The sequence below is a fragment of the Polaribacter sp. Asnod6-C07 genome (assembly GCF_045063625.1).
In the GTDB taxonomy this organism is placed as follows: domain Bacteria; phylum Bacteroidota; class Bacteroidia; order Flavobacteriales; family Flavobacteriaceae; genus Polaribacter; species Polaribacter vadi_A.
Genome location: NZ_JBEFOF010000005.1, coordinates 1,614,403 through 1,672,073 on the forward strand (window position 1 = coordinate 1,614,403; position 57,671 = coordinate 1,672,073).

A 57,671-nucleotide genomic window follows, 5' to 3' on the forward strand; every position below is an offset into this window, starting at 1 on the left:
TTATCACTAACATTATTAGGGAAATTTCCAATTATTAAATCACCAGTAATTACGTTATAGCATCGTTTAGCGAATTCATTAACTTCATCTTGTGATTGCAAATGTACATCACCATCAAAAATTTTCTCTTCAGTAGTAAAAGAAAAAGTCTTAGTTAATGTTTTTTCATCAGGATTTATAGCGATAATTTTTCCATTATAATTGGTTAACCCCTTTAGTTCACCAAAAGTGAAATTGAGATGATTTGTTTTTTCAGCAACTAAAGAATCATTTAAAAAAACATTGTAAAGGATTTCTCTATTAATTGTATCTGTTGATTTTGTCCAATTAACACCAGAATAAATAGGATTTTTAGAATTTATTGAGATATTAAAATCAGACGGATAAGGAAAAGTAAAGGTTCTTAATGAAAAAACAGCTTTTGTCTGATTTCCTAATGAATCATTAGCAACAACTTCTCCTGAATAAAATGAATTCTCATTTAGGTTAGTGATTGTGTAGTTTCTACTGTAATAAATAGAGTCTTTTATCAATCTATTTTCAAGAAGAACATTATAATAAACTTTATCATTTTCTGGATCTATTGACTCAGTCCATTTAATTCTAGCTGTAGAAAAGTTTAAATTTTCTGTTTCAACTTCAAAACTAGTGGGAGATTCGTTAAATATATTTTCATTTTCACAACTTAGAACAACAGAAAATATAGTTATATATAGAAGTACTTTTAAATTTTTCACAATTAAAATTTATTTTTGTTCAAAATTACAAAAATGCAACCCACCAAAAAAATAGGATTACTTCTAGGACCATTATTATTTTTCATCATTCACTTTTTACCAATAACCTTGGTGTCCCAAAAAGGAGATGCAGTTATTGGAGTAGCTGTTTGGATGGTTGTTTGGTGGATTACAGAAACCGTAAATATTGCAGTTACAGCTTTATTGCCACTAATCCTTTTTCCACTTTTAAAAGTCATGCCAATTGCAGATGTTGGCGCAAATTATGGAAGTCCAATTATCTTTTTATTCTTTGGTGGTTTTATTTTGGCTTTGGCTTTAGAAAAAGTAAACCTACATAGAAGAATTGCATTAACCATCGTAAAATTAACAGGCACAACTCCAGAAAAAGTAGTGTTAGGTTTTATGTTAGCAACTGCTTTTATGAGCATGTGGATTAGCAATACAGCAAGTACAGTAGTTATGTTACCAATAGCAATATCAGTAATAAAATTGTTAATAGATGATAAAGATGGTTTTACTAAAGGCGATAAAAACTTTGCATTAAGTATTATGTTAGGAATCGCTTTTGCTGCAAATGCAGGTGGAATAGCAACAGTTATTGGTACACCTCCAAACTCGGTTTTAATTGGTTTATTAGAGAATCAATATAACATTCAAATCTCATTTTTAACCTGGATGAGTTTTGGTTTGCCTTTTTCTGTCTTAATGATAACTGCAGTTTATTTTGTTCTTGTAAAATGGATGTTTCCTTGTAAAGGAATTGTGTTTACATCATCAGCAAATTTAATTCATCACGAATTAGAGAAACTAGGTAAAATTTCATCCGAAGAAAAAAGAGTATTGGTCATTTTTGCAATCACCGTTTTTTTATGGATTTCAAGAACCTTAATTAATAGTGTTTTTCCAGGTTTAAAGTTGTCTGATACAATTATTAGTTTAATTGGTGCAGTTGCTTTATTTGCAATTCCTTTAAGCTTTAAAAAAGACAATTTCATATTAGAATGGAAAGATACTAGCAAATTGGCTTGGGGTATTTTACTGCTTTTTGGTGGTGGTTTGGCATTAGCAAAAGGAATGGCTTCTAGTGGTTTAGTTGCTCTAATTACAGATACAATTGCTTCTGGCGAGTTTAATGTTTTATTTACTGTTTCTTTGTTGATTGTTTTAATGCTTTTTATGACGGAATTAATGAGTAATGTGGCTTTGGTAGCTGTTTTAGCACCCATTGTTGCAGGTATTGCAATTGGGTTAAATATTCCTATTTTAAATTTGTTAATTCCTGTAACTATGGCAAGTAGTTGTGCCTTTATGTTGCCAATGGCAACTCCACCAAATGCAATTGTTTTTGCAAGTGGTTATGTAAAAGTAAATCAAATGGTTAGGGCAGGAGTAATTTTAAATGTTATTGCAGTTTGCTTATTGATTTTATATTATCAATTTGTAATTCCTCTTTTCTTTTGATAATTTTAAGTTGATGTATCATTAAAATCATCAATCTGAGCCTGTTTAAAATTTAAACAAGCACAGATTAATAAAGGATTATTTATCAGCTAAAAACTCAACTGAGTTTTTTTTTGATGTATTTACATCATTTTTAGAAATAGAAAAATTAGATTTTACTTTTATGATTATCGGATAAAATAATCCGATTGCAGATAAACATCCGCCTAAAAATAAGATGTTATTAATGTTTGTAAACGTATTGCCAGCTGTTAAAATTCCTAAAATAAGAATTACAGAAATGGGCAAAGAGAGTGCTAAAATTGATAAAGCAAAATTAGTATCGAATGTTTTTTCTGGTGTGTTTTCTTTTTCCTCTTTATTATTTACTGCAGAAATATGAGCAAAAGGCCAAAAACTAGCAGAACTTAAGGAAAAAGCAATCATTACCAAAATGTCTTTTTGTATTGTAATATCAGCAAAGAAAATGATGCCAGCAATTAAAAAGAGTGTAAAACCTGCTCTTAAAAGTAATAAAGAAAACAATTGAAAAAATTGTTGCTTTTTAAATTTTACAGCCAAACCTATAAAAAGAAGCACTAAAGGCGTCATAATATAACTTAATCTAGTTAATGTACTTGATAAAAAGTTCGGAATTTTATCTAAAGTAATGCCAAAGGAAACTAGTATTAATGCGACTATTATAAATAAATTTACAGGTTCGTATAACAATGTTTTTGCTAGAGATTTTAGTTTTGTTTTAAGCGAGTTAGCTTCAAAATCTGCATTTTTATAGTGCCATTTTAAGGCTACTAAATACAGCAGAAAGAGTACAAAAAATTTGTTTCCTAAATCAGCCATTGCAGCTTTTGCTAAAGATCCATCACCTAAAAACTCTAAAATAAATGGAAAACAAGACAAACCTGGTGCTAAAGATGATATTAATAACCTTGCACTTCTTCCTTTATCAGAATTCATTTTAATGCCAATTAGCGAGAGTAAAATAGGCGTAATTGCAAACAGAATAATGTTTAAACCTAATGCCAATACAGGAAAAAGGATTAGGTTACCATCAATTTTTACTTTTAAAAGTGCAATAAAAATGGTTGCAGGTAAAGCAATGGTTAGAATTAAACTTTTAATTCCGTTTGTTTCATTACCAACAGAAATCTTCTTTTTTAAAAGAACACCTATAAAGATAAAAAGTAAAAATGAAATGGATTTTTCTAAAGCTCCATCCATAAATTAGGCAAAAATTTCTGTGATTGCTTTGGTAAAGGTTTTCATTTCATCCATAGTACCAATACTAACTCTACACCAATCTTTGTCCCAAAATTTAAAAGCTCTTACAGCAACATTTTTACCATAAATTTCTTTTAAGAATTTTTTTCCTGTTATTGGTATTTCAAAAATAATAAAGTTGGTTTCAGATGGTAAATAAGAATAATTATTTTCTTTTAAATAAGACATTGTGTAATCTCTTGCATCTGCAATTTTAGTTTTACACATATCTAAAAAATCGGTATTTTCTAAACTGGTAGTTGCTGCAGCTATTGATGGACCAGTTATACCCATTCCACCTCTAGTAATTTCAGAAATAATATCTAAAGTTTCTTTTTTACCAATTGCATAGCCAATTCTTAAACCAGCCATTCCATGAATTTTAGAAAAAGTTCTGGCAACAATTACGTTTTTGCCTTCTGCAACTAAAGAATTCATAGAATCTTTAATTCCATTTTTAGACAATTCAATATATGCTTCATCTACAAATACAGGCACTTTTTCAGAAACTCTGCTACAAAATTCTTTTAATTTTTTTGCGTCTGTAATAGAACCAGTTGGGTTATTTGGGTTACAGATATATACTAGTTTGGTATCTTCATCAATACCAGCTTCCATTGCATCTAAATCGTGCTGAGCATCATCTAATAATTTATAAGATTTCCATTTACCACCTACAGATTTAGCAACTACAATTAAAGACATGTAACTTGGGTCTGCACTAACTACATTACCTCCATTTTGAAATAAAACCATAGCCACTTTTTCTAATAAATCAGAAGAGCCAGGTCCCATTAAAATTTGATTTGGGTCAATACCTTCGTTTTTAGCAATTTTAGCTTTTAAATTGGTTAGTGTTTTCCAAGAATATCGATTTCCGTTAAAAACTTCTTTTTGAAAAGCTTCTGCAGATTTTGGTGGTGGCCCATAAGGATTTTCGTTAGCTCTTAAAATAGTTAATGAAGCCTCTTCTTTAATTAAAGGAGGGGTAAACTCATTAAAATAATTGTTAGAATTGTATAAGAAAGTTCGGTTTTCTTTTTGAGCAGTTAATACATTGCTGCTCCAAATTTCGTGTGGTACAAGAGCTAAAGCGCCTAAAGTTAAAGTTCCTTTTTTTAACCAATCGCGTCTGCTAAAGTTTGTTGTTTTCATTAGTTGATGTTTTAAGAATTTACTGGTTTACAATTTATGAAAATCATATTTTTTTAAAGTATAGATATTTTAATATAAATCATAAATATTTAATTTTTATTGAATAATTTCTTGATATTTTAAATATTTACTATTAATAATTTTTTAATTAATTAAGATTTGTAAGTATACTGTAATTACTGTTTTATTGTTTTTAGATATTTAAATTTCTAGTTTTATAGCAAAAATGAAACTTTAAGAGGTATTTCTTGTATACTTACTTATCAATCAATATATTTGGTAAACCAATTTGGTCAACCAATTTTTAATTCCGTATATGAAATCCTATTTTTACTTATCTGTTTTTGTTGTTATTACCCTTTTTACATCTTGTAATAAAGTGGAAAATAACATCTTTGTTTCTAATGTTAATGAATTAGCTGAAGCTTTAAAAAGTGTAAAAGCTGGTGATGATATTGTACTTAAAAATGGTACTTATAAAGATGTTAATATTAAACTTATAGGTGAAGGTACAGAAGAAAATCCTATTACATTGAGTGCAGAAACTCCTGGAAAGGTTTTTATAGAAGGTGAGTCTAGTTTAGAGATTAGTGGAGATTATTTAAAAGTTAATGGTTTGTTTTTTAGAAACGGGCATTCACCAAAAACTAATGTAATTGCTTTTAGAACTTCTAAAAAAGATGTTGCTAATCATAGTACAGTTTCTAATTGTGTAATTTTAGATTTTAATAATTTACAAAGAGATCAAGATAATCTTTGGGTGCAGTTTTATGGTAAACACAACGAATTAAGTAATTGTTATTTGGCAGGTAAAACAAATGGTGGGCCAACAGTTAGAGTAGATTTAAAAGGAAATCAGAGTATTAGAAATTATCATAAAATCGTTAACAATCATTTTGGCCCAAGACCTAGAAAAGGTGGTGCAAGAGGAGAGACCATTCAGTTAGGTAGTAGTTTTACATCAATGTCGCCAAGTAATACAACTATTGCAAATAATTTGTTTGAAGAATGTAATGGAGAGGTAGAAATTATATCAAGCAAAACCAATTTTAATATCATTAAAAATAATGTTTTCTATAAAAGTGAAGGTTCTGTGGTTACAAGACATGGTAATTATGTAACTGTAGATGGTAATTATTTTATTGGTGATGGTGTAAACGATCAATTTGGTGGAATTAGAATTATAAACACTGGTCATTGGGTAATTAACAACCTGTTTTATAAAATAAAAGGTAAGAATTTTAGAAGTCCGATTGCAATTATGAATGGAATTCCAAAATCGCCTTTAAATAGATATAACCAAGTAACAGATGTAGTTGTAGCATACAATACGTTTGTAGATTCAGATTCACCTTTTCAGTTTGGTGTAGGTACAAATATTGCACAAGCTGCTGTTTTGCCAAAATCTGAAATTAGATCTGCAAGACCTTTAAGAACAGAAGTTGTAAATAATGTAATTTATAATTCTAAAGGTGATTCAAACCCAATTATAGAACATGACAAAGCAGATGGTGTAACATTTGCAAGTAATATTATTGATAATAATGGAGTAGAATTTTCAATGAGAAAAGGGTTAGTTACAAAAGAACTTACGTTAAAAGATGTTGGGTCTGATATTTCTGTGCCAACCTCTGGTTTTGGTGATGTAGAACCTTATTCTGGTTTTGATTTCGATAAAATTACTAATGATTTATTAGGTAAAACAAGAGGGAATTCTAATCAAGTAGGTGCTATTTTAAGTGCTGAAAGTGTTAATTTAAATTTGTTAGATAAAACTAAATACGGTACAGACTGGTACTCTAATGAAATTGAAAAGAAAGACCCAGTAACGCATAATGTAGCAAATGTTGATGAATTAGTGACTAAATTAAAGGCTGCAGAAGGTGGTGATATTATCAATTTAAATGATGGAACTTATGCAATTTCAAAATCATTAATTATTGATAAATCAATTACAATTCAATCTAGTAATAAATCTGAAATTTTATATTCTGGTGATGAAAATACACCTGCAATACAATTACAGCCTTATGGAAAACTAGTATTGAAAAACATAAAACTAAAAGGAACAAATACACAATATGCTTTAGCTAGTTTAAAAGAAAATATGTCTAACCATTTTGGTTTAGAGGTTCTCGATTCTGAAATCAGTAACTTTAATTTTGCACTTAAAGTTTTTAAACAGTCATTTTCTGAAGAAATTACTTTTAAGAATACAACTATCTTAAACTGTAAAAACGGATTAGAATTATCCGAAGAAACAAATGATAGAGGTGATTATAATACCGAATTTTTAACCATTGATAATTGTACATTTAATAATGTAAAAGAAAATGTGATCGATTATTATAGAGGTGGTTATGATGAGTCTACAATTGGTGGTAATTTATTGGTAACAAACTCAACATTCACAGATTGTGGAGCATCAGAAAAAAATAGAATTTTGATTAATCACAGAGGAATTGTAAATGTAAAAATCAACAATAATGTATTTAAAAATAATAAAGTAAAATTAGTTGCTTTATTGTGGGGTGCAAAAAACAATACACAATCAAATAACACTGTTACAAATTCTGGAATTATAAAAACAGAAGAGAATTTGAAGCAAAAATTAATGTATTAATTAATTCTTTTAAATAAATAGTAAAATGAAAAAATCAATCTTAATACTTGCTGCTGTAACTGTATTTTTTGCTTGTAAGAACAATTCAAAAACAAATGCAGATAAAATTACTGATTCTAAAGAAGAAACAAAATACCCAAGTGATATTTTACCTTTTTTAGATGAATGGAAAATTCTTTTGGGTGATGGTACTTACCAAGATTCATTAATAAATTATAAAAAAGATGATTTTTTCTATGTAGAACATGATGGAAAAACGGATTGGGTGGTTTATAAAACACCAAATTCTGGTGTAACTTCTAGAACATCTAAAAACACAAGAACAGAATTAGGGCAAAAAGAACATTGGATTCCTGAGGTTGGTGGTAAATTAACAGGTACTTTAAAAGTGCAACACGTTTCTATTTCTGGTGATGCACGAGTTGCAGCTTCTTACTCAGTTGTTGTTGGTCAAATTCATAGTGATGAAGGTCATGAAAATGAACCAATAAAGATTTTTTACAAAAAATTTCCAGGTCATACAAAAGGTTCTGTTTTTTGGAACTACGAAATTAATACAAAAGGAGATAATTCTGGTAGATGGGATTTTTCATCAGCAATTTGGGGTAATGATATGTCTGTAGTTGGTAGTACAACAGATTCTTATCCAGCAGAACCAGAAGATGGTATAGAGTTAGGTGAAGAATTTAGTTACGAGATAAATGTGTACAAAGGGATTATGTATTTAACTTTTACAAGTGAAGGACATAAAACTGTAAAATTCACCAAAAACTTATTAAAATCAGATTTCTCAACAAAAGAAGAAGTGCCACAACAAATTTGGGATTTATATGCTGCAATTGGTAGAGATGGTATTGAAAGAGAGACTGCTTATGCAGGAGAGATTCAGTATTTTAAACAAGGTGCATATAACCAAACTAATGGTAAAAGTCCAGAAGATAATATTGTTTGGTATACAGGTTCAGAAACATATAATGGAGATATTGCAAAGCAATACGCAAACGGATGTTACTCAGAAGTATGGTTTAGAGAAGCTACTGTTGGTGCAAGTACGCAACCTATTCAATAAATAATAACTCAATAATATTATTGATTTCATATTTTATTAAGTGTTTAGTGTTCAAGTTTTTAATAAAGTGTTAATTAAATTTTGATAATTCAAATTTTATTGTATTTTTGGTAAACCAATGTGGTAAACCAGATTGGTGTATTAATTATTAACTATAAACTAAACACTTAATTATGAAAAAAACATTACTTTTTTTTGTTACTTTAATCAGTATCTCATTATTTGCGCAAGACCCTGTGATTTATAATGATACTTTTTCAGAGATACCAAAAGCAGAAGGAACTTCAGATTGCTCTTGTTCTTTTTGGATTAACAAAGATTTGGGAGATCAAGCTGAAACTTCTAATTGGAATTCATCTACAATTCAAGGGGTTAAATTTGACAATGCAGAATCTGATTTAATTTATCAAGAAGTTGCTGTATTAGCAAATACAGAATATAAATTAACCTACAGGTATAGAATAGGTGATCCAGATGATAATAGTGTAGAGAGTAAAATTGAATTTAGAATTTTAGCTGGTTCTGGATATAAAGCAGATTATACTCCAGTATATTATGATGATGCAACTACAAAGCCTACTTCTGGTTTTGGTTACGAAACTATTGCAGATGTTGAAAATTCAGCAAATAATTTAAAGGTAGAAGAGGTTATTTATCCTGGAGATGATGATGATTATATTGCGGAATTTACTTTTAATTCAGGTGATAATACAAGTATTGCTATCTTAGGTAGAGGAATAGGAAGACCAAATACTCCTCCTTCTGACGCAAGTGATAGTCGTCCATGGCAATGGTCTTCAGGGGATCAAGAAACAAGATTAGATTATATTAAATTAACTAATGAAAGTGATGTAGATAATGGAGGTTCAGATGATGTGGTTATTCAAAATGCTACTTTAGATCTAGTTGAAAGAGATGGTCAATCTGATTGTTCTTGTGCTGGTTGGCAAAATAAAGATTTAGGAGATCAATTAGAATCTTCAAGTTGGAATAGTAGCTCTTCTTTTGGTGCTAAATTTGATGAATTAGAGTCAGATATTATGTATCAAGAAATAGCAGTTTCTCCAAATACCAATTACGAGTTTACTTACTTATATAATTTTGAAGATAAAGCAACAGGTGACCCAGCTTCATCTTTAGATGTAAGAATTTTAGCAGGTGCTAATTATACTTCAGGTTATTCACCATCTTATCCTACCCCTTTTGCGGCTAGTTCAACTGGTTACGGATATACAGAGATTACTGTTACTGAAGATAGTAATAATAATTTAGCATCAGATGTTGTAACAGCTCCAGCTGATACAGATTTTAGAACAGGAACTTTAACTTTTAATAGTGGTGATAATACAAGTGTAGCTATTTTCTTAAGAGGAATTGGACGTGATGTAGCACCAAGTGATGGTAAAGATTATAATTGGTCTAATGGAAGTTCAGAGATTAGAATTGATGAAGTAAGTATTTCTGTTGTAGCAACTGCATCTGTAGATGATTTTTTCAATTCTGAATTAAATGTTTACCCAAATCCAGCAAAAGAATTTGTAACTATCTCAACACTTGAAAAAATAGATCACGTAGAAGTATTTAACTTGTTAGGTAAACAAGTAATTAAAACTTCTAAATTAAATAATAATATTTTAGATGTATCTTCTTTATCAAAAGGAGTGTATTTATTAAAACTTACAAGTGGTGATTCTGTAGCTACAAGAAAGTTAATTAAGAACTAACAATTATATTGAAAACTGAAAATAAGGACTCATTAATTTGAGTTCTTATTTTTTTTAAAAAAATTAAATGAATTACCACAAAGCGCTTTTATTTGTTCTATTAATTGCCTTTTCTTGTGGCAAACAAGAAAAAGTATTGGTTTCTGATTCTAATAGTCAACATCCAAAATTAATTCTTACTGCACAAGGTGTTAAAGATATTAGAGCACAGTTAGGTACTATTCCAATTTTTGATAATTCTTTACAAAAAGTAAAAGAAGAAGTAGATGCAGAAATCGCTCTAGGTATAGAAACACCTATACCAAAAGATTATTCTGGGGGTTATACCCATTCTAGGCATAAACGTAATTGGTTTATATTACAAAAAGCAGGTGTATTATATCAAATTTTAGATGATGAAAAATATGCAAAGTATGTAAAAGACATGTTAATGCAATATGAGGAAATGTATAAGACATTGCCTTTACATCCAAAAACAAGATCTTATGCAAGAGGTAAATTATTTTGGCAATGTTTAAACGATTCTAACTGGTTGGTATATGTAAGTCAGGCCTACGACTGTATTTACAATTATCTAACAGAAGAAGAACGTAATAAACTAGAAACAAATTTATTTAAACCATTTGCAGATCATATTTCAGTAGATAGTCCGCAATTTTATCAAAGAGTTCACAACCACAGTACTTGGGGTAATGCAGCTGTTGGTATGATTGGTTTAGTAATGGATGATGAAGAATTAATTCAACGTGCTTTATATGGTATTAAAGGTAAAGAAATGGATAAAACTGCCAAAGATGATGATGGTGGTTTTATTAATAAGTCTGGTAAAGCAGGTTTTTTAGCCAATATAGAAGAGCCCTTTTCTCCTGATGGTTATTATAATGAAGGTCCTTATTATCAAAGATATGCAATGTATCCTTTCTTAATTTTTGCAGAAGGATTGCATAATGTAAAGCCTGAGTTAAAGATTTTTGAATATAAAGAAGGTGTACTTTTAAAATCTATAAATGCACTTTTAAATTTATCAGATGCAGATGGTGATTTTTTTCCTTTAAATGATGGCCAAAAAGGTATGTCTTATTATACAGGTGCTTTAGTTACAGCTGTAGATATTTCTTATAAATATGGTAGTCAAGATGCTGGTTTATTAAGTATTGCAGAAAAACAGAATAGTGTTTTGTTAGATGATTCTGGCTTAGCAGTTGCATTAGGTATTAGAGAAGGAAAAGTAAAATCTTTTGAGAAAAAGTCAATTAATCTTTCTGATGGGCCAAAAGGAAAACAAGGTGGAGTAGGTATTTTAAGAAATCAAGACATGGAGCTTGTTTTTAAATATGCTTCTCAAGGTTCAAGTCATGGTCATTATGATAAATTATCTTACTCATTATATGAAAATGGAGAAGAAGTAATTCAAGATTATGGTTTAGCACGTTTTGTAAATATTGAGCAAAAAGGAGGTGGAAATTATTTGAAAGAAAATAAAACTTGGGCTAAACAAACCATTGCACATAATACTGTTACGCAAAACGAAACTTCTCATTATCAAGGTAAATATGAAATTGGAAGTCAAAATCATCCAGACTTACATTATTTTTCTTCAGATGATGAAAACGTGCAAATAGTAAGCTCTAAAGTTAGTAATACATATTCAGGTACAGAAATGCATAGAACTATGGCTGTAATCAAAGATCAAGATTTCGAAAAGCCATTTGTGTTAGATATTATGAAGGTAGAAGCTGAGAGTAAGAATCAATACGATTTTCCTTTTTACTATTTTGGGCAAGTTTTAGATGCAAATTTCGAATATAAAACACCTAAATTTTTAAAGCCTTTAGGTAAGAAAAATGGGTATCAGCATTTGTTTTTAGAAGGTGAAGCAAAAGCTACTAACGAAAACAGTAAATTCTCTTGGTTTAACAATAATAAGTTTTATACGTTAACTTCTATTACAAATAATAAAGACGAATTACTTTTTACAAGAATTGGTGCAAACGATCCACAGTTTAATTTACGAAGAGATCCTGCTCTAATTTTAAGAAGAAATAATGTTAAAAATACAACCTTTGTTTCAGTAATTGAATCACATGGTAGTTATAGTGCAGTTTCAGAATCTGCTTTAAATTCTAAAAGTAGTATTGTTAAATTACAAGTAATTTTAGATTCTGATTCTTATACAGCTATAGAAATAACAAGCATAAAAGGCAATACAAAATTATTTATTACATCAAATAAAAACGCTTCGAAAGAAGCAAAGCATACTTTAAGCATAAAAGGTAAGAACTATTCTTGGGTAGGAGCTTACCACTATAAACAAATTTAAATAAAAAAATAAAAAAAAATGAAACGATTTAGTGAAAAGTACGTCATCGCAAAAGACATGGAATGGGAAAACCTTGGTGGAGGAGTATCAAGAAAATTCTTGGGTTACGATAATCAAATCATGATGGTAAGTGTAAAGTTTGATGAAGGAGCATTAGGTTCTCCACATCAACATTTTCATACACAAGCTACTTATTGTGTTTCAGGTAAATTTGAGTTTGAAATTGATGGTGTAAAACAAATTGTAGAAGCTGGAGATGGTGTTTATATAGAGCCAAACTTATTACATAGTGCAGTTTGTTTAGAAGAAGGGCAATTAATAGATACATTTAGCCCTGTTAGAGAAGATTTTTTAACAGGTGATGGTCCATCTTATTTTGGAGATAAAGAATCATAAATTTTTTTTTGAACTTATACTTGAAGTTTCGAAATCAATAAATTTTATTCAACTTCAGGTAACAAATAAGATGATTTGTTAAAAAACGGGTCTCTTTTTTGATATATTTTGTTTTAAAGCTATAAAATTTATGAATTTTTTAACAAAAAAATTAATTTTTATAAAAAAAACATATATATTTGGTAAACCAATTTGGTAAACCAATTGAGTGATTCAAAGAATTTTTGTGTAAAAACAAATTTAATAACTAAAGTTTTGATTATAAACAAAACAATTTAAATCAGTTAACTATGAATTTAAAAATAAAATCAGTGTTTTTTGTAGTGCTTTTATTCTGTACATCTTTGTATGCGCAAAATGAAGTTACGATAAAAGGAACTGTTACTTCTCTGTCTGATGGAGAACCTGTTTTAGGTGCAAACATTATTATAGTTGGTACTAAAAAAGGAGCAAGTACAGATTTTGATGGAAAGTATACATTAAAAGTAAAAAAAGGAGATATAATTCAATTTACGTATTTAGGTTTCAAATCTAAAACCATTACATACTCTAATCAATTAACATTAGATGTAGCTTTAGAAGAAGATGCAGATGTTTTAGATGAAATTGTAATAGTTGGTTATGGAGATCAAAAACAGAAAAATGTAACTAGTGCTTTAACTAAAGTTTCTGGAGATGATTTACAAAACCAAGCAGTATCTCGTGTAGAAGATGCACTAAAAGGTAGAGTTGCAGGTTTAAGGATTCAAGTAGTTTCTTCAGAAGCTGGTGGTGATCCTAAAATTACATTAAGAGGGCCAGGTTCTGTAACAGGTTCATCTTCACCATTAATTGTGGTAGATGGTGTTATCTTAGGTACAGATTCAGATATTTTAGGTTCTATAGATAATAATAATATAGAGTCTATTAGTGTTTTAAAAGATGCTTCTTCAGTTGCTATTTATGGTTCTAGGGGTGCAAATGGTGTAATTTTAATTACACTTAAAAAAGGAGTTGTAGGTAAAACAACATTCTCTTACAATACTTTTACAGGATATAAGTACGCAGATAATAATGATAATTTTAATACATCTATTGCGCAAGAAAGATCTAGATTAAATGGTTTGCAAAGTACTGTTGATGCAATATCTACAACTAGTGCAAATTATGATAGAATTATTAATGATTACGAAACTGCTTATGCAGAATTAGAAGCTATGGATTTTATTGCTTCTTTAGGAAGTGGAGAAAGAAATTTACAAGATGAAGTCTTTGAAGGTGGTTTTATTAAAAATCATTCTTTCTCAGTAAGAGGAGGTACAGAATTAACAAGTTATTCAGCTTCATTAGGGTATTTAGATGATCAAGGTATTGCTGTTAAAGATAACTTTACTAAATATAATGTAAGAATTAAAGTTGATAGTAAATCAAAAAACAAGAAAATTAAATATGGTGGTAATCTTCGTGTAAATTACAACGATCAAGAAAAATTACCAGCAAGATTTACAGATCCTTTAAGACAAATGGGACATATTCCATTATACTTAAATGAAGAACACTTAAAATATGTAACACAATTTTCTACAGATGTAGGTGTATCAACAGATGCAGGTAAATTATTCGAAAATTTAGGTGTTGGTAGTTATGGTTTTTCTAGAGCTTTCGATCATGTTTTTACTAAAGATCCAGCAAACCCAAGATCAATATTAAGAGATCCTGTTACAGGATTACCTGTAGCTAGTCCATTAACCTCTGGAGGTTTAACATTGTCTACTACTAAAAATGTTCATCCTTTAGTTCACTTTTTAGAAAGATCTAGAACTAAGAAAAAATTAAGTTTAAACGCATCTTCTTATTTAGATTTTAAATTAGCAAAAGGACTTAATTTTAGACAAACTGTTTCTGGTGTTTTTAGACACAATAAATCTAATGAAGCAGATTATTTATATGGTCAAGAAAATAGAGATCAAGAAGCTTATCGTTTAGAAAGAAGAGACGAGTTAAACCAATTTACTTTCGAAACTCTTTTAAAATATAATAGAGAATTTGGTAAGCATGCTTTAAATTCAGTTGCTGGTTTTGAGTATATGGAGTCTCATAATTACAGACAAGAATCAGAAGCAGTTGGGTATACTAACGATTTTAATGATAATATTGCACTTGCAGATGGTGGAACAACATATACAGATAATGCAAGCGAAAAATTAGTTTCTTATTTTGGTAGATTAGATTATAGTTATGATGATAAATATTTATTTCAATTATCATTACGTAGCGATTCTAGTACAAGATTTGGACCTAATACAAGAACAGGATTTTTTCCTGCAGCATCTTTAGGTTGGATTTTATCAAACGAGAAATTCTTAGAATCTAATGATTTAATTTCTTTCTTTAAAGTTAGAGCAAGTTACGGTGTTTCTGGATCTAATAATATTTCTAATAACATTTTCGAATCATTATATAGATTCGAAGAAACATATAGCACAATTAGTTACAATGGGCAAACAGGTGTAAAAGGAACAACTTTAGCAAATCAAATATTAGGTTGGGAAAAGTTAATTGAATTTAACCCTGGTATAGATGTAACTTTTGGTAGAGGTCTTGTTAATTTAACTGCAGATTACTATATTAGAACTAGTGAAGATTTACTTTTATTAGCACCAGTTTCTGCAACTTATGGTACAGATAGTTGGTTGCAAAATCTTGGAGAGGTTCAAAACGAAGGTGTAGAGCTTGAATTAAGTTCTAGAATTATGAGAAAAGATAATTTCAGATGGAGTGCTTCTGGTCAGTTTTCATTAAATAGAAATACTGTAAAAAGTTTAGGAAACAATGAGCAAATTATTTCTAGAATAGATCAAGATACAAGACCAACAGAATTTATAGCAAAAGTAGGTCAGCCAATAACATCTTTTTATGGTTGGGTTTATGATAAAGAAATTCCATTAGAATGGGTAGATAATCCTTTTAATAGATTTAATAATGATTTTGCAGATGTTTATGTAAAAGATTTAAATGGAGATGGTATTATAGATGATGATGATAGAACAGAATTAGGTAGCCCTTACCCAGATTTCGAATGGGGTTTTAACTCAGATTTCTCAATATATGATTTTGATCTTTCTTTCCAATTTCAAGGATCTCATGGAGCAGAAGTTAGAGTGGCGGATTTAGATCAATTATATTATGCAAGTGAATCTGCAGTAAACGAAGTGTCTAATTTTCCAGATAGAGATTTAACAGTTCACAGAAGGTTTACAGACGACCATATTCAAGATGCATCTTTTGTAGCATTAAGAAATTTAACGGTAGGTTACACTTTTCCAGAGGCTATTACAGATAAGTTAAACTGTAATAAACTTAGATTGTATTTAACAGGAGAAAATTTATTATTCTTTACAGCTAAAGGTTATGAAGGTTTTAATCCAGAAGCACAAGGGCAAACATCTAACAATGCAAATACGCCTTTAACAGCTGGTTATCAAAGAGGAGATGGACCTGTAGTTAAAACAGTTTCAGCAGGTATTAACTTTCAATTTTAATTAATTATGAAAAATATATATAAAAATATAATAGTTTGTTTTTCTTTTATGACTTTATTGACAAGTTGTGAAACAGAACTAGACTTAAGCAACCCTACTGCACTTTCTTTAGAAGAGTTGTTACAAACAGACGATGGTTTTATTGCCTTAGCAAATGGTGTTTTAGATGCATATCAAAAAGTACCAGCTAATGAGTTCTATTTAACAGAATTAAGATCAGATAATTCAAGAGCAAATTCAGAAAATGGAAATTTCCCATTAATTAGTTCTTACAATGTAGATCCTAATAATGGAGATGTTGCAACATATTATTCTAATAATATGCATACAATTAAACATGCAAATACAATTATAGATAATCGTTTTTTAGCATCAGAAAGTCAACAATATGCTGTTGGTGAAGCTTATTTTATGAGAGCTTTATGTCACTTTAATTTAGTAAGAGCTTATCAAAATGTACCTTATATAGATAAAGTTTTAGATGTAACTACAGAAGAAGCTTTAGATTATCCTCAATTGCCAGAAGCAGAGGTTTATGCAAAAATTATTGCAGATTTTAAAACTTCTATTGCTTATTTAGATGGAGCAACACAAAACAAATATCGCCCATCAAAAGGTGCAGCAATTTGTTTAGCAGCAAAAGCATATTTAAGTCAACCAAGCCCTAATTATACAGAAGCAGAACTTTTATTAGCATCAGTAGTGCAAAATAATTCTGATTATAACTATGATTTGTTATATACTGATAGAGCAAACGCAGAAGATTTTGATGGAGATGGTATAGTTTCAGATAGTGAGTATTATGCAACTTTAGCAATTGATTTTGGAACTGTATTTGGAAATGATTATACAGGCGGATATCAAGAAGGAGAAATAGTTTTAGATGCAGATTGGTCTAATAATTCAGGTTTAGAGTTAAATGATGAAATAATCTTTTCAATTGCTTATGATTTAGTAAGTAGTGATAATTATGCAACTAGTGATAGTGGTTTAGATGATCAAGTAGAAACAGATTCTGAGTCTCATAGTTTTTCGATGACTTTACAAGGACCATCAAATGGTGTTAATATTGCAACTTTAGAACTTTTAGATGTAATGACACCAGTATTACAGCCTGTAAGATTTCCTGTAACTTTTGATGCAATTTCTTACAACCCAGCAGATATTACTAATGATACTTTTAATGCTAAATTTCCTACGGATGGTGAAATTGGTGATAATGACTGGATTGTTTTAAGATATGCAGATGTATTATTATTATATGCAGAAGCAATTTTAGCAGGTGCAGACTCAACTACAGATATTAGAGCAATTGATGCTTTTAATCAAGTAAAAGCAAGAGCTGGTTTAGAAGAAGTAGCTAACTTAACCAAAGCAGAATTATTAGAGGAGAGAAGAGTTGAGTTTGTTTATGAAAACCAACGTTTATATGATTTAGTTAGATTTGGAGAAGCAGATAATGTTCTTGGTGCTTTTTCAACAGCTAATAGTTTAAATTATACAAGTGGTAAAAAATACCTACCTTTTCCTCAAAGAGAAATGGACAATTTACCTAATTTTTATTCACAGAATAATGGATATTAAAATCGCTTAATTATGAAAAAATATTTAATAAATTTAAAATATATAGTTTTAGGGGTTTTTATATCTCTAACCTCTTGTGTAGACGATACTTTGCCAGATGTTGGTGATTTAGAGGATTTTACAAGCCCAACACCTTTTTATAGTGTTGCAGATGTCTCTTCTTCAGAGTTCGATTGTAATGATGTAGAATTAATTGCAAATTATGATTTCAATTTTCAAGCTGGTTCTAATTTAGCCGTAAATGGTACACAATATTTATGGTCAGTAACACCATCAGAAGGTTTAACTTTAATCAATAAAGATTTACCAGTATTACAACAATCAATAGATGCTCAATTATCTGCAGTAGTTGCTTTAGAAGCTGAAATTGCTAAATTAGAATTTAAGATTCCTTGTGAATCTAATCCTGATAAAGTAACTGTAATGGAAGCTCAAATAGCAGATTTAGAAATAGCTTTACAAGAAGCTGAAGATGCTGTTACAGATGAAGTTAAACAAAATGTTGCAGATTTAGAAGCGCAAATTGCTAGTTTACCAGCTGCAACTTTACAAGATCAAGAATTAATATTTTCTTTTCCTGGTCCAGATGTTTATACAATTGGTTTAACAGTAACAGATGAGCTTGGTAAATCAGAATATACAGAAAAAATAATAACGGTTAATCAAGCAGTACCAACAATACCAGTACCAGAAATTGCTGAGCCTGGTTTTGAAGATAACAGTTTATTTGACGGTACAGGAGATGGTAGAGCTTCTTGGGATGTGCCAAGTCCAAGAGTAAATTGGAATCCTTTTGGTCAAGATTCATTTTCAGGAATACAAATCAATACCAAAGTAGAAGGTGTTTTACCAGAAGGTACACAAGCTGCTAAATTTCCATCTGATGGTGGTAGAGTTGCTTATCAAGAAATTGAAGTTACACCAGGAGCAACATACGTGTTAACGTATTTTACAGGATTTAATGTAGATGTTTATGGTACAATGACTGTTTCTGTATTAACTCCAGAAACCTCTTCATATACAGAAGCTAAACAAGAAGCAAATATATTAGGTTCTAGAGTAGATAATAATGTGGGTAGAGTTGCAGATGTTTTCAAAAAACACGCAATTACTTTCGAAGCAGGAGAAAATGAATCTGTTATAATTTTTGCAACTAATACAGGTGTAGAAACAAGATTAGATTTATTTGATATCGTTGTTAAACAATAAATAGTTTTTAAAATTTTATATTATGTTTTATAAATTAAATAAAAAATTCAATACAAGTTTCGCTCTAATATTTATGATGTTGTTAGGCTTTCTTTCATGTACTGATAATGGTTATGAAGAGTTTGTGCCACCAACAGGTAATATAAACGATATTCAGCCAACAACACTTTTTACGTCAAGTACTAGTGCTGATTCTAATTTAGAATTAGTGTTTAGAAGTTATTCTACAGATGCTATTTCTTATGCTTGGGATTTTGGTGATGGAGGATCATCAACAGAAGCAAACCCAGATTATACATATACAACAGGTGGTTTATATAAAGTAAACTTAACAACAACAAGTTCAGATGGCTTAATAGCTATAGATTCTGCTCAAGTTGCACCTATTTATGCAGATTATAGTTTTTCAATAATAGATTCTCAAGTTACTTTTGATAATATGAGTACTGGAGTAAGTTCATTAGTTTGGGATTTTGGAGATGGTTCTACAGCTTCTTGGGAAGCTGCAGATGGTTTAACAGACCCTAATTATAGTCCTGTTCACACCTATGCAACAGCAGAAACTTTTGATGTAACACTTACAGCAACAACTTTTTTAGGTAAAGAAGTAACAGTTACTAAAAAAGTAGAAGGTTTAGTTTTAGCAGCAATCCCAGATTTTAGTTTTACAACAAGTTCTTTAACAGCTTCTTTTACAGACGCTTCTCTTTTAGCAATATCTTATAGTTGGAATTTTGGAGATGGAAACACATCAACAGATCAAAATCCAGTACATACTTTTGCTACTAGAGGTACTTATGATGTAACATTAACAATTACCAATAGTGCTAATGTTCCTAGAAGTATTACTAAATCTGTACCTGTAGGTGGTGTAGAACCAACATTTAAAGCAATTGTTTTAAATGGAACTGCAGATGATTTTCAAAATGAAACAGGAGACAATGCAGATGCTTGGGATATGACTCCAAATAGTACAGTAAAACTCGATTCAGATGGTGGGGCTACTTCAGATAGTCCTTATAGAGCTTTATGGTATAATTCAGATTTAGATAGTTGGTTAGATACTGCCTTTGGTGATAATAGCGAACAACCAGGTTCATCTAGTGATGGTAATAAATTTGCAGGATTAGGAGATAGAGGCGTAAAAATAAATGAAGCAAGTCGTCGTTTATACCAAGTAGTTACTGTAGAAGTAGGAGTAGAGTATACCTTTACTATCGATTCACGTTCTGAAGCTGAAGGTGTAAATACAGAAGTATTTATTTTAAATAATGAAATTACAACAGAAGATACTATTAATACAGAAGATCAAAGAGATAAGAATGCAGATGCATATTTATTAATTGATAATGATTTTAATTCATCTAAATCTTCTTCTTCTAATGATACTTTTACTACGAATACTTTTACATTTAAACCTTCAACAACAAAAGTTGTAATTTATGTTAGAGCTTTAAACGCTATTGATGGTTCAAATGAAGTATTTTATGATAACATAGATATCATTACACCAGGGTTTTAATATATTACATATCAAAATTCTATTTATCTTTGCAGATTTTAATTAAAATATAATTATGAAGTTAGACATACTTACAAAATCAGAAAACTCTGATGTGCAGAAGGAAATTATTTCTAAAATAAAAGATTTAATAAATTTTAAAAATTTAGAACCTGGAGATAAACTTCCTTCTGAAAGAATGCTATCTGAAAAATTTGAAGTAAGTAGAAGTAGTGTAAGAGAAGCTATACAAAGACTAGAATTTTACGGTTTATTAAAATCTATACCTCAGAGTGGAACATTCGTAGCAAATATTGGTGTAATTGCTATGAATGGAATGATTGAAGATATTTTAAGGTTAAATGAACCAGGTTTTAAATCTTTAGTGGAAACAAGAATTTTATTAGAATTAAAAACGGTAAGACTTGCTGCTACAAGAAGATCAGAAGCAGATTTAGTAAACTTAGAAGAAGCGTTAAATGCTTATAGAGATAAAGTAATTAATGGAGAAGATGCTGTGCAAGAAGATTTGTTATTTCATTTAGCAATTGCAAAAGCAAGTGGTAATAGTACTATGAATACTTTTATGTTAATCATTACTCCAGAAATTATTACAAATTTTCAAAAACATCATGTTTGTGATGCGGGTCTTTCTCAAAGAGGTATAGGAGATCATCAAGCTATTTTCGATGCAATTAAAACACAAAATCCACAATTAGCAAAGCAAAAAATGAAAGATCATTTTAAAGAACTTTATAGTTATTGTTATAACATAGAATAGTGTTTATTAAATAAAAAAACGATTTATAATTTTTTAAATAAAATCTAAAAAAAACTTTTTTTTAGGTAGTAGTAATTAATTTAAAAACAGTAAATTTGGTTTACCAAATTGGTTAACCAGAAATTAGTATAACATTTTAGATGATAAAAGAATGAAAATTAAAGGATTACGTTGGTGGATAATTGGATTAATCTTTATTGCCACAGTTATTAATTATATAGATAGAACTGCATTTGCCCTTCTATGGCCACAAATGGGTGAAGATTTAGGGATGAATCAAGAAGACTATGCCTTTATGTTCAATATCTTCTTAGGATGTTATGCTTTAGGTAAATTTGCTTCTGGTAAATTATACGATTCTATTGGTACAAGACTTGGTTTTACAGTATCTATTATAGTTTGGTCTTTAGCTTCTATTTTTCATGCTTTTGCACGTGGAGTAATTACTTTGTCAATTTTTAGAGGAATGTTAGGATTAGGTGAAGCTGGTAATTGGCCTGGAGCTGTAAAAAGTAATGGTGAATGGTTTCCTGTAAAAGAAAGAGCAACTGCTCAAGGTATTTTTAACGCAGGTGCATCAATAGGTAATGTTATTGCTCCTTTTATTATTGTTTTTTTATATACTCAATTTGGTTGGAAAACTACATATATTATTTTAGGTTCAGTAGGTATGTTATGGGTAATTCCTTGGTTATTTTTAAATAAATCAACTCCAGAAAAACACCCTTGGGTAACACAAGAAGAAAGAGATTTAATAATGTCTAGTAGAATAGACAAGGTTGAAACAACAGAAGTTAAGCAAAAAAGTTTATCAGTATTAAAAATATTGAGTTATAAACAATCTTGGGGAGTGTTATTATGTAGATTCTTCATTGAACCAATTTGGTGGTTTTTTGCAGCTTGGATGCCAATTTATTTAAATAAAACTTTTGGCTTAAGTATAGAAGAGATTGCTGCAACAATGTGGATTTCTTATTTAATGGCAGCAGCAGGAAGTATAATTGGTGGTTGGTTTACAGGTATTTTAATGAAAACTAAATCTGTAGATGCATCAAGAAAAATAGCAATTAGTGTAGGAGGATTACTTGTCTTTTTAGGTTTTGTTGGTATTATTCAGTTTGTAGGTGAAGATAACTTTATGACCTTTATTTATTTAGCAGGTTTAGTATTGTTTGGTTTTCAGTTTGCGATTGGTAATGTACAAACTATTTCAAGTGATTTATTTAGAGGTCCTTCAGTAGGTACATTAGCAGGTTTAGCTGGTACAATTGCAGCAGTTTCACCAATGATAATGAACTGGTTTATTGGTCAAATAACAAAAGGAGGTTCTTACACACCTGCCTTTATCGCAATTACTCTATCAGTAATATTAGGTGTGTTATCTATTTTCTTCTTTATCAAAAAAATAGAGCCAGTTAGAAAAACAGCAGAATAATCAACAAAAAATATTAGTAAAAAAACAATAACAAACATTAAAAAGAATACAAAATGAGTACAGTACAAGGAAAAGTAGCAGTAATTACAGGTGCAACTGGAGGAATAGGATTTGAAGTAGCAAAAAGATTAGGTAAAGATGGATATACAGTTGTTTTAAACGGTATTGAAGATGAAGCTGGAGCTGCAAGAATTAAAGAACTTACTGCAGAAGGAATTACAGCAGAATATTACGGTTTTGACGTAACTAAAGAAGATGAAGTAACTGCAAATATTACTACTATTGGAGATAAATATGGTAAAATTGATGTTTTAGTAAATAATGCAGGTGGTTTAGGTGGTAGATCTAGATTTGAAGAAATGACTACAGAATTTTATAGATTCGTTATGGCTTTAAATTTAGATTCAGTTTTCTTTGCATCTAGAGCAGCAATTCCTTATTTAAAGAAAGGTGAGAATGCTACTATTATAAACTATACTTCTAATGCAGGATGGAATGCAGGTGGACCAGGAGCAGGAGTTTATGGTACTTCTAAAGCAGGAGTTCATGCAATAACTAGAGCATTAGCAAAAGATTTAGCAGAATACGGAATTAGAGTAAATGCAGTATCTCCAGGTACAATAGATACTCCTTTTCATAAACAAATTAAATCTACAAAACCAGAAGTTTTTGCTTCTTGGAAAAATAACATTATGTTAGGTAGATTAGGTCAGCCAGAAGATGTTGCAGGTGTTGTTTCATTTTTAGCAAGTACAGATGCAGCTTTCTTAACAGCAGAAACTATTCAAGTTGGTGGTGGTCAAGCCTTAGGAATCTAATAAGTTTTTATATTTTTTATTACTTTAAAGCCATTTTGTTTTAAACAAAATGGCTTTTTCTATTATCCCTATTTAAATTTATTATTACTTCATATTAGCCTCTAATTTTAATTATATCCTTTAAATATAATTACTTGTTTTTTCTTTACTTAACATTAAATCTTAAGAATTTTTCATTTTTTCTTTTTTAATGTTTTTAATTGTCAAATTCTCTTTTTAATTGCTTGTTTTTACCAACTTGTTATAACGAATCTTAATATTTTATGAAATAATTAACAAAAAGCTTTTTTATTATAAAATATGTATATATATTTGGTAAACCAAACTGGTAAACCAAAATGGACAGCCAATTAACTTTAAAATAGATACCTGCGTATGATGAAAATTATTTAATTAATTATAAACAAAAAAACAATAAACAATTAGGGTAAGAATTTACTTATCCAAAAAAAACTAAATCTAAATTATCAGATTCAATCACAAAATAATCAAGATAAAAATTATTAAAGTAAATAAGATTTTACTTTAGTTTTTTTCTTTTTTGATTTATTCTGTAAACCAAAGTTCATTCATAAATGCTGAATGAAGTTCATTTTTAAACATAAAATAATATTATGAAATTAAAATTAAAAATAACATTATTGCTTATAATGTTAGTAAATATCTGCTCTTATGCACAAGACAGTTATACCGTAAAAGGTACTGTAACATCACAAGCAGATAACGAAGTTCTTCCTGGGGTTACTGTTATTATACAAGGAACTACAAAAGGAACAGAAACAGATTTTGATGGAAATTTTTCTATTGAAGTTAAAACTGGAGATATCCTAGCTTTTTCTTATTTAGGTTATTCTCAAAAAACAGTAACAATAACTAATCAGAAAACAATAACTGTAAGTTTAGCAGAAGATGCTAGTGAGTTAGATGAAATAGTTGTTGTAGGTTATGGTACTCGTAAAAGATCTCAAATTTCGGGTGCAGTTGCAAAAATTGGTGGTGCAGATGTTGCTGCAGTACAAGTTGCACGTGTAGATGATGCTTTAGCTGGTAAATTATCAGGGGTTTTAATTCAGAATCAAGATGGTTCACCTGGTGCTGCTCCAAAAATTCAAATTAGAGCTGCCTCTTCAATATCAGGAGCTTCAAACCCATTGATTGTTGTTGATGGTTATCCTATTTCAGGAGGTTTAGAAACAATTAATCCAAATGATATTGAAAGTTTAGAGATTTTAAAAGATGCTGCTTCTGCTGCAATTTATGGATCTAGAGGTGCAAATGGTGTTGTTTTAGTAACAACTAAAAAAGGTAAATCTGGTGAAGCTAAATTTAGTTATAACACTTACTTTAGTACATCTAATAAATATAGAGATAATATTCTTATGTCTGGTCCAGAATGGGCTGCTCATTCTAGAGAGCAAATTGCTGCAGGTAATTGGGATGCAACTGTTGCAACTCAAGACCCAGCTTTCTTAGAATATAGATTAAGTGCTTATGAAGATTCTCCTGGTGCAATTAGTCCAGAAGACTGGTTGTTTCAAACAGGTATAACTCAAAGTCATGACTTTAGCGTAAGTGGTGGTACTGATGATACAAAATATTTTGCTTCAGTTGGTTACCAAAATGCTGAAGGTGTTGTAATTACACAAGGTTTTGAGAGAATGAACGCACGTCTTAATGTAGATGCAAATTTAGGAGATAAGTTTAAAGCTGGATTAAGCTTTAATGGTTTTGTATCTGATAGAGATATTTTAGCTCATGATATGAGAGATTTATTAAGATCTTATGGTGTGCATTCTATTTATCATACAGAAGAATCTATTGCTTTTGTACAACAATTAGACCAACAAGCACAAGCTTTAGGTTTAGCTGCTTTTGATAGTGGTTATAGAGGTTCTGGTTATGAAGCAAATAGTATTTATAGTTTAGAGCCAGGTATGGCTGCTCAAGATTGGCATTATGGTAGAGCTAACAATGGTATTGGTGGTTCTGGTGATGCAGGTCCTGCTGCTAAACTTGATAATGTAGATAGCTGGCAAAAAACATTTTTTGGAAATGTAAGTGGTTATTTACAATACAATATTATAGAAGGTTTAAATGTTAAAACTGTTTTAGGTGGAGATATGAAAGATACTCAAACCTATGCACACAGATTATTAGGTTATGATTCTAGAGCAAGAATAGCTCAAACTTTTATGGATCAAGCTGACTTAAAAGTTTCTTCTGTATTAAGTGAAACTACTTTAAGTTATGCTACTAAAATAGGTAAACATGATATCTCTGCAGTAGCAGGTGTAGAATTTCAAAACACAAGATTTATTGGTACAAGATTAGATGGTTCTAATGTGCCAGATGAAGCAGTTTTAAACTACAATTTATTCGATCCTGCAGACATCGTTGTTACAGAAACAGATGAAACAAGAGTAAGAGAAAGTGTATTTGGTAGAGTTAACTATTCTTACGATGATCGTTTTTTACTTTCAGCTTCTTTAAGAAGAGATGGTGATTCTCGTTTTGGAGCTAATAAAAAATATGAAACTTTCCCAGCAATTTCTTTAGGTTGGAATTTACATAATGAATCTTTCTTAAAAGAAAATGAATTATTAAGTAGATTAAAAGTAAGATTTAGTACAGGTTCTTTAGGTACAACGTCTTTCTTAGGTTCTTACGATTCTTTAAGTCTATTAGACCCTTCTGCTACAATTTATGGTACAGGATTTTTAATTCCTTCAAATTCTCCTAATCCAGATTTAACTTGGCAAACAAATACTGAGACTAACTTTGGTGTAGATTTTGGATTTTTAAATAACCGTTTTACTTTAGGTGTAGATTATTATACATCTGATATTCAAGATATTTTAATTAACCAAGCTCAATCAGAAGTTTTAGGTAACCCTTCTTCTATTCTTAATGTTGGAGATGTTGAAAGTTCAGGTTTAGAATTAGAAATAGCTGGTAGCTTAATGAATACTGAAGATTTCTCATGGAATGTGAGTGCAAACTTATCAACAGTTAATACAGAGATTACTTATTTAGGTGGTTTAGATGAATTACCGCAACAAATTTTTGGAATTAGTGGTAGAGGACCTGTATTTAGAAACTACGTAGGTGGTGGAATTGGAGAAATGTGGGGATTAGAAACTATTGGAGATGTAGAAATGAAATACTTAGCTGATGGTACAAGACACCCTAATAATGCATCTGGTGAATCGTATGTAGTAGACCAAAATGGTGATGGTGTAATTGATAGAACAAGAACAGTTGCTGATGGTGGAGATTTAGTTCAAATTGGTCAGAATACACCTGATTTTTACTGGGGTATGTCTCAAAACTTTAGATATAAAGATTTCGATATGTCTTTCCAATTACAAGGTTCTCATGGTGCAGAAGTTTATAATATAGATCCACTTTATTATGGTTCTCAATGGGGAGGTAGATTAACTAGTACATTTGATGCAAATAGCGATGGTATTGCAGATCATAATGGAGAACACTATACTGCAAACAGAAACCAAACAGATGCTATGGTTCAAGATGCTTCTTATGTAGCATTAAGAAACTTAACTATAGGTTATACGCTTAATTCAGATGTAACAGAGAAAATAGGATTCAGTTCTATTAGATTTTATGGAGCAGCTACTAACTTATTATATTTAATGGGTAGTGATTATACTTCATACAACCCAGAAGGTGTAAATACTACAGATCCTACAGTGTATGGTGCTCAAGTTGGTGCTAGTCCAGTAGTAAGAAGTTTCACTATAGGTTTAAATGTTAATTTTTAAATAAAATAAAATGAAAAAAATATATATATTATTAACATCGTTGTTTATCGCAACAGCATGTTCAACAGATTTAGATCAAGCTCCACCAAATTTAGCAAGTGCAGACTCTTTAACTGATTTTGAAGGTGTTTTGAATGCAGCTTATTACTATCAATTAAGTAGTGTTACTCCATTAGCAGTAATGGGTGAATTTAGATCAGATAACGCAGTAATGGACGAGGCTCCATATACAGAGTTTGATGTTTACACAAATAATTTGACAACAATGGAAGACCAGTTTTTTGGTCCATTATATACTGCAATGTATAAGTCTATTTTAAGTGCAAACAATGTTATTGAAAACTCAACAAATGCAACACATATTGCAGAAGCTAAGTTTTTAAGAGCTTTATCTTACTATAAATTAGTAAAATCTTTTGGAGCTGTTACAGTTAATTTATCTGCGGCACCAAGTTTAACAGATACATCAATTTTAGCTAGAACACCTGCTACAGATGTTTATAACAATGTTGTTATTCCAGATTTAAATGATGCTATTGCAGATTTATCTGCTACCATAGATAATGGTAGAGCATCTAAATACGCAGCACAAGCTTTATTAGGTAAAGTATATGCAGCTATGGGTAATTATGCTAGTGCAGAAACGCAACTTGCAGCTGTTGTAAACGGAGCTTCTGGAGCTGGAATTGCTTTAAAAGATGACTTTAGCGAAATATTTGGAGCTGATAATGAAATAGAAAATTCAGAAATTATTTTTTCTACTCAAGTATCTAGTTCTATTGTAGATGAATATTCTTTTGGTTCTGACTTTTGGAACTGGTTTGTAGGTGATGATTCTAAAGCAGATTTTCCTGTAGATCCAGATTTAGTTGCTGCTTTTGATGCAAGTGATGCAAATGGTGGAGGTACTGATTTAAGAAGAGCTGTTACTTTAAGTGATGCTGGTACTACTGCAATTAAATTCCCTAAAGAAGGAGATCTTGGAAGTGAGCATGATTGGATTGAAATTAGATTAGCAGACGTTATTTTATTATATGCAGAAGCATTAAATGAAAACGGAAGTACTGCTGCTGCTGTTACTCAATTAGACAAAATTAGAAATAGAGCAGGGTTAAATAACTCTACAGCATCTACTCAAGCTGAAGCTAGAACTGCAATTTTAGAAGAAAGAAGATTAGAATTAGCTTTTGAAGGTAAAAGATGGGATGATTTGGTAAGAACCAATAGTGTTAATGCTGAAATGGGAACAACTGTAAATAGTGATTATTACTTATTTCCAATTCCGGTTTCTGAAATATTAGCAACTGGTGGTGTAATTACACAAAATTCTGGATATTAATTTTATTTGATTTGTTTATATTAAAAGTCGTTTTGTAATTTTACAAAACGACTTTTTCCTTTTATATAAAATATTAGTTATGAAAAATAACAAGGCAATTATTTTTATGATATTTAGTGTAATTGCTTTTGCAATTATGAATGCAGTTGTTAAATACTTATCTGCTTTTAATGTATATCAAATTGTCTTTTTTAGATCTATAGGTACTTTGGTTTTTACGTTACCATTAATTTTAAAATCTAAAATTCCACTTTTAGGTACCAATAAAAAGTTATTATTAACACGTGCAATTGTTGGAGTAATTTCGTTAACTTGTTTTTTTCAGTCTTTAAATTATTTACCTGTAGGTACTTCAGTTTCTTTAAGGTATACATCACCTATATTTGCAGCCATACTTGCATTTTTTTTATTAAAAGAAAAAATTAAAACCATTCAATGGTTTTTGTTTTTATTAGCTTTTGTAGGTGTTTTAATGATAAAAGGTTTTGGTGCAGACGTAAATACATTAGGTTTGATATTTGTATTAGTATCTGCCGTTTTTCAAGGATTAGTTTTTGTTTTAATTCGTAAAATTGGTAGCAAAGAACATCCTTTGGTAATTATCAATTATTTTATGGTTACCGCTTTTGTATTTGGCGGATTAATGTCTATCAACAATTGGATAAACCCAAAACCAACAGAATGGCTTTTATTACTAAGTTTAGGTGTTTTAGGTTATATTGGTCAGTTATATATGACCAAAGCTTTTCAGACCAATGAAACCAATCTTGTTGCTCCTCTTAAGAATTTAGAAGTGATTTTTGCTATAATTATAGGTGCTTTTTGGTTTGGAGAAATCTATAATTTATTAACACTTTTAGGTGTTTTTCTAATTCTATTTGGTTTAGTTTACAATATTTACATCAAAAGAAAAAAAACACATCAAAAATAATAGTTTTACTCTTTTAGTAAACCAATTGTATCAATATCATTATTTTCTTTTAGCAAAACAGATTTTTTACTTGGTATAAATAAATCGTCCTTTTCCCATTTTGGGTTCTTGTATAAAAGATTCTCTTTTTTAGCTCCTTTGCTTATTTTTACAAAACCACTATTGTAGATTAAAGAATTGGTTATAAAATTGAATTTACCTTTTAAGTCTATTGGTGTTTGAGTTTTATAACTGTTTTCAAACACAGAATTTTTAATTTCTACAATTTGAATTCCATTAGTTTTTAAAATTTTCCCTTTTTCTTCATTAAATACATTGCTAAAAATGCAGTTTGTAACTATTAATTTACCTCCTGGAAGATCTTCTAAAGGGGTAGTTCTAACATAATTTACTGCAGCTTCTTCAATATCTTTAAAAACACTGTTTTCTAAGATTATAAAGTTTGCATTATAAAAACCCATAACATCTTTATCGTAAGATAAATTTAAGCCTCTATAACTGTTTTCAAACTTAGAGTTCACAAAGCTTAAGGTATCTGCTTTAGTGCCATTATATGCCTTAAAAATAGATCCTCCATCTTTGTTTGTAAAGTTTTTGAATACAACATTATTTACAAATAAATTATAAAGACCTTTTTCTTTTTTATCTGGTGATACAATTGCATACTTTACATTAGAGGCTTCACCATCAATAGTAACATTTTTTAACGTTAATTTTGCGCCTTCGTTAACTCTAAAAAAATAACTCAAAGGTTTCTCTAAACCATCTTTAGATTTTAAAATAGTTGCGCCTTCTTTATCACCAATAATCGTAATTTCTTTGCTAATTTTTATTGTTTTTTCAGCAACATACTCTCCAGCATTTAAACGAATTGTAGATCCAGGTGCAGCTTTATCTATGGCTTTTCTTAAAGTTTCTGTACCAGGTTTTACTGCAATATCAGCAGGTTTAATAATTGGAGCTACTATATCTGGTTTCCAACCTGGACCAGCTCTTAAACCTAAGGCTTTAGGTAATTTTGTAGCATCTAAATTAAAAGCACCAGCATTAAAAATTTGTCTAACAGCTTTTGTAATATCTCTTTCCGGACTTTTATCATTTTTAGAAACAACCAATAAATCTGGATTTTGTTTGGTTGGAATTGGAAAACTCTTAATTTCTTTCCAGTCTATTTTTGTGTTTTTAAACCCTTTTACAGGAGCTCCTTTAGCATCAATATAATTATTATTAAAATTGATGTTAGCAGTTTCATCTACAAATAATACGTTTTCTGATGCTGAACTATGATAAAATATATTGTTAGCAAAGTTTACATTTTTAGGTGATAAAGATTTTTCATCATCTTTACCTTCACCAAAAGCAATTGGTCCAGAATTTATAATTGTATTGTTTTGAATATCTACATTATTTACTTGATGGTATCTGTTTAAAGGCGAATTTGGAACACCGTTCATCAATACAAGAGAACCTCTATAACCATCTCCTAACAAACCAACCATTAAATTATTTCTGATGATATGCCCTGCATTTATAACTCTAATTCCACCAGTTTTAGAAACTCCGTTTCCTAAAAAAACATTTCTTTCTACTAAAGCATTATTTCCATGACGTAAGGTTAAGCAACCTTTACTACCCACAAATAAATTATCTCTAAAAATATTATCACCAGATTTGTTTGATATAATTTCGATTTCGCCATCACAATTGGCAAAAATATTTCTTTCTACAATTGTTTTAGAAGATTTCATTGAATTTGCACTTGTACCAATTCTGATAGTTTCTCCTCCATTTGTACCTAATTCAGGTCTAGATCCGAAGAAATTATTATCGATTTTATGATTATTTTCAATATGTTCTTCGCCTTTTAACCAAACTACAACAGTAGTTCCAGGGCTTGTTTTACCAGTAAAATTATTATGATCTACTCTGTTATTTTTTCCCCAAATATCTACCCAATGATCTTTAATTCCGTCTGCAACTTTATAATAAGAAATAGTAGAATTTGCAAAACGACAGTTGTTTGCAAAGGTTTTAGAATCTTTACGAAACTGAACAACAGATTTATAATTAGAATCACCGTCTTTAAACCACAAACCGCTTACAATTACATATTCGCCATAAATATTTAGAGTAGAGTTACCAGAAATGATAACTTCTCCTGCAGTTTCTGCCTTTACAACAATTGGGTTTCCATCTACACCATTACCAAAAGCGTTTATTTTTACATCTTTCCAAATTCCATTTTTAAGAATTATGGTTGTACCTGGAACTGCATTTTTAATAGCAGTATTATATTCGCTAATGTTAGAAACTAAAGTTTCTTGAGCATTTGTTTTTAAACTGGTTAAAGACAATATTATGATTAAAATTAGTGCTATTTTTTTCATATATCTATAAGTTTTACTTGCTTTATTTTTATTCAATAAATGAGCCAAAATATAGTAAAGCTATATATTTAATTGGTTTACCAAATTGGTTTACCAAATATACGATAAAATTATAATTATTTTCTAATCAAACTAAAATTTCCAGTTCTACTTTTTATTTGATCTTGTTGGTTGACTAATATTGCTCTAAACCAGTAGTTGTTAGAACTTAAAATGTTTCCATTATACGTACCATCCCAACCCAAATCATTAATAGTAAAGGTTGTAATTTGTTTACCATATCTGTTAAATATACTGATGGTACCTTCTTTATAATAACTTTTATTAATTCCTTTAATTTGCCAGTAATCATTGTTTCCATCTGCATTTGGAGTAAAGTAATCAGGAAAACTTATTAAGGAAATTTCAAAAAGCACACTACCACAATTATTTAAATCGTTAACTTCTAATATATAATTACCTCCTTCTAAATTTTCAAAATTAGAATCACTTTGATAATTAAATAAAACATTTAAATTATCATCTAAAAGTCTAAATTCATAATCACCTAAACCTAAATTAGAGGTGTTTATTTTAATAAAATTGTTTTCTGAATCATCTTGTACTTCAATATCATTTATTGTAATTGTAGAAACAGAAGATTCTTTGATTACAATTTCTTCTTTGTCAGAATCACATCCATAGATAGAGGTTGCTATAACATTGTAGGTGCCTCCTTTATAAATAGTTATGGAAAATGAATTGCCAACAATATTATTATTTTCATCTCTCCAAGTGTAAGAATAATCAGAATTAGGGTTTTCTACTGTAATTTCTAACTGAGAGTTATTTGTGATACAAATAATATCGTCTGAAATTAAATTTACAGTTGGTTTTGCTCTAACCACAAAGTCGATAGTAGTTTCTTCAAAACAAATATCATAAGTAGGGTTTTCTAAACGAACTTTAATTGTTTGAGAAGCAGTATAAAAAGGATTTGGTAAAGGGCTAGGTAATGCATTATTATTCTCATCAAAATATTTTACGATTAAATTAGTTTGGGTGCCTATAATTGTGCTTTCTATGTTGGAAGTATCAAAACCAATAATACCATCAAAATCATCATCGCATTCTTCTTGAGGAGCAATATTATTAGCAATTGGCACTGAATTTACTATAAAGTTAATTGTAGTTTCGTCATAACATTGTCCATCTAAATCTTTAGAGTTTGTGTTTTCTACTCTAACAGTAATCTTTTGAGTTTTTGTTATAAACGGATTAGGTAATGGACTTGATAATTGTGAGCCGTTTTCATCAAAATAAGTAACAGTAACATCTGTTTGACTACCTATAATTGCATTTTGAATTGTAGATGTATCAAAAGAATAAAATCCATCTCTATCATTATCACATTCTGGATTTATAGTTACTGAATTTGCAATAGGTACGTTTTCTACGTTTAAAGAAATATGAGCGCCTAAACCCAAACAATCATTATCAAATTTACTATCAACTCGTATGTAAATATTTTGCTGATTTGGGTAGCCAATATTTTGATAATTTGTGATATCAGTTATTGCATTTTCTTCAGCTAAAGCATCATCTTCATTTCTATAATAATTGATAATTAATTGTTGACCAGTTGGAAAAATATTTTCAATATCTGAAGTTACTGAACTAAAATCAAAAGTAGCAATGCCATCAGTTGTATTTGTTCCATCATCACATTGATAAAATGAATTTAATAATGTTGCAGGAATTTGAGTTGTAGAAACAAATAGATTTACTTCACTTACTCTATAACATCCGTTTGAGTTTTCTACTCTAGCCCAAACTTTATCTACACTTACAATTTCGTTTTTATAGGTTGTAACATCAGTTATTGAAACTCCGTTATTTTCAGCATCTATTTTTTCTTCATAAAAAGTAATGATATAATCATCAGAATTTGTAATAATTTCTTCTTTTACTTCATTTAAGTTGAAGAAACTAAATCCGTTAATGTCACTGTTGTCACATTGTTTAAGTTCTACAGATGTATTTACATTAGGTAATTCAATTACTTCTATGTTAAAAAGTGTTTGCCCAGATTTATCAGTATCTGACAAATGCTCTGCCTTTATATAAATTATTTCTTTTTGTGAAGTATTTTTATATTTTTTTGGATTAGTAATAATATCTGTTAATGCTGAATCTCTGTAGTATGATATTTGGTAATCTGATAAAGGTTCATTAATCAAAATTTCATTTTCTCTTTCTGTTAGGTCGAACTCAATAAGGCTATCAGAATCAGATCCTACTGAAGTATTATCACACAAAGATAAATTAGAGATATTATCATTTATAGTTTTACCTAACCTTAAACCACAACTTTCATTAAATTTAGTTATAGTTCCATCAGAACCCATACCTGCATTTGTTTTAATTATGTGTCCAAAATTTATATAATCTTTAGGATTGTTTTCGTTAAAATATGAATTCCTACTCAAATAGTAGTTATCATTAGAATCTTTAAAAAAACCACTTATTCTACCACCAAAATTAACATCTTTATTAATACCATTTGTTAAAATTCGTTTTATATTTCCATCTAGATCATAAACAGCTAAAAAATAATCTCCTACATAAAATGAAGCTTGAATATTATTTCCATCAGCACTTAAAAATTCTACTTCCTCAATTGAATTTCTAAAAGCTACCACTGATCCTACTGAAATAATTTCATCTTTAGATTTTATGACTTTGTAACCGGTTCCAGAATAAGAATGTGCTGCACCTTTTATCCATTCACAAATACCATCAGTATTAACTTTTGCAATAAAAAACGTACCAACATTTTCGGAAGTAGTGGATCCATCTGCGTTTTCAAAAATTTGATTTACATTTTTTCTCCAACGATCATTTGATCCTGTTATATAAGAATTTCCTTGTTCATCTACAGTTGTAGACCAAGCTTGTACTCCATTAATTTCAGAATCATTTAAAAGACTTTTTACTTTCCATAAAAATTGTCCTTCTTTATCAAATTTAATTAAAAATGTTTTAGTTGGATTACCGCTCCAATTAATAATATTTGGATTATTTATTTTTCCAGCAGAATATATTTCCGCATTAGAACTACAATATCCAGTTACGTAAATATTGTTATTTTTATCATTTCCAATATCTATTAAAAATTCACTATTTGGCCCGCTAGTTTTAATAGTTGTATACCATAGTAATTCACCATTGGGATTAATTTTTATTATACCTCTATTAGGATAATTAAAATTATTACCCATTACTTCAAAGTTTTGCAAATTATCAGTAATAGCTCCATTCAAATAAAAATTAAAAGTATTTTTAAAGTAAATATTAACATCTCCACTCAATAAAATATTACCTTCATTATCTATATTGATTTTTTTGCTATAAACATTATTAATAATAATATGCCACAACATTTCACCATTTTTGTTAAGCTTAACGATGAAACCACCATATAAGGAATTGGTTGAGTTTTTAAAATTTAACTCTGTGCCCTGAGAATCAAAAAAAGTACCATCAATTGAATGCCCAATAACATATATATTCCCTTGTTTATCTTCAGTAGATCCAAACATTACATCTCTATATGAATTACTGTTTTTTTCAGTATATACAATCCATTTAAGATTTCCATTATAATCGTGCTTTGTTAAATAACTTCCATCTTTATCCTTTAGATTGTTGTAAATATTATTGTTATTCGAGCCGAAGGTTTGTTTATTATATTGACCAGTAGTTAAGAAGCCACCATTTACCTCTTCTAAGTCAGTTGTTTCAGGGTCGTGGTAACCAGGGAATTCATTATTGTTATATTGGCCATTATATATGTCAATACCTTTATTTATTAGTGTCCAACAATCTTTATTGTTCTGGGAATTGGAATTAAAATAAAATAGAAAGCAAAAAATAATTAGAGGTAAAAGTCTTTTCATAGACTTCAAAAATATGAAAAATTATCCCAACCAACCCTCTCTATCCAAACTTCTATATTGAATAGCTTCAGCAATATAATTACGGAATTTGTATCTGTTATTATCTAAATTTTGATAATCTTTTTTGTCTGAATTCCTTTATCAGAAATTATCCTTAAAAAATAAATTCCTTGAGTTTTATTTTCAAAATTAATGGTCATTTTATTTTGATTACTTTTTTTTGAATAAACGATTTTACCATTTATATCAAAGATGACAACCTGTTTTAAGAATCCTTCTTTTAAACTCACTTTTAATAGATTTACAACAGGATTAGGAGCAATTGAAATAGTATCTAAAAAGAAATTATTTTCTGTTGATAACACTTCATTGTTTAAAAAATAGGCTTCAAATTGAGATAAAATTACTTTATTACCACTGTTATCTTCTATATCACTTTCATTATTTAATTGTAAAGAAATAACACCTATTTCTGTATTAGAGTTCGTAATATTTACTTTGTATTGTTTATTTGAAATTGCCTCAATAGAAGAAATTACCAAAGAATTAGCGGCTACTCCTTTTAGTTTAAAATCAGTTTTATCAACGTTTAAAACATCTTCATTAAAATCAACAATAAACCACCTGGAGTTAGCATTTGTATCTACAGAAACAGTATGTATTAAAGGTTTATTAATATCGTAAATTATCGCTAGTTTATTTGAAATTTCATTTTGATTATTATCTTCATCTATAGTTGAACTCTCTTTAACTTGCGCTGATAAAAGACCTTGAGAAAGAGGAATAATTTCTACTTTAAAGTTTTTTGAATCTATTTTAGTGAAAGAAGAAATAATTGCATTTTCTATAATAAAATCAGATGCATCAAAGCCTATTATGTTATTAGAAAAAGAAATGTTTAATGGAATTGGAACTATATTTAAATTACTAGCGTTAGAAATAGTAACTGTTGTTGGGTTTTCATTTATAGAAGAAGTCACTGTAACTTCATACGTTGTTAAAACTGCTTCGTTTTCTGATAAAACTTTGTAAATAATTGGATTCGTGAAATCTTGAGTTGAATTGCCTGACTCTTGTAAAATATCCTCCACAAAAACTTTTGAACGAATACTTGAATTATAAACAGGAATTAATGTACTCAAATTTGTGTCTTTTGGCAACACAATATTTATTTTATCAGAAGAAATATCTTTACTTAGAGCAGTTATTCCTAAAAAATTAAAAGAACTAAAAACAGCTTTATCACTTAATGCTGGATTTGCAATACTATAGGATTGAAAAATTCCACCAACATTACCATCAATAGCAAAAGTTTCATTTTTATCAATATTTACAACTACATCTTTAGCGCTATCATATATTTTAAAGTTGATAATTTCATTATTAGTATTTGCATACACAGTTAAATAGGCAACATATTTATTTACACTAGTTACATAAATAACATTAGCAACTCCTCTTATTTCTCCATTTACAAAAGCTGCAACTTTGTCGTTTGTAGCTGTTAATGTTTTACCATCTACATTTAAAAATGTAGTAAATGTCATACTATATTGATAATTGGATGTATTTACAGTCCAATTTGGGTCTTGAGCATTTAAATTCTGAACCCAAAAACTAGTGAGTGCTATGCACAAGATTTTATAGATAATTGTTTTCATATCTTAGTTTTGATGTGGGTTAATAACAGAGTTTAGTAATACATTAGAAGCCTTATCTTTAATCGAATTAGTCTCTTTTATGTTTAGTGAAACTGCACCTTTAATATCATCTATATTCGTAATTGTGACTATATATTTTGAATCAGTTTCTTTGGTTAACGCAATCTCAGAATCAGAAACACTTTCAAAATCGGTTACAGATACATTTTCTACAGCTTCACTAAAAATTACAATGAACTCCAAAGTATCGTTATCAGTTATTTCATCTATTGGATTATTTCTTTTGGTGGATAATACATAAGGATTTACAATATCATAATTGAATACTAATTTGTTGGAGGCTAAATTTCCAACATCACCAGTACTTTGTACTGAATTTTTAGGAAGTTCTATTGAAAATTCTCCTTGCTGAATAGGAACAATTTGAATTGAATAATTTAAATCGTTGTTTTTTTCTACGGATAATACAATAGCATTTGTTACAGAAATAGTTTCTTTTAAAAGATTGGTAAGTGGAGTACTAGTCTCTAAATTTATAAGCAGTGGTGCTTTGTTTACAAAAAGTCCAAAATCACTTGTTAAAACAATTTCTGAAGGATTTGAACTTTCTGTTTCTATTGTAACATTAACTTCATATGCTATAAGTTTAGATTCGTCTTCTGATAAAACTTTATAGATTACTGGATTTGTAAAATCTTGTTTTGAAACTCCAGAGGTTTGTTTTTCATTATCAACCAAAAATGAAGCGCCATCACTTAAAGAAAAATCAACAATTAAATTTGTTAAATTTGTTTCAAAAGGTAAAACAATATCAATCTTGTTATTTGTGATCGTTTGAGAAGTACTTGTAACTCCAGAAAAAGCAAACGAGTTTAAAATAGCCCCAGCATTTAATGCGGGTTTTGCAATACTAAAAGATTGTAAAATTCCACCAATATTACCATCAATAATAAAGTCTTGATTTTTAACAACATCAATTACATTATCATTTGTACTGTCATAGATTTTAAAAGAAATGGTCTCATTATCGGTATTTGCAAACACAGATAAATAGGTAACATACTTATTTAAACTAGCTACATATTCTACACTAGAAACTCCTCTTATTTCATCATTTACAATAGCAGCAACTGTATCATCTAAAGATGTAAGAGTTCTGCCGTCAATATTTAAAAAGGATGTAAACGTCATACTATATTGATAACTAGCAGTATTTACAGACCAATTAGGATTTTGAGCTTTTGTGTTTAATGTGATTAAACATAAGAATAGAAAAATAAAATAGCTTTTAATCATCTTATTTTTTAACTATTTTCTTAATAATACTCTTTCCATTAGAAGCGCTTAACTTCATTAAATAAACTCCTTTTGCTAAATTAGAAGTATCTACAGTAGTAATATCTTTATTGGTAGTAATTTTATGTACACGCATACCAATTGTATTAAATATTTCTATTTTAGTAACCTTGTCTGTTTGTAAAGAAGCGTTTATAATCAGACTATTTGAAACCGGATTTGGATACACAACAACATTACTTAAAAATTCATCTTCAGTTGATAAACTCTTTGCATTTAATACTACTGGGTTTTTAAGGTTACCAAATACTTTATTGTTTTCAAAAACAAAACTAGTAGTAACATCGACTTCAGTATTTCCATCAGAAATTACAAACTTTAAAGCATCATTTGTATTACTGAAAACAGCAATAAAACTCATTCTTTTCTCATTCAAAGTAACAATTGGAGATATTCCTCTTAAAACACCTATAGCATCATATACTAAAACTGTATTAAACTTACTATTGGCTATAACTTCTGCAACAACACTCATATTTGCACTGTATTTAGCAAACTGAGCAATCGTTTCTGATGTATGCTCTTGACCTGTATTATTTGATTTCTGCTGATGATTAGAATTTGGATAATTTAAAGTTTGAGCAACTCCAGATTTCATCATATAACCTCTATTAGATTGCATATAATTTAAAGTTCCACTCCAACCAGAATTCGCATCGTAAATTGCAAAATTGTATTGATCTTTTATAACATCTCCATCAGAAGGATTATAGAGTGAAAGCGCTTCTGCAAGACTTATATTTCTGTGAATTGGAAAAGGTAACCAGTTCCATCCTTCATTTATTGCCAAATGAATATCAGTTTCATCTACATCATTTCCTATTAATTTTAATAAGTTTTCATTAGCTAACTTTACTTTATACATTTTCGTGTTTTCTAAAGCTGTTAAAGAACCAAACCAATCGTTATTTTCATAACGTGTAAATTCATTTTGAGATTTAATTTGGTCATTATCTTCTAAAATTAGCCCATCAAAAGTTGCTTTTATATTGATAAATGTATCGTGTTCAACAAAGAAAGAAGTCCAAGTCCAACCTTTATTTAAATCAGTGGTTTGTTCAGAAAATTGAGCTCCAGAAAACACAACAGGTGTTGTTTTTGAACCTAGTACTTCGTTCTGTAAAAAGAGTGTATTTGCTGCACCATCAATTGCTGCAATTAATACTTTTCCGTTTAAAGCATCCCAAATTTTAAAGGTTAATTCTTCACCACTAGCAACATTACTGTATGCAGTTAAATACACAAAATAGCTATCAAAAGCAGTATCATATTTTAAATACGCTTCACCTCTTGGTTTGTCGTCAACGAAAGCACCAATTTTAGTGTATTGATCTCTAGAAAATACTTCGTTAATTTTAATTTTACCAATTACATTTATACTATTAGAATAATCTGGTACATTCACAGACCAATCAGGAGCAGGTGTTATCACTCTTAAAGACAAGGTAAGAGCGTCATTATATCCAGAACCTGTTTCTAAATAAATATCTGCGTTATAAATACCCATTGCTAACTCTTTATCAACATTAAAAATAACTTGTTTTGTTGCATTTGGAGCTACATTTCCATCAATACTGTCAACAGTTATCCAAGTTGGTAAACCACTAATTGTATACGAATGATTACTACCTGCTTTATTTACAATATCCATTGTAAAAGAATAGACTTCGTTTACATATTTTTCGGTTATAATCTCTTTTGTTTGGTTTATTGTAAACCATTCCACTTCTTGCTGACTAACTAAAGCAGACCAAGTTATTGGAGATAATTGCTCGTTAAAATGGGTGTCATTCATTCTAGAAACAGAGAAATCTAAAATTTGACCTTCAAAAAGCGACCATTCTTCTGATGATAATTTTGGTGTAATAATCATTTGATCACCATTAATAACAGTAGAAAAAGGAATGTTTGTAAAATTTAATTTCGGTTTTAATGGTGGAGAATCTTGGGTGTAATTTTGTGTTGATCCTGTACTTAATATTGAAAATGTACTACTAACTGCATTATTAACAACCAAATGATTGTATTTAGGTCCTTTTGTAGTGTTGCCATCTTCTTGATTAAAATCTGTATATAATAGTAAACCTTCAGAATTTGGTTCAATTTCATAATAACGATCTCTTTTAATTTGCTCGAAACTTCTTGCAGTGTTCCACAAACGAATTTCATCTAAATTTCCTGTAAAATGATTGTCAATCGTTTTATTTAAAAGTTCATCTTCTAATAATCTTGCACCAATTAAAATTTTACTTCCAGAAATACCACCAATATTTTCAGAAGAAACAGAATTGGTTTCTAAAGCATCTACATAGGCATTTATAGACCCTCCTCTTTTAACAACCAAAGCAACATGATGCCAACTATCATCTGCAACAGATACACTTGTTAAGTTGTAAGAAATGTTTTCTGACAATAATTCAAGATTACCATCGGCTTTCATGTTTATAGACCATTTATTTCTAAAACCATTGGATTGTTCTGATTCATCATCATTTCCTCTACCATTAGAAAAAATGGTTCCCACACTTGCTGTGGCAGTTTTTATCCAGAAAGAAAGTGTTATGTCTTCTACTTCAGTTGGTTGTACAAAGCCTACATTTTCTAAAGATAGATAAGTATTGTTTTCAAAAGCATACCCAGTTCCTTTTGGTTTAATATCCCAATCTAAATTTACAATTGCGTTTCTACTTTTAGCTTTATCAATACCAACTTTACCATTTCCTTCATCTAAAATCCAGTAGCCTAATAAATTTAATTCTCTACCTGTTAACGTTTTGTCTTTTGCTACTGTTGCTTGCGCTGGTGTAAAAGTTTTTGACCAAAAACGAAGATCATGAATGTTTCCTTTCACATTGTTGCCACCAATAAAAATTGAACTGTTAGAATTGAAGTCTAAATCACTTGTTAAATTTGTATCACCAGTTAGTGCTAATTCAGTTCCGTTTTCAAAAATTAATAATTGAGGATTTGCTCCTGTTTGATAGACTAAAGAATAGAAATTATATTGAGAAGGATCTATAGATGCTTTTACAGATTTTCCGCCTAAACTAAATGTAAGTTCACTGCCATTTAAAGTAGCATTAATTCCGTTTTCTTGACTGATTAAATTACCTGAAGCAGTAGTTCCATTTTTAAACCAAAACTGTAAGGTAAAAGAACCATTTGGCAATATTTGATTTGGCAATTCAATTCGATTTGCACCCCCATCTAAAAACACAGATACACTATGATCTATTTCTTGTTGATTGCTGAAACCTGTTACTTTAATATTTGTAGCTCCACCTTTAAAAATATCTTCATTGTATTGCAAAGAAATATCTTCTCCAACATCTAAAATACCATCAGAAGGTTGTGGTGTACCAAACTGAATAGGTGCATTTAAATTGATAACCCCTGTAACAATATCAGATTCAAAGGTTACATCAGCAGTACAATAAGAAACTGCTTTAAATTCGTAGTTGCCATCTGGTATTTTTTCACCAATAATATCCCAGTTATAGGTAAATTCTGCATCTGAATCCTCTATAACTATATCATCAGCATTGCCACCATCAGTAATTTTGAATTCTTCTGTTCCATAATAGGTTTTAAACTTTATCCAATTCGCAGAACTAGCATTTCTATATTGCAATTCTATTTTTTTAAAACTTGCAAAATTGGTATTAAAATCTGTAAATGTAATTGGTAATGTATTTGTAGTTATGGTACCCACTGCATCTTTAGAATACGCTTCCGTTCTATTAAAAATAAAATTATTTTGTGGTGCAGAAACAGTTACTTCAGAACAAGAAGGTTTAAACTCAACAGAAACATCTATAAAAGTATCAGAATCAGTAAGACCATCACAAGGACTTTTTAAATACACTCTAATATTATCATACTTAAAAGTGCTTGATGCCGATGTTTTATATACTTCAAAAGGAAATTCTATGGTTTCATTAAAAGGAATATATACATTTACACCATTGGTTTCTATATTTGTGGTTGCACCGTTTAAAGTTAGGGCATCTACTTCTATAATGTATTCTAAATCTGATTTTGTTACACTCGTATTTTTTAATATCAAATTAAACAAAGCACCACTATTTTCTGGAATGTCTGTTAATTTTGTTACGCCTTCTACACCTATTTCTGATTGATATACAGCAACTGTACCTGCATTCAATTCTTCGCCACCAGTACCTACCAAAGCTTCATCAAAACCTATATTGTTATAATAGTTAGAAATAGTTACTTTTTCATTAGGGCAAGAAGTTGCACCACCTTTTGTTATAAAAATTGGTCCAAAACCGTCAAATAAATTTACAATATCTATGGCTAAAAAATTATCTTCATCATTATCTTTTAAAGTATAGGAAATAGTTGCTGTTAAATCTTCATCTGTAGAAAAACCTGTTTCATCTACAAGAGAAGAAGTACCAGTTATACTACCTACGGCTCCTACATCATTAAGAAGCAAACCTAGTTGCCCTATAAATTCAGTAGACATATCTATTGTTTTTGTGTAGCTTTTTGATGTGATTATAGAAGTACTAACAGAAGAAGTAAACTCACCAACACCAGCATCTATACTTATATTTGATTGAAAATTATCAGTAAATAAATTATTTAAAGTAACTTGATGAGAATCAAATTCCGTTAAGTCATATTCTTGTTGTAGTATAAATGGTAAGTCTTTTAATTCAGTTAATCTTGCTTGTCTTTCTATATTTTTTATTTCAATGTCTGTAGTTAATTTAGCTTCTAAAGTTTCTCTTTCTTTTAAAGCTAAATATTTATCTCTTTCATTATTTTGAATTATTTTTTGCCATGAATCTACCTGATCTAAATAGAATTGTCTAGTTTTTGGTGCTTCTGGGTCTGTAGATGTTGTTGCTACAGTTTCTGGTGCTGTATTTCCTTTAGTTATTAAATTAGGTATTAAGGTTTCTATAATATGCCTTTGTGTGTAGATAAAGAAAGTATTTGTAGGTTGCTCTGCAACAAAGTAATCTTCTTTAAAACTAATATAAAGGTTGTTTTCATCTGCATCTTTAACAACAATATAAGGAACTTCTGTATTATCTTTTAAGGTAGGTATCGTTGTTGTGATAAATGTTTTATTACAAATTCCATAATATTCATTTTTAGCATTCCCGATATAAATATCTGCATCTGCTCCTACATCGTTTGGATCATCACTAGTTGATATTGTTTTATTAAATTCATAGGTTTCTGTAGAAGAACCATCTTCATTTAATTGTTGTGTTTTCGAAAAGTTAGTATCAGCAGTACCTATGGCGCTAACTGCTAAACCAACAGTGAAAAAAGGAGTCCCAGCATTACTTTCAAATGTAGGACCAACGCTAACGAATAATCCACCTCCTACAGAACCTTCTTCTGATGAACTATTTGACTTTTGAAAAGAGATTGTAGTTCCTTTTTCTATAGTTGCAAAACTATTAGAGCCTGGTGGATCTCTTAAAATAATGTCTGGTACTTCTGGCGCTACTGTTACAAAAGTTGTACCTTCTGGTTCTATTGCGCCAACAACGATACCTTTAGTTCTTACATCTTCTATATTTGAGATATTTACAGATGTATCATCAGCAAGAATGTATGCTATAGAAATAGTGTTTGCGAATCCAACATCTGCAGAAGGATTTGGTTTAGCTGCTTGAAAAGTATATAGATATTGTGCTACGTCACCTTGTATCGCAAATTTTATACGCGGATCTCCAGCAGGTGCTAAATTATTGTTAATATTAAACCTACCTTCATTATAATATTCTTTAGTTTCTTCATTTGCAACATCATCTTTGTTTATATAGTTTTGAGTTACCTCAAAAACCATAGAATAATCATTATTTTGTAAATATAATGGCACCTCCAAAGTACTAACATCAAAAGCAGTATCTCCAATACTATATTCCTCTTCAAATTGTTGTGTTATCAATTTTAAACTTACTGGAGAGTTATATCTAAAACTTTTTTTATAATGAAATGGCTTAGAATAAAGTTCTGTACCATCTTTCGTTGTATATTTAACAGAATCTAAAACTGGTGTTGCTGATAATTTTAAGGATTCAGTGCTGGTAGCAATAGCGTTATTAATTGCTGAATTTGAAGGGATTTTAACGTCTCCTGCTTTTATAAAATAAGTAAAAGGAATTAAAGAAGCGCTATATTCACCAGTTACAGGATTTGTAGGAATTATAACCTCAAAAGTATTTACATCAACACTTTTTCCTTTTAAGATAATATTTGCTACACCAATATTGTTGGTTGATGAAATCATTTCTTTTTCTTCGTCTTCAGTTCCTGCTTCATTGGTAAATTCAAATGCACCATCCAAACCAAAACCTATAGGTTTATCCGATTCTATTTTACCACCAACAACTCTACCAATTAAAGATATTCTGGTAGTATCTATAAACCATCTTGGGCTTATTTGATCTTCAAAAAAATCAAACGATCCAGAGGCTGGAAAAAAGCCTGTATGAGAAAAAGTATGTCCATCTTTTCTAACTTCAATTTTATGCTTACCAATAGGAACACTTACGCTAAAATTTCCTTCAGCATCGGTTTCTACTGGAACATTATCTTCATTAATTACAACGACTCCATCTATATATACAAGGGCTTTTTCTAAACCAACCACTGGGTATTGTTTTAAAGAACCACCTTCATAAAGGTTATTTGTTGAATTTATACTACCACCTTCGTAATAATATTCTCCTTTATTAATGATTTCAGTTCCATTAATTCTATATTGGTTATACCCATAATCTTCAATTTGTGCGCCTGCATAAGCATCTTCATCTACAGCGTTAAATACATTTTGAACATTATACACAGCTCTACCATTAAATTTAAAAGAAGAAATATCTTTAAAATTTAACTGATTTACAACACTTGATTCCGCTCCTAAAAATACAGTTTGACTGGCAGGTTCAAATGCATGTACACCAAAAGAAGGTGTAACAACAAAAGACTCTCCAGTACCAGAATACCCAATACTAGCAATAGCATAACTACCATTTGCATCTGTAACTCCAAAAACACCTAACTGATTTTTTGTAGGTGTTACTGAACTAAAAACAACACCACTTCCAAAAAAACCATCATTTTTGTTTTGACGAAATCCTTTTCTAGAGAAATCATATACATTGTTCCCTTCTTTTTCATCCATTCTTAAGTAAATACTTAAATCGGTTTCAGCACCACTTAAATACCTTCTAAAATCTCTTCTTATTTCTTTAGCAGAAAGTGCTCTTTGCCAAATTCTAACTTCATCTAAATGCCCTGTATATCCTCCTCCTTGAAAACCTTGTCCTAAAGTTACTTTATCAATGGTAGTATCTACAACATAATTTTGACGCTCACTTATGTATACAGTAGGTTTTAAAACGGCAGCAATTGCTGCTTCAGTATCTGTAGCAGGTATGCTATCAGAACCAGAAACTCCATCTATATATGTTTGGGTAATTTCTCTTCCATTAAGATAAAGTTTTGTTGTACTTCCTTGTTCAAAAACCGCAGAAATATGAATAAAAGTGGTATCTGTTAAAGAAGAAATATTTTCAAAAACATCATTTCCTTCATTGTCTATTTCTCCTGTTGGGTAAGAACCGCTGAGATGAATTGTTTGCCATTTATCATTTATTATCAGATTTAAACCTATTTTATGAATGCCATTTTCTACATACTTACCTCCATTTAATTGTATTTGATTGCCATCTCTGGTGTTTCGCAGAGACATAATATAGTTCGATTTTGTAACCCAAGTTTGCAAAGTTAATTGGTTGGTAGGTATTTCATATTCAATGTCATTAATTTCTAGAAAACCTTTTGTAAACTGTAAACTAGATCCAGAATTGTTTTCTGCCCCATTTGCTTCTGCAAAAACAATAACATCTTGCACTGGGCTACCACCATCATAACTTATAGATCCAGAAACTGTGGCAGTTGGGTTTCTAAACCCAATACCTTCTATAAAAGTAGTATATAACTCTTCAATAGGTGAAACACCAACAGCTTCAATTTTATATTCATATAAAACTCCACCTTCAATTTGGGTATCATCATACTCAAAAACATCTTTACTAACGCTACCAATTAATTGCACTGATGTTACACTCCCTAATTCTTTTCTATAAATATTAATTTTTTCTATTTTCTCTTGATTTGCACTCAAGGTCCATTTAATATTTATTCGATTGGTATAATATCCTTTAGAAACTTCTAAACCACCTTTTGGATGAAAGGTTGAAGCTATATAAAGTATACTATAAGGAAAACCAATGGTGGTAGGTTTTATAGATAGATTACTACTTGTATAATAAGAGCCAGAAAGAACGCCACTTCCTACTTGCATTTGAATTTGCAAATTATTGTTAGCTGCATCAGATTTATAATCTACTGCTGCAGTGCCCAGAAAAACTTGGGGATCGCTTTGTTCTTGTGCCTTGGCAACATACGTTACCAAACACATATATAAAATGTATAATATTTTTTTCATAATTTAAGTTTTATAAAAAAAAGATTATAATTTTATAATGTAGTTTACACCATAACTACTTGGTCTAACTTCAAGTGTAGTTGCAGTAGTATTACCTGTAGTACCTGTAACTGTATGAGAATGAGTACCACCCCCACTAGTAGTAGACTTATTATCGGAGCCATCATTACCATTAGCAACACTAGTATAATACTCGGTTCCTCCATCACCTTCAGTACTTAATTCAACTAAACCTACACCTGCATAAGTTGTTGCTTTATCTTTCCATATTTTAGTTGTGTGGCTATGAGCCCCTTTACTATCAGTGTTTAAATTACTACCTGCAGCATGTGTGTGCTGGTTTAACCTTGTTTGTTGATTTTGGGTTGCTTTTAAACCAATTGCATCAACATTAGATTCTGCAGGAGTACCCACACCTTTTAAAAATCTTCCATTTAAATTAGGAGAATTTTCGCTACCTAATAATGTTCTTAAAGCTTGAGAATCTGGGATAGATGAGATATTAAGACCATCACACAGCACCCAACCTTTTGGCGCATTTTCACCTAAGAAGGGCATTATTGCACCTGTAGGAACACCATTTTCTGCTCTTTTAGCATAATGAGCGTAAGGTGTATATTGAAAAGGCTTGTTATAAATCTCAATATTATTACCATTTGGAGCTACAGAAATTTTTAATGTTAAATTATCTAACGAAAAGTCAATACTATTAAATGTTGCACCAGACGCATTTCCGTTACCTACAATGTGTGAAAAAACTCCAAAAAGATCGGTTTTAATCACTTGTGTTTCCTCAAAAAGTGGTGCGTCACTGCCTTCAGAAATTATAAATGTAAAGGTTAAATTTTGATCTGTAAGTGCAGCACCTGTAGCATCTCTGGCAATTCCTTGAACAGCTATACCTTGTGCAAAAGAGATTGAAGTTAAAAATAAAAATAATAATGTGCTGTAGACTTTTTTCATAATGTTAGGTTTAGATATTCTTTTAAGTGGAATAAAAATACCCAGAACCTAATCTTTAGAAGAATTTTAGCTGTAACGAAAAGTAACAATTAATAAGTAGCTGAAAGTTAATATATTAAAAAGTATAATTATATGGATTTATTGACTTTAAATAAATAAAAAAATTGGATTCTATAAAAAATCAGTGATAATAAAAGACTTAAAACAATCGATTTTTGTTTTCTAAAGGCTTTGAAAAAGTGTTTCAAAAGACTCTTCTTTGGTGATTTTTAGTTTGGCTCTAGACCTTTGTCTTGTTACTCGAATACTTGGGCGTCCAACACCTAACATAGCAGCCATTTCTTTGTCTGATAACGAAAGATAAGTAAGACAACAAAAACGAACTTCTGCCTCCGTTAATTTTGGATATCGCTTTTTTAAACTCATTACAAAACGTGGATGCACTTTATTATAATATTGAAGAAACTCACGCCAATCTTCATCAGTTAGTATTACTTTTTTAGAAAGTGCTTTTTGCTGTGCTTCTTGTATAAACACATTCAGTTGCTTTTTAGAAGCATTTAATTCTTGGGTAACTTTATCAACTTCATTTAACAGTGTGTTCTCTTGTTGTTTCGCTTTCTGTTTAGATTTTCTATAGCTAAAATAGGTTATAATAAGTAGCAAGCCTAAAATGAACAAACCAATATTTCTACGTTTAATATTATCGTTTTTAATTTGTAATGCTGTTTCTGCTTCTTTTTTTAGTTGATGCTTATTATAAGCTTGCTCTACATTAGCACCTCTAAATTGATTGTTTTTTCTTTTTAAACTATCTAGTGAAATAAAAGTAGAATCTGCATAAGTCAATGCAATATTGGGTTGCCCAATTGTTTTATAAAATTTAGATAAAACAGGGTACAATTTGCTGAGTCTTTTTATGTCTTTTGAAGTATGAGCTGCATAAGTTGCTTTATCTAAAACCTCTTTTGCTTTCTTAAAATCACCTTTTCTTAAGTAGATGTCTGCTATTAAAATAAGTGCATTACTAGCATTTCCCCAAACTTTTACTTTGGTAGTAAAATCTGCATCCTTTTGTAGCAAAGGCAAAGCATCGTTATAATTGCCTTGTAAATACAAATTCTCGCCTAAATTACCACCAGAAACTGCTTTCATAAGACTGTCGCTAGAGAAACTCTTATTCGTTAAAGGTAAATCATAAACTCTCTTAAAGTAAAAAGTAGAGGAGTCTAGTTGCTGATTTTCGCGATAATAGACACCTAAATTATTATTAATACTCCTATAGGTTTTATCTTTAGGTGAAATTAATTTTGAACCTTTAGGATAGTCCATATTTAATGCTTTTACGGAATAAATAATTGCATTAGGTAGATCTTCCATATTATAATAGCAACTAGTAAGCACTCTATAATGTTCTAAAAGAGTTGCTGGAGAAATATTTGTATCATTTTCTTTATGGATTTTCTCTATATTTTCTCTTAAAATCCAAATTCCTTTTTCTATATTTTTAAATTCCTCTTTTGCATATAAAAGCTTGTATGCATACTGAAATTTCGCGGTGGTTTCAATCCATAAAATTTTAGAATTGGTTGCTTTTTCAACTACTTTTTCTAAAATTTTAATAGACTCATAATTTGAAACATAAGTGCTTCCTCTAGTATAGTATTGCCAAATTCCAGCATACATTTCAAGACCAGAGTTTTGATGAGTTGCAGCCAATTTTTCTATTTTTTGAAACAGTTTAAGTAGCGTAGCCTTTTTTATTTCTCCTCTATTTATTTTTATAGTCCTCCAAATATTAGATAACGGAGCCTTTTCAGTAATAAGAATAATAGAGTCTAAAGCAGGTAAATGCAAAACTTGTAGTAAAGAATCTACTTTAGCATCTGTAAGATTACTTTGTGCAGTTGCTTGAAATGAAACAGCAATAAAGAGTATTAATGTGAATCTTCTAAGTAGATGAAACATAGTATATAGAAACGCTTAAAACCTTTTGAGTAAAAGCGTGTATGGTTTTTTGTTAGTTATTGCTAATATAATATAAAATGTTAGGTTTCTAACCTAGCCAACCATCTCTATCTAAACTTCTATACTGAATAGCTTCTGCAATATGATCTGGAGAAATAGCATTAACATTAGCTAAATCTGCTATAGTTCTAGATACTTTTAGAATTCTGTCATAAGCTCTTGCAGAAAGGTTTAGTTTTTCCATGGCTGTTTTTAAAAGCGATAAACTTTCTGGTGATAATTTACAATATTCGCGAATCTGTTTCACACTCATTTGTGCATTATAATGAATGTTCTCAAAATCCTTAAAACGATTTGATTGAATCTCTCTAGCTGCTGTAACTCGTTTTCTAATTTCTACGGATGATTCTCCTTTTCTTTCTTCGGATAATTTTTCGAAAGGAACAGGAGTAACTTCTATATGAATATCAATTCTGTCTAAAAGTGGTCCAGAAATTTTACTCAAATAACGTTGCATTTCTTGTGGAGTAGAAGTCATGGGCGAATTTGGATCATTAAAAAACCCTGAAGGAGAAGGATTCATACTTGCAACCAACATAAATGAACAAGGATAAGTAACTGTAAATTTAGCTCTAGAAATAGTAACATCTCTATCTTCTAAAGGCTGACGCATAACTTCTAATACCTCTCTTTTAAATTCTGGTAATTCATCTAAAAATAAAACTCCATTGTGTGACAAAGAAATTTCACCAGGTCTTGGGTATTGGCCTCCACCAACTAAAGCTACATTTGATATTGTGTGATGAGGACTTCTAAATGGTCTTTGATATAATAACCCGTTATTTTTTGTTTTACCAACTACAGAATGAATTTTAGTGGTTTCTAAAGCTTCGTGTAAAGTCATTGGTGGTAAAATACTTGGTAATCTTTTTGCTAACATTGTTTTCCCAGATCCTGGAGGACCTATTAAAATAATGTTATGACCACCTGCTGCTGCAATTTCCATACAACGTTTTATAGATTCTTGCCCTTTTACATCAGAAAAATCGAATTCTGGAAAATCTATGTTTTTATAAAACTCAGCTCTTGTATCAACAATGGTGGGTTCAATTTTGTCATCACCATTAAAATGATTAATTACCTCTAAAATATTATCAACTCCTAAAACTTCTAAATCGTTAACAATGGCAGCTTCTTTGGCGTTTTCTTTGGGTAAAATAAAATATTTAAAACCTTCTTCTCTGGCTTTTATAGCCATTGGTAAAACCCCTCTTATGGGTTGTAAACTTCCATCCAAAGAAAGTTCGCCCATAATAATATAATCATCAATATTTTCTGATTTTATTTGATTTGAGGCTGCAAGAATTCCGACAGCTAAAGTTAAATCATAGGAAGCACCTTCTTTTCTGATATCTGCAGGAGCCATGTTTATGATAATTTTTTTACCAGGAAGTTTGTAAGAATTGTTGTTTAAGGCTGCAGAAATTCTGTAAGAACTTTCGCTAACGGCTTTGTCTGGTAAGCCAACAAGATGATAGCCTATACCTTTGTCTATGTTAACTTCTACAGTAATTGTTGTAGCTTCAATTCCAAAAACAGCAGATCCAAAAACTTTAACGAGCATTTTTTTCTTTAAAGATAAATAATTTTTTTTTACTCAATTATAAGTTTTTGTGTCAATTTTTTATTGTCGGAAATAATTTCTAAAAAGTAAATTCCTTTAGTTAAGTTATTTACATTAAGTTTTGTTTCTAGTGTATTTTCAATATGTTTTTTAATAATAAGATTACCTCTTATATCGTAAATATTTAATTTATTAAACCACTTACCACTCTTAATGTTAATAAAACTATTTGAAGGGTTAGGGTAGATGTTTATTTTATTTAATTTATCAGTATTTTGAAAAGTATGTAAATTTAATACTGATAAATTAGGAGTCATTACAAAAAGTTCTTCTCCACTTAAATCTGTATATCCAGAAAAATAAAGATTATCACCACTAGATGTTAAATTGTATTTATAAGAATATTCACTTAAACTATCATTATTTGTAATTACAATATTTAGCGATTTTGGTTCATTTAAATTATCGTTAAGGTATTTTATTTCATTATTATCAGTAGTATAAAATAGGTTGTTTTTATGACATTCAAATAGTGAACTGTTTAAAGAGCTATCAATGTCTAATTTTTCTGTAATGTTACCATCCGTTCTCCATAATTCAGGTACATTTGTATACCAATAATCTGTTATTGTAAAATAAATATATTTACCACATTTAATTAAATTTTCAATTGATACAGTAGATATTGTTGGGTGATTTAGGCCTTCATAAAGTAATTTTGTTCCATTTGCTGTTCCATCTGTTTTATACAATCCATACCTATTGCTAATATCTTTTAATCTAGAAATAAAAAATAATTCATTATTTAATGTGATATTCGTATTTATGTTTAAATATGATGGTAAATCTGAAAGTGTTGTGCCGTTTGTTGTTCCATCTGAGATCCAGTAACCTCCAGAAGAATTATTAATTAAAAGTTTATTGTTAATTTTATTTATATAACCTATGCCAGAATAAGGAGTGAAAATAATTTCTGTACCAGATTGTGTACCATCTGTTTTCCATAGCGAAGAATTAGATGGGATATTTGCATTAAAATATATGTAACCATTTAATTCAGTAAAATACATTGAATTACTAGAGCCTCCTTCTGCATTATGCCCTGTACCATTTCCGACTGTATTTATATCTTTTAGCATAAATGTACCTTCTTCTAAACCATTACTTACCCAAGGTTCAAAGCCATGAACGCCATCATTAGCAGAAAAATATACTTTATTATCTGATGCATAGAAATATTGCTTATTGTTATGATTTCTTAAACTACTACCATCAGATCTTATATCTTTAATCATAAATGTACCTTCTTCAGTACCATCACTAATCCAAGGTTCGTATCCATTAGAATTATCATGAGCACTAAAAAACAATTTATTATTTATAACAACTGTTTCAGATAAATCATCGATGTTGGAGTTTTCACCAATCCTTTTAACCATGATAGTTCCATTTATTGTTCCATCACTAGAGAATAGTTGGTTTCCAAATTCTTGTTCATTAGAGCCTCTAAAGAAAACTTTTCCATTTACATCTGTGAGTTTAGATGGAGCACTACTTGTTGAATAATTTAAATCTTTGAAGAAATTTGTTCCTTGAAGAGTACCATCAGTTACAAATAATTCATTTCCGTTTTTTTGGTTTTTTCCTGAAAAAAAAGTTTTATCATTGAAAGTACAGAAATATTCTTGAGTAGATGAGGTATTTGGGGTTTCTACATTGGGTATTTGTATTGTGCCATTTTCAGTTCCGTCAGAAACCCAGAGTATTCTCTGGTTAGAATTAGTACTTGTTGTATAAAAAAGAATCTTATCATTTGATTCATCAACATGGATTTTTTCAATCCAAACAGATGCCTCTCCTTCATTTATATCCTTTACTAATTTTGTTCCGTCTTCAGTACCGTCACTTGTCCATATTTCTGTTCCATGAATATTATCATTACCTAAAAAATAAATTTTATTATTTAATTTTTTAAAAATATTGTTATAAGATAACCCGTTCAAATTAGATTTATCGATGTTTTTTACTAATGTAGTACCAGCCTCAGTTCCATCACTTTTCCATAATTCAGCACCATTAATGCCATCATTAGCTGCAAAAAATAAATTACCATTTAATTCTATTCCTTTAAATTCTGTATTACTAGAAGCTGTTCCGTCTCTAATATCTTTAACCATAACTGTTCCAGTTTCTGTTCCATCACTTCTCCAAAGTTCGTAACCGTAAAAGGTTGTACCAGTGTAATAATTATCTGATGTTGCATAAAAAAAGAAAAAATCATTAGAGACAATGAAGTTTCCGTTTAAACTACCATTACCATTGTTGTTGATATCTTTAACTAAAATAGTACCGGCTTCAGTTCCATCACTTTTCCATAACTCTTTCCCATGAGTTCCATCATCTGCTGAAAAATAAAGAAAATTATTAAAAACAAATAAATTAAATGGAGAACTATTACCATTTGTATTTATATCCTTTACCAAATTAGTCCCTTCTTCTGTGCCATCACTAACCCATAATTCGTAGCCATTTACACCATCTGTTGCATTAAAATAAACTTTATTATTAAAAGCTACTAAATTACGTGGTGGATTGTAGGTGCTAGAATTATTAGATCTGATATCTTTGACTAAAACAGTACCCTCTTCAGTTCCATTACTTTTCCATAATTCTGTTCCATGAATTCCATCGTTTGCCGTAAAAAAAAGAATATTATTTAAAATAGTAAATGAATTTGGACTAGAAGAATTACTCCCTTGATTAATATCTTTTATTTTATAGGTTCCGTCTAAAGTTCCATCAGAAAACCATAGTTCTCTTCCAAAATTATCAAAATATCCATCTGTAGCTGTAAAATAAAATCCAGATTGTGATGCAATTAAGTTTTGTGGATGACTATCTTCTTGAAAATTTAATTCAATTTTAGTAGCTTCGATAGATTGGCCAAATGAAATTTGAAGATTTAAAATAAATAAAAATATTAAGTATGTTTTTTTCATAGTCTTTATTTTACCAAGTAGTTTCTAAGATTCGTTGTTTAAGGCTGCAGAAATTCTGTAAGAACTTTCGCTAACGGCTTTGTCTGGTAAGCCAATAAGATGATAGCCTATACCTTTGTTTATGTTAACTTCTACAGTAATTGTTGTAGCTTCAATTCCAAAAACAGCAGATCCAAAAACTTTAACGAGCATTTTTTTTCTTTAAAAGTAAATAAAATTAAGGCATAAAAAAAATGCAATCAATATTTTTGATTGCATTTTAGTTTGTTTTTTTAAGAATGTTTTAAGCTGAATTTCTACTTGCATTAATGTTACCAAATAAAGAACGCATTACCATTTTTTCATAAACTTCTATTTCTGCTTCATTACCTTCTTCTTTCTGTAGGTCTTGAATTTTCTTTAAAGCATATTGTTGAATAGTTAACAATGGTAAAACAATATTTTCTCTTATTTCTATAGAGGCTTTTCCTACAGGAAAGTTTTCCATTAACTCTTTATGACCAGTTAATTTTAGTAAAAGACGTTTTGTTGTTTTATATTCTTCAAAAATTAATTTCCAAAATTCTCCAAAAACAGGGTCATCTGCCATATAAGCTGTTAAACCAAAGAAAGATTTTGTTAAACTCATCATACTATTTTCTAGTAAAGTTTTAAAGAAATCTGATGAGTTATAGAAATCTACAATTTCATCAAATCTACCTGCATCTTCGTATTTTTTTAGTGCAGTACCTACACCAAAAAATCCTGGAACGTTTTGTTTTAACTGACTCCAACTACCTACAAAAGGTATTGCTCTTAATGCAGAAAAGTCTAAAGTATCAGAATTAGAACGTTTACTTGGTCTACTACCAATATTAGTTTTTGCATAGTATTTTAAAGTACTCATTTTTTCTAAATACGATAAAAACTGAGGATGATTTTTAAAATCTACGTAAGTTTTATAACTAGTTTCAGCTAAATCATTGATAATAGTTCTATGATTATCATTCAATTGATCTTTTGTAAAAACTTCATTTTTAATACCAGAACTTATTAATTGTTCTAGGTTGTATTGAGAAGAGTCTAAAGTTCCGAAATTAGAACTAATTGTTTGCCCTTGAATAGTTAATTGTATTTCTTTGTCTTCTATAGTTGGTCCTAAAGAAGCATAAAATTGATGTGTTTTTCCTCCTCCTCTTGCAGGTGGTCCTCCACGTCCATCAAAGAAAATAACTTCAATATCAAATTCTCTAGATATTTTTGTTAAAGCTTCTTTTGCTTTAAAAATACCCCAATTTGCCATTAAATAACCACCATCTTTTGTTCCATCAGAAAAACCTAACATTATAGTTTGTTGATTTTTTCTTTTAGATAAATGGTATCTATATGTTTTATTGGTATATAACGTACGCATTACATCACTTGCATTTTCTAAATCGTCTACAGTTTCAAAAAGAGGAATTACATCTACTGGTAATTCGTTTTCAAAACCACATAAATTTAGCATTGCAAAAGTTTGCATTACGTTTAATGCTGATTGGTTATTACTAATAATATATCTATTTGCACCACGTTCTCCATTTCTTTGCTGAATGGTTTTTAAAGCATAAATAGATTCTATGGTTTTAACAGACATTTCATCAGATAAAATTTTAGGATCTATATTACCTTTAACTATAGCTAAAATTTCTATTTGTTCGCTTTCTGATAAACGTTGGTAATTTTCTGGAAAAGTAGTGTCTCCAGCAGCTAATAAATCATCAACTATTTGAGTAAATGCTTTGTGATGTACTCTACTGTCTTGTCTAATATCTAAAGTAGCAAAGTGAAAACCAAAAATTCTTACTTTATTAATAAAGTCATTTAACTCTTCAATAAATAAAGAATCATGTTTTTCTTTAATAATGTTTCTTGCGTCTTCTAATTCTTGTAATAATATTTTTTGAGAAAAATTTACTTTTGCATAACTTCTAACAACATGTTTATACAAACGTTTTTCTATTCTTGCTAAAATTTCTTGAACACCATCAAAAGTAAAACGTCTTTTTAAACGTCTTACATCTCTATAATAGCTTCTTAATATAGACTGACGCAATCTTTCTGCAACATCTAAAGTAATTTGTGTAGTTACAAATGGGTTACCATCTCTGTCTCCACCAGGCCAAAAACCAAGATCTATAATTTCATTATCAGTAGGATGACCATCATATATATTATTCTGAATGTAATTGTAAATTTTACTTACAGAGTGGTAGAATACATTTTCTAAATACCAAATTAAACTTACAGCTTCATCAAAAGGTGTAGGTTTAGATTTTTTGTAAAATGGAGTTTTACCTAATTGAGCCAACAATTTTTTGATTAATAATAAATCGTCGTTTTGTATAGCTTCATCTAAGTCTGTAATAATACCTAAAACAGAACCTGGGTAAAATTGTGTTGGGTGAGCAGTTAAAACGATACGTACTTTAAAATCTTCTAAGTATTTTTTTAACTCTTCTTTTTTGTTGCTTAAAATTGCAGATTCCTTAGAGTTACGTAAAGTACCAAAACCATCCATATTATTTACAATAGGAAAAGCGGCATCTTCAATAGCATCAAATAATACAACTAAACGTTCTATATATTGTATAAACTGAAAAAGTAA

General features: G+C 29.7%; 29 protein-coding genes and 1 pseudogene (2 of these 30 only partly in view). 16 read left to right on the top strand and 14 right to left on the bottom strand.

The window, feature by feature from the left end:
- Nucleotides 1-737, bottom strand: the beginning of a protein-coding gene (locus ACJJVK_RS06865) for a hypothetical protein (protein ID WP_405564503.1). The gene continues 922 nt to the left of window position 1, outside the view; 737 of the gene's 1,659 nt are visible here — the first part of the coding sequence; its start codon is at nt 735-737; its stop codon lies off the left edge, out of view.
- Between the two features lie 33 nt (nt 738-770).
- Here ACJJVK_RS06865 and ACJJVK_RS06870 point away from each other — a divergent pair, with 33 nt between their 5' ends.
- Nucleotides 771-2,201, top strand: coding sequence for a DASS family sodium-coupled anion symporter (locus tag ACJJVK_RS06870; protein ID WP_215994137.1), 1,431 nt, complete (start codon nt 771-773; stop codon nt 2,199-2,201).
- Between the two features lie 78 nt (nt 2,202-2,279).
- Here ACJJVK_RS06870 and ACJJVK_RS06875 read toward each other — a convergent pair whose 3' ends face one another.
- Nucleotides 2,280-3,422, bottom strand: coding sequence for a permease (locus ACJJVK_RS06875; protein ID WP_405564506.1), 1,143 nt, complete (start codon nt 3,420-3,422; stop codon nt 2,280-2,282).
- A 3-nt stretch (nt 3,423-3,425) separates the two neighbouring features.
- Nucleotides 3,426-4,616 carry a pyridoxal phosphate-dependent aminotransferase gene (locus tag ACJJVK_RS06880; RefSeq protein WP_405564508.1) on the bottom strand — a complete coding sequence of 397 codons (1,191 nt, stop codon included), beginning with the start codon at nt 4,614-4,616 and terminating at the stop codon, nt 3,426-3,428.
- Between the two features lie 316 nt (nt 4,617-4,932).
- Here ACJJVK_RS06880 and ACJJVK_RS06885 point away from each other — a divergent pair, with 316 nt between their 5' ends.
- The 15 genes from ACJJVK_RS06885 (at nt 4,933) to ACJJVK_RS06955 (ending at nt 29,649) form a co-directional block, all read left to right on the top strand.
- Nucleotides 4,933-7,239 (top strand): chondroitinase-B domain-containing protein, encoded by a 2,307-nt coding sequence (locus tag ACJJVK_RS06885; protein WP_405564510.1) that lies wholly within the window; start codon nt 4,933-4,935, stop codon nt 7,237-7,239.
- 25 nt (nt 7,240-7,264) lie between these two features.
- Complete coding sequence (locus ACJJVK_RS06890) at nt 7,265-8,308, top strand: polysaccharide lyase family 7 protein (RefSeq protein ID WP_405564513.1); 1,044 nt, start codon at nt 7,265-7,267, stop codon at nt 8,306-8,308.
- 173 nt (nt 8,309-8,481) lie between these two features.
- Complete coding sequence (locus ACJJVK_RS06895; protein ID WP_405564516.1) at nt 8,482-10,032, top strand: T9SS type A sorting domain-containing protein; 1,551 nt, start codon at nt 8,482-8,484, stop codon at nt 10,030-10,032.
- Nucleotides 10,033-10,099: 67 nt separating this feature from the next.
- The gene (locus ACJJVK_RS06900) at nt 10,100-12,352 is read left to right on the top strand and encodes an alginate lyase family protein (RefSeq protein WP_405564519.1); all 2,253 of its coding nucleotides are present in this window, start codon (nt 10,100-10,102) and stop codon (nt 12,350-12,352) included.
- Between the two features lie 18 nt (nt 12,353-12,370).
- Nucleotides 12,371-12,748 carry a cupin domain-containing protein gene (locus ACJJVK_RS06905; protein WP_215993226.1) on the top strand — a complete coding sequence of 126 codons (378 nt, stop codon included), beginning with the start codon at nt 12,371-12,373 and terminating at the stop codon, nt 12,746-12,748.
- 290 nt (nt 12,749-13,038) lie between these two features.
- On the top strand, nt 13,039-16,269 hold the full coding sequence (locus ACJJVK_RS06910; RefSeq protein WP_405564522.1) for a SusC/RagA family TonB-linked outer membrane protein: 3,231 nt from the start codon (nt 13,039-13,041) through the stop codon (nt 16,267-16,269).
- 6 nt (nt 16,270-16,275) lie between these two features.
- The gene (locus tag ACJJVK_RS06915; protein WP_405564525.1) at nt 16,276-17,853 is read left to right on the top strand and encodes a RagB/SusD family nutrient uptake outer membrane protein; all 1,578 of its coding nucleotides are present in this window, start codon (nt 16,276-16,278) and stop codon (nt 17,851-17,853) included.
- 12 nt (nt 17,854-17,865) lie between these two features.
- The gene (locus ACJJVK_RS06920) at nt 17,866-19,062 is read left to right on the top strand and encodes a hypothetical protein (RefSeq protein ID WP_405564526.1); all 1,197 of its coding nucleotides are present in this window, start codon (nt 17,866-17,868) and stop codon (nt 19,060-19,062) included.
- A gap of 22 nt (nt 19,063-19,084) precedes the next feature.
- A complete protein-coding gene (locus ACJJVK_RS06925; RefSeq protein WP_405564527.1) occupies nt 19,085-20,584 on the top strand; it encodes a PKD domain-containing protein in 1,500 nt (499 codons plus the stop codon).
- 55 nt (nt 20,585-20,639) lie between these two features.
- Nucleotides 20,640-21,344, top strand: a complete 705-nt coding sequence (locus tag ACJJVK_RS06930) for a FadR/GntR family transcriptional regulator (RefSeq protein WP_215993231.1) — start codon at nt 20,640-20,642, stop codon at nt 21,342-21,344.
- A 151-nt stretch (nt 21,345-21,495) separates the two neighbouring features.
- Nucleotides 21,496-22,779, top strand: a complete 1,284-nt coding sequence (locus ACJJVK_RS06935) for an MFS transporter (protein ID WP_405564529.1) — start codon at nt 21,496-21,498, stop codon at nt 22,777-22,779.
- A 53-nt stretch (nt 22,780-22,832) separates the two neighbouring features.
- On the top strand, nt 22,833-23,597 hold the full coding sequence (locus tag ACJJVK_RS06940) for an SDR family NAD(P)-dependent oxidoreductase (protein ID WP_215993233.1): 765 nt from the start codon (nt 22,833-22,835) through the stop codon (nt 23,595-23,597).
- Nucleotides 23,598-24,211: 614 nt separating this feature from the next.
- Nucleotides 24,212-27,379, top strand: coding sequence for a SusC/RagA family TonB-linked outer membrane protein (locus ACJJVK_RS06945; RefSeq protein WP_405564531.1), 3,168 nt, complete (start codon nt 24,212-24,214; stop codon nt 27,377-27,379).
- A gap of 10 nt (nt 27,380-27,389) precedes the next feature.
- Nucleotides 27,390-28,718 carry a RagB/SusD family nutrient uptake outer membrane protein gene (locus ACJJVK_RS06950; RefSeq protein ID WP_405564532.1) on the top strand — a complete coding sequence of 443 codons (1,329 nt, stop codon included), beginning with the start codon at nt 27,390-27,392 and terminating at the stop codon, nt 28,716-28,718.
- A 79-nt stretch (nt 28,719-28,797) separates the two neighbouring features.
- Complete coding sequence (locus ACJJVK_RS06955) at nt 28,798-29,649, top strand: DMT family transporter (protein WP_405564534.1); 852 nt, start codon at nt 28,798-28,800, stop codon at nt 29,647-29,649.
- A gap of 5 nt (nt 29,650-29,654) precedes the next feature.
- On the opposite strand, the gene ACJJVK_RS06960 is transcribed toward ACJJVK_RS06955, so the two are convergent.
- The 11 genes and pseudogenes from ACJJVK_RS06960 to ACJJVK_RS07010 all read right to left on the bottom strand — a co-directional run.
- On the bottom strand, nt 29,655-32,036 hold the full coding sequence (locus ACJJVK_RS06960; RefSeq protein WP_405564536.1) for a chondroitinase-B domain-containing protein: 2,382 nt from the start codon (nt 32,034-32,036) through the stop codon (nt 29,655-29,657).
- A 116-nt stretch (nt 32,037-32,152) separates the two neighbouring features.
- Nucleotides 32,153-35,974 carry a T9SS type B sorting domain-containing protein gene (locus tag ACJJVK_RS06965; RefSeq protein WP_405564537.1) on the bottom strand — a complete coding sequence of 1,274 codons (3,822 nt, stop codon included), beginning with the start codon at nt 35,972-35,974 and terminating at the stop codon, nt 32,153-32,155.
- A 104-nt stretch (nt 35,975-36,078) separates the two neighbouring features.
- Complete coding sequence (locus tag ACJJVK_RS06970; RefSeq protein ID WP_405564538.1) at nt 36,079-37,635, bottom strand: T9SS type A sorting domain-containing protein; 1,557 nt, start codon at nt 37,633-37,635, stop codon at nt 36,079-36,081.
- Between the two features lie 3 nt (nt 37,636-37,638).
- A complete protein-coding gene (locus ACJJVK_RS06975) occupies nt 37,639-38,931 on the bottom strand; it encodes a hypothetical protein (protein WP_405564540.1) in 1,293 nt (430 codons plus the stop codon).
- 1 nt (nt 38,932) lies between these two features.
- Nucleotides 38,933-47,491: a LamG-like jellyroll fold domain-containing protein gene (locus ACJJVK_RS06980; protein WP_405564542.1), complete on the bottom strand. Its 8,559-nt coding sequence runs from the start codon at nt 47,489-47,491 to the stop codon at nt 38,933-38,935.
- A 24-nt stretch (nt 47,492-47,515) separates the two neighbouring features.
- The gene (locus ACJJVK_RS06985; RefSeq protein WP_405564544.1) at nt 47,516-48,454 is read right to left on the bottom strand and encodes a tail fiber protein; all 939 of its coding nucleotides are present in this window, start codon (nt 48,452-48,454) and stop codon (nt 47,516-47,518) included.
- A 222-nt stretch (nt 48,455-48,676) separates the two neighbouring features.
- On the bottom strand, nt 48,677-50,422 hold the full coding sequence (locus tag ACJJVK_RS06990) for a tetratricopeptide repeat protein (protein ID WP_405564546.1): 1,746 nt from the start codon (nt 50,420-50,422) through the stop codon (nt 48,677-48,679).
- Between the two features lie 88 nt (nt 50,423-50,510).
- Nucleotides 50,511-52,046 carry a YifB family Mg chelatase-like AAA ATPase gene (locus tag ACJJVK_RS06995; RefSeq protein WP_405564548.1) on the bottom strand — a complete coding sequence of 512 codons (1,536 nt, stop codon included), beginning with the start codon at nt 52,044-52,046 and terminating at the stop codon, nt 50,511-50,513.
- 29 nt (nt 52,047-52,075) lie between these two features.
- The gene (locus ACJJVK_RS07000) at nt 52,076-55,045 is read right to left on the bottom strand and encodes an ELWxxDGT repeat protein (protein ID WP_405564550.1); all 2,970 of its coding nucleotides are present in this window, start codon (nt 55,043-55,045) and stop codon (nt 52,076-52,078) included.
- 33 nt (nt 55,046-55,078) lie between these two features.
- Nucleotides 55,079-55,237 (bottom strand): annotated as a pseudogene (locus ACJJVK_RS07005) (magnesium chelatase); the annotation flags it as partial.
- Between the two features lie 91 nt (nt 55,238-55,328).
- Nucleotides 55,329-57,671 carry the 3' portion of a phosphoenolpyruvate carboxylase gene (locus ACJJVK_RS07010; protein WP_405564551.1) on the bottom strand. The gene runs 237 nt beyond the window's last position, so the window shows 2,343 of its 2,580 coding nt (coding positions 238-2,580); the start codon falls outside the window, past its right edge; it ends in the stop codon at nt 55,329-55,331.

Bases quoted from the DNA above. Each gene is read 5' to 3' on its own strand.
- ACJJVK_RS06870 (WP_215994137.1), top strand. From the start codon at position 771: ATGCAACCCACCAAAAAAATAGGATTACTTCTAGGACCATTATTATTT.
- ACJJVK_RS06875 (WP_405564506.1), bottom strand. From the start codon at position 3,422: ATGGATGGAGCTTTAGAAAAATCCATTTCATTTTTACTTTTTATCTTT.
- ACJJVK_RS06880 (WP_405564508.1), bottom strand. From the start codon at position 4,616: ATGAAAACAACAAACTTTAGCAGACGCGATTGGTTAAAAAAAGGAACT.
- ACJJVK_RS06885 (WP_405564510.1), top strand. From the start codon at position 4,933: ATGAAATCCTATTTTTACTTATCTGTTTTTGTTGTTATTACCCTTTTT.
- ACJJVK_RS06890 (WP_405564513.1), top strand. From the start codon at position 7,265: ATGAAAAAATCAATCTTAATACTTGCTGCTGTAACTGTATTTTTTGCT.
- ACJJVK_RS06895 (WP_405564516.1), top strand. From the start codon at position 8,482: ATGAAAAAAACATTACTTTTTTTTGTTACTTTAATCAGTATCTCATTA.
- ACJJVK_RS06900 (WP_405564519.1), top strand. From the start codon at position 10,100: ATGAATTACCACAAAGCGCTTTTATTTGTTCTATTAATTGCCTTTTCT.
- ACJJVK_RS06905 (WP_215993226.1), top strand. From the start codon at position 12,371: ATGAAACGATTTAGTGAAAAGTACGTCATCGCAAAAGACATGGAATGG.
- ACJJVK_RS06910 (WP_405564522.1), top strand. From the start codon at position 13,039: ATGAATTTAAAAATAAAATCAGTGTTTTTTGTAGTGCTTTTATTCTGT.
- ACJJVK_RS06915 (WP_405564525.1), top strand. From the start codon at position 16,276: ATGAAAAATATATATAAAAATATAATAGTTTGTTTTTCTTTTATGACT.
- ACJJVK_RS06920 (WP_405564526.1), top strand. From the start codon at position 17,866: ATGAAAAAATATTTAATAAATTTAAAATATATAGTTTTAGGGGTTTTT.
- ACJJVK_RS06925 (WP_405564527.1), top strand. From the start codon at position 19,085: ATGTTTTATAAATTAAATAAAAAATTCAATACAAGTTTCGCTCTAATA.
- ACJJVK_RS06930 (WP_215993231.1), top strand. From the start codon at position 20,640: ATGAAGTTAGACATACTTACAAAATCAGAAAACTCTGATGTGCAGAAG.
- ACJJVK_RS06935 (WP_405564529.1), top strand. From the start codon at position 21,496: ATGAAAATTAAAGGATTACGTTGGTGGATAATTGGATTAATCTTTATT.
- ACJJVK_RS06940 (WP_215993233.1), top strand. From the start codon at position 22,833: ATGAGTACAGTACAAGGAAAAGTAGCAGTAATTACAGGTGCAACTGGA.
- ACJJVK_RS06945 (WP_405564531.1), top strand. From the start codon at position 24,212: ATGAAATTAAAATTAAAAATAACATTATTGCTTATAATGTTAGTAAAT.
- ACJJVK_RS06950 (WP_405564532.1), top strand. From the start codon at position 27,390: ATGAAAAAAATATATATATTATTAACATCGTTGTTTATCGCAACAGCA.
- ACJJVK_RS06955 (WP_405564534.1), top strand. From the start codon at position 28,798: ATGAAAAATAACAAGGCAATTATTTTTATGATATTTAGTGTAATTGCT.
- ACJJVK_RS06960 (WP_405564536.1), bottom strand. From the start codon at position 32,036: ATGAAAAAAATAGCACTAATTTTAATCATAATATTGTCTTTAACCAGT.
- ACJJVK_RS06965 (WP_405564537.1), bottom strand. From the start codon at position 35,974: ATGAAAAGACTTTTACCTCTAATTATTTTTTGCTTTCTATTTTATTTT.
- ACJJVK_RS06970 (WP_405564538.1), bottom strand. From the start codon at position 37,635: ATGAAAACAATTATCTATAAAATCTTGTGCATAGCACTCACTAGTTTT.
- ACJJVK_RS06975 (WP_405564540.1), bottom strand. From the start codon at position 38,931: ATGATTAAAAGCTATTTTATTTTTCTATTCTTATGTTTAATCACATTA.
- ACJJVK_RS06980 (WP_405564542.1), bottom strand. From the start codon at position 47,491: ATGAAAAAAATATTATACATTTTATATATGTGTTTGGTAACGTATGTT.
- ACJJVK_RS06985 (WP_405564544.1), bottom strand. From the start codon at position 48,454: ATGAAAAAAGTCTACAGCACATTATTATTTTTATTTTTAACTTCAATC.
- ACJJVK_RS06990 (WP_405564546.1), bottom strand. From the start codon at position 50,422: ATGTTTCATCTACTTAGAAGATTCACATTAATACTCTTTATTGCTGTT.
- ACJJVK_RS06995 (WP_405564548.1), bottom strand. From the start codon at position 52,046: ATGCTCGTTAAAGTTTTTGGATCTGCTGTTTTTGGAATTGAAGCTACA.
- ACJJVK_RS07000 (WP_405564550.1), bottom strand. From the start codon at position 55,045: ATGAAAAAAACATACTTAATATTTTTATTTATTTTAAATCTTCAAATT.